The organism is Rhizobium sp. PRIMUS64 (assembly GCF_023006465.1).
Classification (GTDB): domain Bacteria; phylum Pseudomonadota; class Alphaproteobacteria; order Rhizobiales; family Rhizobiaceae; genus Rhizobium; species Rhizobium leguminosarum.
In genome coordinates this window covers 1-57,342 of sequence record NZ_JALBGX010000020.1, presented here as the reverse complement: position 1 = coordinate 57,342, position 57,342 = coordinate 1, and the positions used below count along the sequence as shown (strand labels likewise).

General features: G+C 59.3%; 51 protein-coding genes and 1 pseudogene. 30 read left to right on the top strand and 22 right to left on the bottom strand.

What is annotated here, in order from left to right:
- The first annotated feature begins 483 nt into the window (after window positions 1-483).
- Together MOV76_RS11345 and MOV76_RS11340 are read left to right on the top strand one after the other, a co-directional pair.
- A complete protein-coding gene (locus MOV76_RS11345; protein WP_130758913.1) occupies window positions 484-1,659 on the top strand; it encodes an efflux RND transporter periplasmic adaptor subunit in 1,176 nt (391 codons plus the stop codon).
- Complete coding sequence (locus MOV76_RS11340; RefSeq protein ID WP_018446911.1) at window positions 1,656-4,844, top strand: efflux RND transporter permease subunit; 3,189 nt, start codon at window positions 1,656-1,658, stop codon at window positions 4,842-4,844. The genes MOV76_RS11345 and MOV76_RS11340 overlap by 4 nt, the downstream gene beginning before the upstream one ends.
- A gap of 30 nt (window positions 4,845-4,874) precedes the next feature.
- Here the strand turns inward: MOV76_RS11340 and MOV76_RS11335 are convergent, their stop codons facing one another.
- Window positions 4,875-5,651: a metallophosphoesterase family protein gene (locus MOV76_RS11335; protein ID WP_018446912.1), complete on the bottom strand. Its 777-nt coding sequence runs from the start codon at window positions 5,649-5,651 to the stop codon at window positions 4,875-4,877.
- A 164-nt stretch (window positions 5,652-5,815) separates the two neighbouring features.
- Between MOV76_RS11335 and MOV76_RS11330 the strand changes: the two genes are divergently transcribed.
- The gene (locus MOV76_RS11330) at window positions 5,816-6,943 is read left to right on the top strand and encodes a monooxygenase (RefSeq protein ID WP_247264529.1); all 1,128 of its coding nucleotides are present in this window, start codon (window positions 5,816-5,818) and stop codon (window positions 6,941-6,943) included.
- Here MOV76_RS11330 and MOV76_RS11325 read toward each other — a convergent pair whose 3' ends face one another.
- Together MOV76_RS11325 and MOV76_RS11320 are read right to left on the bottom strand one after the other, a co-directional pair.
- Window positions 6,944-7,408 (bottom strand): Rrf2 family transcriptional regulator, encoded by a 465-nt coding sequence (locus MOV76_RS11325; protein WP_026188508.1) that lies wholly within the window; start codon window positions 7,406-7,408, stop codon window positions 6,944-6,946. It lies immediately after the preceding gene.
- Between the two features lie 176 nt (window positions 7,409-7,584).
- Entirely contained in the window at window positions 7,585-8,373 is a 789-nt protein-coding gene (locus MOV76_RS11320) for an SDR family NAD(P)-dependent oxidoreductase (RefSeq protein ID WP_028733251.1), read from the bottom strand.
- Window positions 8,374-8,516: 143 nt separating this feature from the next.
- Between MOV76_RS11320 and MOV76_RS11315 the strand changes: the two genes are divergently transcribed.
- Complete coding sequence (locus MOV76_RS11315; RefSeq protein ID WP_247264528.1) at window positions 8,517-9,287, top strand: TIM barrel protein; 771 nt, start codon at window positions 8,517-8,519, stop codon at window positions 9,285-9,287.
- Here the strand turns inward: MOV76_RS11315 and MOV76_RS11310 are convergent.
- A complete protein-coding gene (locus tag MOV76_RS11310; RefSeq protein ID WP_222284086.1) occupies window positions 9,284-9,820 on the bottom strand; it encodes a hypothetical protein in 537 nt (178 codons plus the stop codon). The genes MOV76_RS11315 and MOV76_RS11310 overlap by 4 nt on opposite strands.
- Before the next feature lie 132 nt (window positions 9,821-9,952).
- Here MOV76_RS11310 and MOV76_RS11305 point away from each other — a divergent pair, with 132 nt between their 5' ends.
- On the top strand, window positions 9,953-10,426 hold the full coding sequence (locus tag MOV76_RS11305) for a cupin domain-containing protein (RefSeq protein WP_028733248.1): 474 nt from the start codon (window positions 9,953-9,955) through the stop codon (window positions 10,424-10,426).
- Between the two features lie 72 nt (window positions 10,427-10,498).
- On the opposite strand, the gene MOV76_RS11300 is transcribed toward MOV76_RS11305, so the two are convergent.
- The 5 genes from MOV76_RS11300 to MOV76_RS11280 form a co-directional block, all read right to left on the bottom strand.
- On the bottom strand, window positions 10,499-11,608 hold the full coding sequence (locus MOV76_RS11300; RefSeq protein ID WP_115157173.1) for a sn-glycerol-3-phosphate import ATP-binding protein UgpC: 1,110 nt from the start codon (window positions 11,606-11,608) through the stop codon (window positions 10,499-10,501).
- Window positions 11,609-11,620: 12 nt separating this feature from the next.
- The gene (locus tag MOV76_RS11295) at window positions 11,621-12,535 is read right to left on the bottom strand and encodes an ABC transporter permease subunit (RefSeq protein ID WP_018446920.1); all 915 of its coding nucleotides are present in this window, start codon (window positions 12,533-12,535) and stop codon (window positions 11,621-11,623) included.
- Window positions 12,536-12,545: 10 nt separating this feature from the next.
- Window positions 12,546-13,430, bottom strand: a complete 885-nt coding sequence (locus MOV76_RS11290) for a carbohydrate ABC transporter permease (protein ID WP_018446921.1) — start codon at window positions 13,428-13,430, stop codon at window positions 12,546-12,548.
- Between the two features lie 210 nt (window positions 13,431-13,640).
- Window positions 13,641-14,996: an extracellular solute-binding protein gene (locus MOV76_RS11285; RefSeq protein ID WP_018243350.1), complete on the bottom strand. Its 1,356-nt coding sequence runs from the start codon at window positions 14,994-14,996 to the stop codon at window positions 13,641-13,643.
- 358 nt (window positions 14,997-15,354) lie between these two features.
- The gene (locus tag MOV76_RS11280; RefSeq protein WP_112904813.1) at window positions 15,355-16,566 is read right to left on the bottom strand and encodes an ROK family transcriptional regulator; all 1,212 of its coding nucleotides are present in this window, start codon (window positions 16,564-16,566) and stop codon (window positions 15,355-15,357) included.
- Between the two features lie 222 nt (window positions 16,567-16,788).
- On the opposite strand from MOV76_RS11280, the gene MOV76_RS11275 reads away from it, so the two are divergent.
- The 6 genes from MOV76_RS11275 (at window position 16,789) to MOV76_RS11250 (ending at window position 22,858) form a co-directional block, all read left to right on the top strand.
- On the top strand, window positions 16,789-18,027 hold the full coding sequence (locus tag MOV76_RS11275) for an extracellular solute-binding protein (RefSeq protein ID WP_182565932.1): 1,239 nt from the start codon (window positions 16,789-16,791) through the stop codon (window positions 18,025-18,027).
- Between the two features lie 82 nt (window positions 18,028-18,109).
- On the top strand, window positions 18,110-18,994 hold the full coding sequence (locus tag MOV76_RS11270) for a carbohydrate ABC transporter permease (protein WP_247264527.1): 885 nt from the start codon (window positions 18,110-18,112) through the stop codon (window positions 18,992-18,994).
- Entirely contained in the window at window positions 18,994-19,839 is an 846-nt protein-coding gene (locus MOV76_RS11265) for a carbohydrate ABC transporter permease (protein WP_012758755.1), read from the top strand. The genes MOV76_RS11270 and MOV76_RS11265 overlap by 1 nt, the downstream gene beginning before the upstream one ends.
- Entirely contained in the window at window positions 19,836-20,858 is a 1,023-nt protein-coding gene (locus tag MOV76_RS11260; RefSeq protein WP_247264526.1) for an SIS domain-containing protein, read from the top strand. The genes MOV76_RS11265 and MOV76_RS11260 overlap by 4 nt, the downstream gene beginning before the upstream one ends.
- Window positions 20,859-21,788 (top strand): PfkB family carbohydrate kinase, encoded by a 930-nt coding sequence (locus MOV76_RS11255; RefSeq protein WP_018446925.1) that lies wholly within the window; start codon window positions 20,859-20,861, stop codon window positions 21,786-21,788.
- Window positions 21,785-22,858, top strand: a complete 1,074-nt coding sequence (locus tag MOV76_RS11250; RefSeq protein WP_113542480.1) for an ABC transporter ATP-binding protein — start codon at window positions 21,785-21,787, stop codon at window positions 22,856-22,858. Before MOV76_RS11255 ends, MOV76_RS11250 begins: the two co-directional genes overlap by 4 nt.
- Window positions 22,859-22,883: 25 nt before the next feature.
- On the opposite strand, the gene MOV76_RS11245 is transcribed toward MOV76_RS11250, so the two are convergent.
- From MOV76_RS11245 to MOV76_RS11225, 5 genes are all read right to left on the bottom strand, one after another.
- Window positions 22,884-23,711 (bottom strand): glycoside hydrolase family 16 protein, encoded by an 828-nt coding sequence (locus MOV76_RS11245; RefSeq protein WP_247264525.1) that lies wholly within the window; start codon window positions 23,709-23,711, stop codon window positions 22,884-22,886.
- 50 nt (window positions 23,712-23,761) lie between these two features.
- Window positions 23,762-25,243 (bottom strand): lipopolysaccharide biosynthesis protein, encoded by a 1,482-nt coding sequence (locus tag MOV76_RS11240; protein ID WP_018446928.1) that lies wholly within the window; start codon window positions 25,241-25,243, stop codon window positions 23,762-23,764.
- A gap of 78 nt (window positions 25,244-25,321) precedes the next feature.
- Complete coding sequence (locus MOV76_RS11235; protein WP_018243359.1) at window positions 25,322-26,566, bottom strand: glycosyltransferase family 4 protein; 1,245 nt, start codon at window positions 26,564-26,566, stop codon at window positions 25,322-25,324.
- Entirely contained in the window at window positions 26,563-27,912 is a 1,350-nt protein-coding gene (locus tag MOV76_RS11230; protein ID WP_247264524.1) for a glycosyltransferase family 4 protein, read from the bottom strand. The genes MOV76_RS11235 and MOV76_RS11230 overlap by 4 nt, the downstream gene beginning before the upstream one ends.
- Window positions 27,909-28,646, bottom strand: a complete 738-nt coding sequence (locus MOV76_RS11225; RefSeq protein ID WP_018446931.1) for a Crp/Fnr family transcriptional regulator — start codon at window positions 28,644-28,646, stop codon at window positions 27,909-27,911. The genes MOV76_RS11230 and MOV76_RS11225 overlap by 4 nt, the downstream gene beginning before the upstream one ends.
- 470 nt (window positions 28,647-29,116) lie before the next feature.
- On the opposite strand from MOV76_RS11225, the gene MOV76_RS11220 reads away from it, so the two are divergent.
- From MOV76_RS11220 to MOV76_RS11200, 5 genes are all read left to right on the top strand, one after another.
- Entirely contained in the window at window positions 29,117-29,818 is a 702-nt protein-coding gene (locus MOV76_RS11220; RefSeq protein WP_018446932.1) for a sugar transferase, read from the top strand.
- 120 nt (window positions 29,819-29,938) lie between these two features.
- Window positions 29,939-31,693: a polysaccharide biosynthesis tyrosine autokinase gene (locus tag MOV76_RS11215; RefSeq protein ID WP_247264523.1), complete on the top strand. Its 1,755-nt coding sequence runs from the start codon at window positions 29,939-29,941 to the stop codon at window positions 31,691-31,693.
- Window positions 31,690-32,712 carry a glycosyltransferase family 2 protein gene (locus MOV76_RS11210; protein ID WP_183619322.1) on the top strand — a complete coding sequence of 341 codons (1,023 nt, stop codon included), beginning with the start codon at window positions 31,690-31,692 and terminating at the stop codon, window positions 32,710-32,712. The genes MOV76_RS11215 and MOV76_RS11210 overlap by 4 nt, the downstream gene beginning before the upstream one ends.
- Window positions 32,713-32,718: 6 nt before the next feature.
- Window positions 32,719-34,104, top strand: a complete 1,386-nt coding sequence (locus tag MOV76_RS11205; protein ID WP_247264522.1) for a polysaccharide biosynthesis/export family protein — start codon at window positions 32,719-32,721, stop codon at window positions 34,102-34,104.
- Between the two features lie 125 nt (window positions 34,105-34,229).
- Complete coding sequence (locus MOV76_RS11200; RefSeq protein ID WP_018446936.1) at window positions 34,230-35,699, top strand: hypothetical protein; 1,470 nt, start codon at window positions 34,230-34,232, stop codon at window positions 35,697-35,699.
- Between the two features lie 188 nt (window positions 35,700-35,887).
- Here the strand turns inward: MOV76_RS11200 and MOV76_RS11195 are convergent, their stop codons facing one another.
- Complete coding sequence (locus MOV76_RS11195; RefSeq protein WP_026188511.1) at window positions 35,888-36,187, bottom strand: hypothetical protein; 300 nt, start codon at window positions 36,185-36,187, stop codon at window positions 35,888-35,890.
- 306 nt (window positions 36,188-36,493) lie between these two features.
- Between MOV76_RS11195 and MOV76_RS11190 the strand changes: the two genes are divergently transcribed.
- Together MOV76_RS11190 and MOV76_RS11185 are read left to right on the top strand one after the other, a co-directional pair.
- Window positions 36,494-37,405 carry a glycosyltransferase gene (locus MOV76_RS11190; RefSeq protein ID WP_018243369.1) on the top strand — a complete coding sequence of 304 codons (912 nt, stop codon included), beginning with the start codon at window positions 36,494-36,496 and terminating at the stop codon, window positions 37,403-37,405.
- A 132-nt stretch (window positions 37,406-37,537) separates the two neighbouring features.
- On the top strand, window positions 37,538-38,560 hold the full coding sequence (locus tag MOV76_RS11185; protein ID WP_018446939.1) for a glycosyltransferase family 2 protein: 1,023 nt from the start codon (window positions 37,538-37,540) through the stop codon (window positions 38,558-38,560).
- Window positions 38,561-38,748: 188 nt separating this feature from the next.
- On the opposite strand, the gene MOV76_RS11180 is transcribed toward MOV76_RS11185, so the two are convergent.
- Window positions 38,749-39,501: a Crp/Fnr family transcriptional regulator gene (locus tag MOV76_RS11180; protein ID WP_247264521.1), complete on the bottom strand. Its 753-nt coding sequence runs from the start codon at window positions 39,499-39,501 to the stop codon at window positions 38,749-38,751.
- Window positions 39,502-39,953: 452 nt separating this feature from the next.
- On the opposite strand from MOV76_RS11180, the gene MOV76_RS11175 reads away from it, so the two are divergent.
- Window positions 39,954-40,610, top strand: coding sequence for a sugar transferase (locus tag MOV76_RS11175; RefSeq protein WP_247264520.1), 657 nt, complete (start codon window positions 39,954-39,956; stop codon window positions 40,608-40,610).
- Between the two features lie 151 nt (window positions 40,611-40,761).
- Here MOV76_RS11175 and MOV76_RS11170 read toward each other — a convergent pair whose 3' ends face one another.
- A complete protein-coding gene (locus tag MOV76_RS11170; RefSeq protein ID WP_018446942.1) occupies window positions 40,762-41,061 on the bottom strand; it encodes a hypothetical protein in 300 nt (99 codons plus the stop codon).
- Between the two features lie 939 nt (window positions 41,062-42,000).
- Window positions 42,001-43,221, bottom strand: coding sequence for an acyltransferase (locus MOV76_RS11165; RefSeq protein WP_247264537.1), 1,221 nt, complete (start codon window positions 43,219-43,221; stop codon window positions 42,001-42,003).
- A 143-nt stretch (window positions 43,222-43,364) separates the two neighbouring features.
- On the opposite strand from MOV76_RS11165, the gene MOV76_RS11160 reads away from it, so the two are divergent.
- Complete coding sequence (locus MOV76_RS11160; protein WP_247264519.1) at window positions 43,365-45,683, top strand: membrane-bound PQQ-dependent dehydrogenase, glucose/quinate/shikimate family; 2,319 nt, start codon at window positions 43,365-43,367, stop codon at window positions 45,681-45,683.
- Window positions 45,684-46,399: 716 nt separating this feature from the next.
- Here MOV76_RS11160 and MOV76_RS11155 read toward each other — a convergent pair.
- Window positions 46,400-47,155, bottom strand: coding sequence for an SDR family NAD(P)-dependent oxidoreductase (locus MOV76_RS11155; protein WP_247264518.1), 756 nt, complete (start codon window positions 47,153-47,155; stop codon window positions 46,400-46,402).
- A 230-nt stretch (window positions 47,156-47,385) separates the two neighbouring features.
- Here MOV76_RS11155 and MOV76_RS11150 point away from each other — a divergent pair, with 230 nt between their 5' ends.
- The 7 genes from MOV76_RS11150 to MOV76_RS11120 all read left to right on the top strand — a co-directional run bounded on the left by MOV76_RS11150 (window position 47,386) and on the right by MOV76_RS11120 (window position 51,566).
- Complete coding sequence (locus tag MOV76_RS11150) at window positions 47,386-47,973, top strand: L,D-transpeptidase (protein ID WP_026188513.1); 588 nt, start codon at window positions 47,386-47,388, stop codon at window positions 47,971-47,973.
- Window positions 47,974-48,138: 165 nt separating this feature from the next.
- The gene (locus tag MOV76_RS11145; protein ID WP_018243378.1) at window positions 48,139-48,258 is read left to right on the top strand and encodes a hypothetical protein; all 120 of its coding nucleotides are present in this window, start codon (window positions 48,139-48,141) and stop codon (window positions 48,256-48,258) included.
- Window positions 48,259-48,416: 158 nt separating this feature from the next.
- Window positions 48,417-49,001 carry a hypothetical protein gene (locus MOV76_RS11140; RefSeq protein ID WP_018243379.1) on the top strand — a complete coding sequence of 195 codons (585 nt, stop codon included), beginning with the start codon at window positions 48,417-48,419 and terminating at the stop codon, window positions 48,999-49,001.
- A gap of 51 nt (window positions 49,002-49,052) precedes the next feature.
- A complete protein-coding gene (locus MOV76_RS11135) occupies window positions 49,053-49,646 on the top strand; it encodes a protein-S-isoprenylcysteine O-methyltransferase (RefSeq protein ID WP_018243380.1) in 594 nt (197 codons plus the stop codon).
- 10 nt (window positions 49,647-49,656) lie between these two features.
- The gene (locus tag MOV76_RS11130) at window positions 49,657-50,442 is read left to right on the top strand and encodes a hypothetical protein (protein ID WP_018243381.1); all 786 of its coding nucleotides are present in this window, start codon (window positions 49,657-49,659) and stop codon (window positions 50,440-50,442) included.
- Window positions 50,439-51,239, top strand: coding sequence for an SDR family oxidoreductase (locus MOV76_RS11125; RefSeq protein WP_247264517.1), 801 nt, complete (start codon window positions 50,439-50,441; stop codon window positions 51,237-51,239). Before MOV76_RS11130 ends, MOV76_RS11125 begins: the two co-directional genes overlap by 4 nt.
- Before the next feature lie 186 nt (window positions 51,240-51,425).
- Window positions 51,426-51,566, top strand: a complete 141-nt coding sequence (locus tag MOV76_RS11120) for a hypothetical protein (RefSeq protein WP_247264516.1) — start codon at window positions 51,426-51,428, stop codon at window positions 51,564-51,566.
- Window positions 51,567-51,751: 185 nt separating this feature from the next.
- On the opposite strand, the gene MOV76_RS11115 is transcribed toward MOV76_RS11120, so the two are convergent.
- The 3 genes from MOV76_RS11115 to MOV76_RS11105 all read right to left on the bottom strand — a co-directional run bounded on the left by MOV76_RS11115 (window position 51,752) and on the right by MOV76_RS11105 (window position 54,746).
- On the bottom strand, window positions 51,752-52,534 hold the full coding sequence (locus MOV76_RS11115) for a FadR/GntR family transcriptional regulator (protein WP_247264515.1): 783 nt from the start codon (window positions 52,532-52,534) through the stop codon (window positions 51,752-51,754).
- Window positions 52,535-52,730: 196 nt separating this feature from the next.
- Window positions 52,731-53,717, bottom strand: coding sequence for a substrate-binding domain-containing protein (locus MOV76_RS11110; RefSeq protein WP_018243384.1), 987 nt, complete (start codon window positions 53,715-53,717; stop codon window positions 52,731-52,733).
- A gap of 48 nt (window positions 53,718-53,765) precedes the next feature.
- Window positions 53,766-54,746, bottom strand: a complete 981-nt coding sequence (locus tag MOV76_RS11105) for an NAD(P)-dependent oxidoreductase (RefSeq protein WP_247264514.1) — start codon at window positions 54,744-54,746, stop codon at window positions 53,766-53,768.
- Window positions 54,747-55,005: 259 nt separating this feature from the next.
- Between MOV76_RS11105 and MOV76_RS11100 the strand changes: the two genes are divergently transcribed.
- The 3 genes and pseudogenes from MOV76_RS11100 to MOV76_RS40060 all read left to right on the top strand — a co-directional run.
- Entirely contained in the window at window positions 55,006-55,746 is a 741-nt protein-coding gene (locus tag MOV76_RS11100) for an ATP-binding cassette domain-containing protein (protein ID WP_018243386.1), read from the top strand.
- Window positions 55,747-55,786: 40 nt separating this feature from the next.
- Window positions 55,787-56,785 carry an ABC transporter permease gene (locus MOV76_RS11095; protein WP_018446950.1) on the top strand — a complete coding sequence of 333 codons (999 nt, stop codon included), beginning with the start codon at window positions 55,787-55,789 and terminating at the stop codon, window positions 56,783-56,785.
- A gap of 127 nt (window positions 56,786-56,912) precedes the next feature.
- Window positions 56,913-57,077 (top strand): annotated as a pseudogene (locus MOV76_RS40060) (cellulose biosynthesis protein); the annotation flags it as partial.
- Between the last annotated feature and the right edge of the window lie 265 nt (window positions 57,078-57,342).

The window sequence follows — 57,342 nt, the reverse complement described above, 5'->3', positions numbered from 1 at the left end:
GGTAGATATATTGAGCATGCGCGTCGCACAAGGGCATGGACGGCAGATTCAACGGCAGCGGCTAAAATGCCGCAGACCGGTCAAGCATATCCTGTGGCTCCTCCCTTTCGCCGTCCGATGCGCCGCGCCGACGAGATCGATATCTTTGAATTTCTCAGGAGCTCGACTGGGCCGAACTCGCCGCTCTGCCACCCGGCAGAGACGAGATCGTCGAGAGCTGATGCCCCCTGTAACGTTTTGATGGATTGCGGAATCGTTACCAATTGGCATTTGCAATTTTTCGCCGCTGCCGTTTATAGTCCAATTCCATAGGGTTACGATTTTTCTGATGTGCATTGCGTGCCGGCCTTCCTTTTCCAAGGGATTGAACGCCGGGGGAATCATGGGGGCAGAGGCCCTCGTTCAAAGCAGCAAGACCTGAACAGCATCACTTCATCTTGAGGTTGGCGGCAGTGAATCGGCCGTCGAGATTGGAGGACCGGTATGACTTACGCGCTTCGACAGATGGTGGTGCTTGGCTATATTGCCGCATTCATGCCTCTCCCCGCGCTGGCCCAGAGCGCCCCACCGCCCCCGCCCGTCACCGTCGCCAAGCCGGTCGTTCGCGATGTCGTCGACAGCGACGAGTTCATCGGCCGTTTCGAGCCGGTCGACGAAGTCTCCGTTCGCTCGCGCGTCGGTGGTTACCTGCAGGAAATCCATTTCCAGGACGGCGCATTGGTCAAGCAGGGCGACCTGCTCTTCGTTATCGATCAGCGGCCGTTCGTAACCGCGCTCAATCAGGCAAAAGCGACACTCGAATCGTCGCAATCGGCCCTGGTCTTTGCCGATGCGCAATATAAACGCGCGCAGTCGCTTGCTGCGAGCGGCAGCCAGTCGGCGCAGACGCTGGATGATCGCCGCCGGGAATTCGATTCGGCCGAGGCCAATGTCCGCGGCGCGCAGGCCGCAGCCGATCGCGCCTCTCTCGACATGGAATATACCGAGATCAAGGCGCCGCTCAGCGGCCGCATCGACCGCCGGCTGATCTCGGCCGGCAACCTCGTGCAGACCGACCAGACTGTGTTGACGACGATCGTTTCGCTCGACCCGATCGATTTCTATTTCGACGTCGATGAGCGCCGCCTGCTGAATTTCGCCGACACGGCGCGCAAACTGGGCAAGGATCTCCAGCAGGGCGGCGGCGGACTGGATGTATCCGTGACGATCTCGGATCCCAGTGCCAAACCATTCAAGGGAAAGCTCGATTTCGCCGAGAACCGGGTCGACAATGAGAGTGGCACCATTCGTCTCCGTGCCCGCTTCCCCAACCCAGATCTCGTCCTCCAGCCCGGCCTTTTCGGTCGCATACAGGTCGAAGCCTCCAACACTTACCAGGCCATCCTCGTCCCCGACGAGGCCATCGGCTCGGACCAGAATGAGCGCGTCGTTTATATCGTCGGGACAGACGGCACGGTTTCGACCAAGCCGGTGAGACCCGGACCGCGGCTCTACGGCTACCGTGTCATACGCGAGGGCCTTGACGGCACCGAGACGATCATCGTCAACGGCCTGATGCGCGCCCGGCCGGGTGCAAAGATCACGCCTCAGATGACCGAACTGCCGCAGGAGCGGCAGGACACTGCGCCCGAAACCGCCGGCGCGGAGAGCGGACAATGAGATTTGCTCATTTTTTCGTGGACCGGCCGATCTTTGCGGCCGTGATCTCGATCCTTCTTCTCGTCGTCGGCGGCATTGCCTATACGCAATTGCCGGTATCGCAGTATCCGGAGATAGCGCCGCCGACCATCGTCGTGCGCACCTCCTATCCGGGTGCCGACCCGCAGACGATCGCCGATACCGTTTCGACGCCGCTCGAACAACAGATCAACGGCGTCGAAGACATGCTTTATATGTCTTCTTACTCCAGCGCTGACGGCGCCATGTCGCTGACGATCACCTTCAAGCTCGGCACCGATCTGGACAAGGTCCAGGTGCTCGTCCAGAACCGCGTTTCCATCGCCCTTCCCCGTCTTCCCGAGGAAGTCCAGCGGCTTGGCGTGACCACCGACAAAAGCTCGCCGGATCTGATGATGGTGGTCCACCTGCTTTCGCCATCGCACCGCTATGACCAGCTTTACGTCTCGAACTACGCCCGCAACCGCATCCGCGACGTTCTCGTGCGCCTTGACGGCGTCGGCGACGTGCAGATCTTTGGCGAGCGCCAGTATTCGATGCGAATCTGGCTGGATCCGGAAAAGCTCTCCGCTTACGGGATGACATCCGATGACGTCGTCTCCGCGTTGAGAGATCAGAACGTCCAGGTATCAGGCGGCAAGATCGGTGCCCCACCCGTCACCGGCAAGAATGCATTCGAATATACGGTGCGAACGGATGGCCGCTTCTCCGACGTGCGCGAGTTCCGATATGTCATTGTGAAATCGACGACATCGGGGCGGCTCGTGCAGTTGCAGGATGTCGCCCGGATCGAACTCGGCGCACAGGATTACGTCACCAACAGTTATCTCAACAACGATCCCGCAGTTGCTCTCGGCATCTTCGCCCGGCCGGGAACCAACGCCCTGGACACGGCCCATCAAGTCCAGACGCTCATGAAGGACATATCCCAGAATTTCCCGCCGGGTCTGGAATATCGTATCGTCTACGACACGACCGAATTCATCTCGGATTCGATCACCGAGGTCTATAGAACCATTGCAGAAGCGGCCATCCTGGTGGCAATCGTCGTTCTTGTCTTCCTGCAATCCTGGCGAACCGCGATCATTCCGATCATTGCCATCCCGGTATCGCTGATCGGCACCTTCGCCGTCCTGCTCGCCTTTGGCTTCTCGCTCAACATGCTCACCCTGTTCGGTCTCGTACTGGCGATCGGTATCGTAGTCGATGACGCGATCGTGGTGGTGGAAAACGTCGAGCGCAATCTGGCACGCGGCATGACGCCGAAGCAGGCGTCTCACGTCACGATGGACGAAGTCGGAACCGCCGTCGTCGCCATCTCGCTGGTGCTGATCGCCGTGTTCGTGCCGACAGCCTTCATTCCAGGCATCTCTGGCCAGTTCTACAGGCAGTTCGCGGTCACCATCTCCGTCACCACTGCAATTTCCGCATTGAATTCGCTCACACTGTCGCCCGCGCTCGCAGGCATATTGCTGAAAACCCATGACCATGAAACCAAACGCATGAATGTCGCATCCCGTGTGGGAAGGGGGCTTGCAAACGGCTTCAACCATGGATTCGATCGGCTGAGTTCCGGCTATTCATGGACCGTTCGGCATCTGGTCAGCAGCTGGATTGGGTTGACAGCCGCGATGGTCACCTTCGCCTGCCTGCTCGGAGCGACCTGGTATATGGGCACGAAAGTTCCCGCGGGCTTTATCCCGACCATGGACCAGGGTTACGCCATCATCGTCATACAGCTACCGGACGGCGCCTCGCTCGCGCGTACCGATGCCGTCGTCAAACAGGTGGGCGATATCGCCCGCACCGTGCCCGGCGTCGGCAATGCCGTGCAATTTGCCGGCTTCAGCGGGGCGACGTTCACCAATGCCTCGAATGCCGGCGTCGTCTTCGTCCCGTTCAAATCCTTTGCCGAACGTGAAGAAGGCGGGGAGAATGCCAACAAGATCATCGGCGAGCTTTACGGAAAGCTGCAAAGCATCCAGGAAGCCTTCATCATTGCCATCCCGCCGCCATCCGTGCGTGGCGTCGGCAATTCCGGCGGCTTCAAGATGCAGATTTCCGATCTCGAGAACGCCGACATGACGCGCGTGCTCGGCCTCGCCCGGCAGATGATGGGTGCGGCGGCAACGACCGAGGGGCTGACCGGCGTCTTTACGACATTCTCCGATGCAAGCCCGCAATATTTCCTGGCGATCGACCGCGACAAGGCGCGTTTCCTGAATGTGCCGATCCCCAATATCTTCAACGCCCTTTCCATCAATCTCGGCGTCGCCTATGTGAACGATTTCAATGCGTTCGGCCGCGTCTACCAGGTTCGCGCCCAGGCCGATCGGCAATACCGCATGGACCGGGAAGACATCCTCGCCCTGAAGGTTCGGTCGGCGACCGGCGCGCTGGTTCCGCTTGGAACCTTGATGGACATCCAGGATGCCAGCGGCCCGGCGCTTGTCCAGCGCTACAACATGTACGTCTCGGTGCCGCTTCAGGGCAATCCAACGCCGGGCACGTCGACCGGTGATGCCATCGCCAAGATGGAAGCGCTGGCGGCGAAGATCCTGCCGCAGGGGACCACCTTCGAATGGACGGAACTCGCCTATCAGGAGACCCACACCGGCAACACCGCCATTTATATCTTTGCCCTGTCCGTCGTCTTCGTCTTCCTGGCGCTGGCGGCACAATATGAAAGCTGGGTTCTGCCCTTGGCGATCATTCTCATCGTCCCGCTTGCGGTGCTCGCGGCATTGATCGGGGTCTCTCTGAGGGGAATGGACAACAATGTCCTGACGCAGATCGGCCTGATCGTTCTGATCGGCCTTGCGGCCAAGAACGCCATTCTGATCGTCGAATTCGCCAGGCAAGCGGAAGACGAGGGCAAGTCGCCGGTGGAGGCGGCTATCGAGGCCAGCCATCTTCGCCTGCGCCCGATCCTGATGACGGCATTCGCCTTCATCTTCGGTGTTCTGCCGCTTGCCATCGCCACCGGCCCCGGCGCCGAAATGCGCCAGTCGCTCGGTACCGCCGTCTTTTCGGGCATGCTCGGTGTGACGATCTTCGGCCTGTTCCTGACGCCAGTCTTCTACGTCGTGCTGCGCGGCTGGCGCCGCAAGCGGCCGGCCACTGTAGAGCCAGCGAAGACAGAGCCGGTCAAGGAAGGGGTCGTCTGAGACGATCCCACCCGGCTGAGGAAACGGAAGTCAGGTCGAAAACAGATGCACCTTGCCCTGCCACAAGCGGGCGACGGTCAGTCTGCCGCTGCGGTAGGCGCGCGTATCGATATTGAGCCGCCTCGGCCGTATATCGGGTTCGTCGTTCGGCGTATGGCCGTGAACGACGAGTTTTGGTAGCGGCACCCGGCTTTCGAGAAACCGCTGGCGGATGAGGACCAGATCCTCGTCCGTCTGCCTGTCGAGCGGCAGTTTCGGATTGATGCCGGCATGCACGAAAATCACGCTTGGGGTTTCCAGCAGGACAGGCATCGCCCGCATGAAATCGATATGCGTACGCGGCAGCGACTGCCGTATGAAGGCATCGAGCTTCGCGCCAGTGGGGAAGACCAGCGGCAGGTGCTCCGGATCGAGGCCATAGGATTTGAGCAGCTCCGCTGACCCCATCTGCATCCAATCGTCATAGGAGATCCAGCCGTCGATATAGTCGAGCATGGCGACTTCGTGATTGCCGGCAAGGCAGATGCGGTCGAATCCATCCGGCGGTGGCTCCATGAGATGGTCGATGACCTGTGACGATTCCGGGCCGCGGTCGATATAGTCGCCGAGCGTGACGATCAGCTTACGCCCGGGCAACTGCCCGCCATCGCGCAGGATCGCCGCCTCGGCTTTCACAAGCAGATCGTAGCGACCGTGAATATCGCCGATCGCATAGGTTGGGATACCGGCAATATCCAGCGTCAGACGCGGTCTCGGCTGGCGCGCCATTTTCGAAACCTCGCTGTTGCGAGCACGAGAGTCGCTCATCATATTTCTCGAATAAGGAAGCCCCACTTCACCGTAAGTAGCGTGGAGAACAGGGCAATCAAGCTGGTAAGAAAATTCAAAGCACACGGGTTTTGTAGAAAAACCGGCCTTATCATTCGAGGGGCAATCCCTCACTCCTATATCCATAGAGAAAAGAGTGACCGATGGGAACGGTATCGCAGTTTCATGAGAGCCTGAGGCCTCCCGCGCATCGCATCGAAAGCGAAGAGGAGGCAATATCCACGGCCCGCGATCTCGCCGCCGCATTCCGGCGTCAGGCGAGCGAGCGCGATATCAACCGCATCCTGCCCTTTGCCGAGCTTGATGCGCTGTCGGTGTCCGGGCTGACGGCAATCGCCGTACCGTCTGACCATGAAGGGCTCGACGTGTCGAACGCCCTGCTCGCCGAAATCGTTGCAATCATCGCCGAGGGCGATGCCTCGATCGGCGAGGCGCTGGAAAATCACTTTTGCGTACTGGAAACGCTCCGCACCCAGGCTGCCGAGGATTTGAAGGCATCGCTGTTTGCCCGTGTGCTGCTCGGCGACCGCTTTTCGGCCGCCACCTTCACCGATGGGGCCGAGCTTACCGCCGAAGGTCCGGGCTACCGCCTGAGTGGGCGCACGCGGCAGGCGCCCGGTATTCTATTCGCCGACTGGATCGCCGCTGCTGCCACCGCCCCGCCCAGCCGCCCGGTGACGCTCTATCTCGCACGCGATGATGAAGGCGTGCAGGTGGTCGACGATTGGGACGGCTTCGGCCAGCGCACCAATGGATCAGCGACCGCGATCGTCGGCACGCTTCACGTCAATGCAGATGCGATTGCCCCTGCCCCCTCCTCCGGATATTCGACCGGCATCTCGCTCGGCCTGCTGCTCAAGGCCGGCGTCAGCCTGGGCATCGCGCGGGCCACATGGAGCGACCTGATGGCCGCGATTGGCGATCGCAGCGCGACCATCCTCCCCCGGATCGGCGAGCGCGCCATCCGCATCGAAGCGACGGCGGCAGCCTTGGAACGGGCTGGCCGCAAACTCGACATTGCCCAGGTCAATCCTATGGAGGCAGCGATGGCGGACGCGCATTTTTCCGCCTCGGCCGCCGCAATCCTTGCCGGGGAAACGGCGCTCGACACCGCAAACGCGCTGTTTGAACTTGCAGGAGAAACTTCGGCCGGCATCGGCCTTAATCTCGACCGCCATTGGCGCAATGCCCGCATTCACGCGCTATCGCTGCCGCGGGATAAGTTGATGCACACCGCAGGCGAATATATATCGAAGGCCGGCGGCGCCTAATCAGCTGGCGGCGGAGATCGGGAATTGTTCTTTGGCGCCTTCGATGCGGCCGCCGTCGGCGACGAACTGCTCGAGGGTCATATTGTCGAGAATGGCGGCGATCGCGTCACGAACATCGGTCATCGAGCGCCGCACCTGACAGGTCTCGGGATCGGCACAGTCGTCGCAGGCCTCGTAAGCCGTACGGCTGGCGCAGCGGATCGGCGCCAACGGCCCGTCGAGCGTGCGGATGACATGGCCGATGCGGATTTCGGAGGCCGGCCGTGACAAAGAATAGCCGCCGCCCGGTCCCTTCTTCGAGCGCAGGATGCCGACATTGCGCAGTTCGAGCAGAATGGTATCGAGAAACTTCTTCGGGATATTGTTGCGGGCGGCGATGTCATTGATGAAGGCAGTCTCGCCCGGCGCCAGCCGCGCCAGGTCGACCAGCGCCTTCAGCCCGTATTTTCCCTTTTTCGTCAGCATCGTCGTCGCCTTGTAGAAATCGCAGTATTTATCCTGCCAATAGCAGGCAAATAGCGTCAAAAGCGTGAACATACAACAAAATAGCTATTATTTATAGCTTGTATCGGCAACGTCCACAGAAACGCCCGGCAGCCCTGAGAAAGACCGGCCGCCGCACGCCCTGCCGGCAGTCTCGGTCAGATCGTCTTCAGCATGCCGCCATCGACGAAATAGGTCGAGCCGATGCAATAGCTCGCGCGCTCCGAACTCAGGAAGACGAAGACGTTTGCCAGCTCCTCCGGTGTGCCGAAGCGTTTGGAGGCGGCGTGCTCATTGGCAACGCTCTGCAGGTAGCCTTCCCAGTTGCCGCCGGTTTCGGCCGTCAATTGTTTGGCGGTCTTGATCCAGTCGGGCGTCAGGATCAGGCCGGCATTGACGCAGTTGACACGGATATTGTCCTTGATGAGTTCGGTTGAGAGCGTCTTCGAAAACATCATCAGCGCCGACTTGCTGACATTGTAGATCGGCTCGTACCAGAGCGGCTGAACGGCACAGATCGAGGCGTTGTGCAGGATCACACCGCCGCCGCGCTCCTTCATCTGCGGGGCGATGCCGCGCGCCAGCCGCACGGCGGCCATCACATGCAAGTCCCAATAGGTCTGCCACTTCTCGTCGGGTGCCTCCATTACCGTCTCGTTCGATCCGGTGCCGGCATTGTTGATGAGGATATCGGCGCCGCCTCTTTCGGCCGCCGCCGCTATGATCGCCTCGGTTCCCGCAACCGTTGCCACATCGGCGACAACAGCGGCGGCGCTGACCCCGTATGTCTCGGCGATACGGGCGGCTTCCGCCTCGAGCCGTTCGCCGCCGCGCGCTGCCAGCAGGAGGTTGGCGCCCTCAGCCGCCAGCCCCTCGGCGATCGCCAGCCCGATGCCGACCGATGCACCTGTTATGACGGCAGTCTTTCCCTTCAATCCGAGATCCATGTCTTCCTCCGCAAACGGCCGGAGATTCCGGCCTGATGTGCTGAGTGTTCCGCCAATGAATCCCGGCGTCAAGCGCCCCGAACACCTCTTGCGGCAGGCGCCGATCTGTCGCATGCCTGCATCAACACTTGGGAGGAGTTTTCATGCGACGTTATTCAGCCTGCATAGAGTGGCTGTTTGCCGAAGAAGGCGACAGCTTTCCCGATCGCATCCGCCACGCCCATGCGGCCGGGCTGACGGCGATCGAATTCTGGCGCTGGACCGACAAGGATCTGGACGCGATCGAGGCAGCGCTGAAGGAAACCGGCCTTGCCGTCACCAGCCTCGTCGCCGAACCGATGATCGCGCTGACCGACGCCGCCAACCGGCAGGCCTGGCTGAAAGGCCTGGCTGAATCCGTCACTGTCGCGAAACGTCTTGGCGCGCCGGTGCTGATCGCACAGGCGGGTGACGATCTCCCGGGCTTGACTCGCGAAGAACAGCGCCGGGCAGTCACCGAAACGCTGAGAGTCGGCGCCGATATCCTCAAAGGCAGCGGTGTCCGCCTCGGCGTCGAGCCGCTCAATATCCGCATCGACCATGTCGGCTACTTCCTCGATTCGACCCGAGAAGGCCTCGATATCATCGATGACGTCGCCCGCCCCGAGATTGGCATCGTCTACGACATCTACCATTCCGCAGTGATGGACGAACGTACCGAAGAGGTGCTGAACGGCCGCCTCGACCGTATCATCCACGTCCATGTCGCCGATCACCCAGGCCGCAACGAACCGGGTTCCGGCGGCATCGACCTTGCTCCGCGCCTCGGCTGGATCTTCGCCAACGGCTATGACGGCGCCGTCGGTTTGGAATACCGGCCGACCAGGCCGGGTGTGGGCGCAGTCAAGGCCGCGATTGCATCGCTCTGCGGTTAGGCTGAGCTGGCACCTTCGGCGAAGGCTTCAAGCTCGGGATCGAAATCGACCTCGACGACATTGTTGAAGACGGCGGTGGCCAGCATGATGCCGGCGAAGGCGACGAGATCGACGAGCACTTTGGTCTCGTAGCGCTCTTTCAGCTTTACCCAGAGTTCAGCGGGAACGGCGTTGGAATCGGCGACGATCGCCTTGCCGAAGGCGTCGAGCAGCGCCTCTTCGTCGGAAAGCTCCAGCGCGTCGGGATTGAAACCCTTGTTGATCAGCGCCCGGCGAAAGAAGGTGATGGCGATCTTCGATTGCGCCGCCTTCGAGATCGCATGCGAGAAGATCCAGATCGCCCGGTCGTTGATCGCGGGGTCGAGTTCGGCGCGCAGCGTGAACCATTCGGCATAGATGCGATGGGCGGCCGGCGAATGCAGCAGCGTCCGCTTCATGTTGGTCATCCGCCCGCGCAGCCTGATTTCCTCGTCATGCGCCGCACGAACCTCTTCCGAAGCGGTGTCGTAATCGATCTGCGGGAGGTGGCTCATCGGGTCCGTTCTTTCCTTTGTGCATAGAAGCTATCGGGGCGCCGAGATATTGTGCGACAGCCCAGCGGCAAATCCGCTTGGCCGCCGCCCGGCGCCGGCCTAGACTGACCAAATCGAAGCTGGAGGCAAGGCATGAGCGACGACCACGAGCAGCATCATGTCGACTGGCGGGAACATGGCGTCAAGGTCATTCCCGGCAATTCGCTCGATCCGAACACCGCGCAGACGCCGGGCATGAACCGCGCGACGGCGATCAACAATGCGCGCGCCGGCGCCGAGAAGATCTGGGCGGGAACGGTGACGATCCATGCCAATGCCAAGACCGGGGCCCATCATCACGGCGATCTCGAAAGCATCATCTACGTGGTCAAGGGCAGGGCCCGCATGCGCTGGGGCGAGCATCTGGAATATACTGCCGAGGCCGGCCCCGGCGACTTCATCTACGTTCCGCCCTTTGTGCCGCATCAGGAGATCAACGCCAGCCGCGACGAGACGCTGGAATGCGTGCTCGTCCGCTCAGGCCAGGAACCGGTCGTCGTCAATCTCGACATCGAGCCGGTCGAAAAGCCGGAAGACGTCGCGTGGATCGACCCAATCCACCGATAGGCAATTCACGTTCGAGCAAGCGGCTGACATCCTCAGCCGCCGAACGCTCTGCAAGGATCATCGCAGACCGCTTTAGGCGGGGACGGCGCCTGCGCCTTTCATAACAGGGTTCTCGATGATCCGGCCGGTATCGGCGGCATAGAGGTGGATCTGGTCGTAATCGATCGCGATGCCGATCGGATCGCCCGACTTCACCTTCACGGCCTCGGTCAGCGCCACCGCAAAGGGCAGCCCGTCGAAATCGGCGTGCACGACGCGGCTCGCGCCGAGCTCTTCGATGAAATCGGCCGTTGCGGTGAGGGCGCCGGGCGCATCCGGGGCCACCAGCCGGGCGGCTTCGGCGCGCATGCCGAGTACGACGCGTTTGCCTTTCAGCGGTGCAGCGCGTTCGCGCGGCAGTACGACCTTGCGGCTCTGATCGTAGACGAAGACGCCCTCGTCATTGATCGTGCCCTCGAGCAGGTTCATCGCCGGCGTGCCGACGAAGCCCGCGACGAAGCGCGAGACCGGATGATGATAGACCTCTTCCGGCGTGCCGACCTGCTCCACCCTGCCGCCGTTCATCACCACCAGCCGGTCGGCCAGCGTCATCGCTTCGGTCTGGTCATGCGTGACGAAGATCGAAGTGGCGCCGAGACGACGGTGCAAGCGGCGGATTTCGGCGCGCATGGCGATGCGCAGCTTGGCGTCGAGGTTCGACAGTGGTTCGTCGAAAAGAAACACCTTCGGTTCGCGGATCATCGCGCGGCCCATGGCGACGCGCTGGCGCTGACCGCCGGAAAGAGCGGCCGGCCGGCGTTCGAGGAAGGGTTCGAGGCTGAGCGCCTTGGCGACCTCGCCGATGCGCCGGCTCCGCTCCGCCTTCGAGACGCCGGCCACCTTCAATGCGTAGCCGATATTCTCGGCAACGCTCATATGCGGATAGAGCGCATAGTTCTGGAACACCATGGCGCAGCCGCGCTCGCGCGGTTCCAGCTGGTTGACGACGCGGCCGTCAATGGCGATTTCACCGCCAGTGATTTCCTCGAGGCCGGCGATCATGCGCAGCAGGGTGGACTTGCCGCAGCCGGACGGGCCGAGGATGACGATGAACTCGCCGGACTGGATGTCGAGATCGACGCCGTGAACGACGGGATTCTTGCCGTAGTTTTTCTTCACGCCACGAATGGAGATCGGTGCCAAGGGAATACTCCTTCACTTCTCGGTGGAGATAAGGCCGCGTACGAACCAGCGCTGCATCAAAATGACGAGGATCAATGGCGGCGACATGATGATCAGGGTTCCGGCCATGGCGACGTTCCAGTCGGGCAGACCGAATTCGGACGGGATGAGGGTCTTGAGCTGCGTCACGGCGATGCCGAATTTCGGATCGGTGGTGATCAGCAGCGGCCAGAGATACTGGTTCCATGCCCAGACGAACATGATGGTGAAGAGCGCGATCATGTTTGGCCGCGAAAGCGGCAGCAGAATATCCCAAAAGAACCGGACCGGGCCCGATCCGTCCATCTTCGAGGCCTCAGCAAGTTCGTCGGGAACCGTCAGGTAGAACTGCCGGTAAAGGAAGGTGCCGGTCGCGGTCGCGACCAGCGGCAGAACGAGACCGGGATAGGAATTCAGCAGGCCCCACTCGAGCTTGATCTGGAAGCCGGTGATCTGTGCAACGAGCCAGCTTATGCCGGTAAAGTCGAGGATCGTCTGGAAAGGCTGCAGCGCGTTGGCCGCAATCGAATAGGTCGGCACGATGCGGACTTCCAGCGGCAGCATCAGCGTGATGAAGATGATCCAGAAAATCACGTACCGGCCACGGAAGCGGAAGTAGACGATGGAGAAGGCTGCCATGGAAGACAGCATGACTTTGCCGGCGCCGACCGTTGCGGCGAAGATGATGCTGTGGAACAGCTTGTTGCCGAGATCGGCGCGAACCCAGGCCGTCTCAGCGTTTTCCCAGAAATGCGAGCCCGGAGTGAGCGGCAGCGGCACGCGATTGACCGTCTCCAGATCCAGCGTCGACGCGATGATGACGATGGCGAAAGGCAGAAGCGCGATCACCATGCCGAGCGCGAGAAGCGTATAGCAGATGAAGTTGAATATCGGCGTGCGTTCGATCATGTCCGCGACCTCACTTGTAGTGCACGCGCCGCTCGATGAAGCGGAACTGGAAGATGGTAAGAAGGACGACGAGCACCATCAGGATGATGGATTGCGCTGCGGCGCCCGAATAGTCGAGACCTCTGAAGCCGTCGAAATAGATCTTGTAGACCATGAGCTCGGTGGCGCGCGCCGGGCCGCCCTGCGTCATGACGTCGACGATACCGAAGGAATCCTGGAAACTCTCGGTGATGTTGATGACGAGCAGGAAGAACAGCGTCGGCGTCAGCAGGGGCAGCTGGATGTCCCAGATCCGGCGCATCGGCCCCGAACCATCCATTGCGGCGGCCTCGATCAGCGAGCGCGGAATGCCTTGCAGCGCCGAGAGGAAGAAGATGAAGTTGTAGCCGATATACTTCCAGGAGAAGGCGACGATGACGGCGATCATCGCATCCTTGCCGTCGAGTGCGGGGTTCCAGAGGCCGGGCCAGACGTGGTTGATAACCGACAGAAGGCCGGCTTCCGGAGCCAGGATGAAGCGGAAGGCGAGGCCAAGAGCGGGAGCGGCAATTGCGTAAGGCCAGATGAAGACGGACCGGTAGACCTTGTGGCCGCGCAGTTCACGATCTGTCAAAAGCGCCAGGATGAGCGCCAGCCCCATGGCAATGGCCGTCGAGCTGAAGCCAAAGATCATGCTGCGGGTGATCGAGTCCCAATAGATCGGATCGGTGAGCAGCTGTCTAAAATTGTCGAAACCGACCCAGGCATTGCCGCCGCCCCATGGCTGCTCGAGCGTGAACGCCCAATAGAGCGCCTGCGCACTCGGCCAATAGAAGAAGACGAAGATCAGCAACAGCATCGGAAATGCGAAGAGCAGTCCGATCGTCGTTGAGGAGAAAGTGACGCGCTTTTCCATGAGTGGTCGTTTTCGTCCTGGTTTGGTTTAAAGCATGTCGAGCAAAAGTGTGCAGCGGTTTTGCGGTAACGACATGTGTCGAAATAATGATCTAAAGCGCGAGCGGCGCGCTTTAGGCGCGGGCGGGGAGTTCGCATCCGCGGCCGACTAAAGAACTTATGACGCACCCGGCGCGCGAAACGCGGGCCGGGTGCGGCTCATATCAAGCGATCAGGGGAGCTGAACGTTCTTGTAGGTCTGCTGGAAGCGACGCAGCAGCGTATTGCCGCGTTCGGCAGCCCCATCGAGCGAAGCCTGGACATCGGCATTGTTGACGAAGATTGCCTGCAGACCATTGGCGATTTCGGTGCGGACCTGCAGCAGGCCACCGAGGCGGATGCCGTGCGGAGCCGCGTCGCCAGCCGGGGAAGCGGTCAGGCTCTGAATGGCGAGTTCGCGGCCGGCATAAGGAGCCTTGTCGTAGAAGCCCTGCTTCTTCAGATATTCGAAGCCGGAGTTACGAACCGGGATGTAGCCGGTAACGGTCGACCAGGTAAGAGCTTCTTCCGGCTTTGCGATGAAGTTGAAGAAGGCAGCGGCAGCCTTGTATTCAGTGTCGGAATGACCCTTCAGAACCCAGAGCGAAGCGCCGCCGACATAAGAGCTGTGGCGGGTTGCGTCGCCGTAGGTCGGGAGCATGGCAACGCCCCAGTTCATGCCCTGCTTGGCGGTGCGGCCAACATTGCCGTGGTCGCCGACCGAGGTCAGGATGACCTGGCAATCGCCAGCGGCAAAAGCTTCGACGAAGGTCTGGCCGACAGCCTTGTTCTTGATGACGGCAAGCTTGTTGTCGTACCAGGACTTGAGGTCCTTGACGTAGCTGACGAGAAGCGGGTTCTTGTTGAACACCAGCTCGCCGTCGAGACCTTCAAAGCCGTTCTTCTTCGTGGCGATTGCTTCGCCGTTTACGGCTTCGAACTGCTCGATATACTGCCAAACTTCGTTGTTGGAGATGTCAAAGCCGAGCGGGCAAGCATAGCCTGCATCCTTCAGAGCCTTGAGGTCTTCTCCTGCTTCCTTCCAGGTTGCCGGAGCATGATCCTTGCCGATCTTGGCGAAGGCGTCCTTGTTCCAGTAGAGCAGAGCGGTCGAGGAGTTGAAGGGGAAGGAGTACATCTCGCCCTTCGAGGTCGCGTAGTAGCCGGAGATACCGGAGAAATAGTCGTTCCAGTCGACGGTGTAGCCCATGTCGGCCATCAGCTTGTTGGCCGGGTAGTAGGCGCCGGAGAGCATGATGTCGAGCGTGCCGGCGTCGGAGACCTGGGCGATGGTCGGCTGCTTGCCGGCGCGGAAGGCAGCGATGGTGTTCTGCAGGGACGCGTCGTAGCTGCCCTGGCTGGTGCAGACGACTTCGTAGTCGGCCTGCGACTGGTTGAAGCGATCGCACTGCTCCTGGACACGCTTTGCAATGTCACCGGAATTACCGAACCAGAAGTCAATCTTGGTCTTATCGGCGGCGGCAGCGGGACCAGCAAGAAACGCTGTAGCGAGAAGGGCGCCAACGGCGCCGAGAAGCTTGGCTTGCATGAGAACCTCGAACGTAAAAAGGGACGCGCACTTTCAGTGCACGCCCTATTAGCTGGTTCAAATTGCCGCGGCCAATGAATATTACATGACATGAAAAGAGAGAACTCCAGTTGTCATAAAACATTCATACAGTCGTTATTCACCAACCTCGGGGAAATATTTAGAGAAATTTCGCCGATTGCTTCAGCATGTAGTCAATAAATTACACCTATATTCGAAACAATGGATTCTTAGGAGATATTTAATATTTATTTATATTACGACGGAGCGCCGTTATTCGCCTGCTCCGCCGCAACGAAACTTGCAAAACGCTGACATTTTTGCCGTTGCACTGGTGTGCAACCTCAGGATTTAGACCTCAGGATTGAAGGGAATCCTTCAGGATCGCCGCAAAACGGGGATCGAATGCACGGCTGATCGGTCCGGCGGCAGCACCAAGCGCCACCGACCAAGGATCGGCCATGCCCGGCTGCAGGCGCGGCAGCGTCCGGCCACGACGCTCGGCGATCGAGGGCAGCAACGGGCCGATTGCCGCAATCAACCTGTTCACCAACGCTTCCGGCGCGCTGCCGCAGAGGATCACCGTCTGCGGATCGAACAGCGTCTCAAGGAGATGGATGCTCCAGCGCAGATCCACTGCTGCCGCCTCGACCCAGGCGTGGATGCTTTGATCGCCCCTCAAGGCGAGATCGTTGATCCGTGCATAAAGGCCCGGATCGGCGGGATCGATCGACAGATGCTGGTAGAGCGAGGCGAGCGAAGCGCGATGTTCGAGCGGCGTCGATTTGCCGTCGGCAAACAACAGTGCCATGCCGATCTCGCCGGCATTGCCGTTGGTGCCGCGGTAGAGCTCGCCGTTCAGAATGAGGCCGGCGCCGATGCCATAACCGACGAAGAGGCAGACGGCATGGTCGAGGCCATGGGCGGCTCCCACCATGCGCTCGGCGGTCGCCGCCGCCGCCGCGTCGTTTTGCAGGCCGACATCAAGCCCGGTACCGGCAGTCAGCGTTTCCAACAACGGAAATTTCTGCCAGGTCTCCATCATCCACGGATCGTCGCCGCTGCCGGCGACCCCGAAGGGCCCTGGCATGGCAGCGCCGAGACCGACCAGCCGCTTTTCCGACTGCTGGACGATCCCGGCAAGTTTTGACCGCACGCCGGCGACGAGATCGAGGATGACCTTCGTCCCGTTCGACGGACCGCCTGGTGGGAGGCCGGCCTCATCACGCACAAGAACGCTGCCGACAAGATCGACGGCGACCGCCCGCGTCACATGCCGGTCGATCTGCAGGCCGATCGCAAAGGCGCCCTCGGGCACCAGGCCGTAGGGTGTCGACGGCTGGCCCCTGCCCCTTCTCACCGCCTCCTGGGAACTGACCAGACCGTCGCGCTCGAGTTCCTCGATGATATTCGACACCGTCTGTTTGGTCAGCCGCGTCGCCCGCGCCAGATCAGCGCGTGAAAGCGCACCGTTGATCCTCAGGGCATCGATCATCACGCGCCGATTATGCGCGCTGGTGCCTTCGTGATTGGTGCCGCTCTTGGCCCGGATCGGGCGGCTGTCATTCATGTGCAATTCCCTCTTGACTCCAATAGAATGTTGAAGAAGTAATAAGTCAAGACACTTGACTTAATAAGGAACCGGAGAGTTCCAGGGAACGCAGGAGCCCGCAAGGCGCTCCGACGACGCTCCGAGACGACAAACCGGCACGTTTTCGCGCGTGCCTTCTCGAACACCGATGGCGGAGGATCGCCCTCGGCAATGCGTAAATGTCAAAAACTGGAGGCTGCAATGCTGAAATCCTTTAACAAGACGCTTCTGGGTGCGGCCTTGATCGGCGCATCCCTTGCGCCGCACGCTTTCGCCGAAACCGCGCTGAACGCGCTTTTCATGGCGCAGGCCGCCTATAGCGAGGCCGATGTGCGCGCCATGACCGACGCCTTCGCCAAGGCGAACCCCGACATCAAGGTCAATCTCGAATTCGTTCCCTATGAAGGCCTGCACGACAAGACGGTGCTGGCGCAAGGTTCCGGCGGCGGCTACGACGTCGTCCTTTTCGACGTCATCTGGCCGGCCGAATACGCCACCAACAAGGTGCTGGTCGACGTCTCCTCGCGCGTCACCGACGAGATGAAGAAAGGCGTGCTGCCGGGCGCCTGGACCACAGTGCAATATGATAGCAAATATTACGGCATGCCGTGGATCCTCGACACCAAATACCTGTTCTACAACAAGGAAATCCTCGAAAAGGCCGGCATCAAGACCCCGCCCAAGACCTGGGACGAACTGACCGAACAGGCAAAGACGATCAAGGACAAGGGCCTGCTCGCCACGCCGATCGCCTGGAGCTGGTCGCAAGCCGAAGCCGCGATCTGCGACTACACCACGCTCGTCAGCGCCTTTGGCGGCGATTTCCTGAAGGACGGCAAGCCGGCCTTCCAGACCGGCGGCGGCCTCGATGCGTTGAAATACATGGTCTCCAGCTATTCCTCCGGCCTCACCAATCCGAATTCCAAGGAATTCCTGGAAGAAGACGTCCGCAAGGTCTTCGAAAACGGCGATGCCGCCTTCGCGCTGAACTGGACCTACATGTACAACATGGCCAACGATCCGAAAGACAGCAAGGTCGCAGGCAAGGTCGGCGTCGTGCCGGCGCCGGGTGTTGCCGGCAAGAGCGAGGCTTCGGCCGTCAACGGCTCGATGGGCCTCGGCATCACCTCGGCCAGCAAGCATCCGGATGAGGCCTGGAAATACATCACCTTCATGACGTCGCAGGCGACGCAGAATGCCTATGCCAAGCTGAGCCTGCCGATCTGGGCGTCCTCCTATGAGGACCCGGCGGTCACCAAGGGCCAGGAAGAGCTGATCTCCGCCGCCAAGATCGGCCTTGCGGCCATGTATCCGCGTCCGACGACGCCGAAATATCAGGAGCTCTCGACCGCGCTGCAGCAGGCGATCCAGGAATCGCTGCTCGGCCAGTCCTCTCCCGAGGATGCGCTGAAGTCAGCCGCCGACAATAGCGGCCTCTGAGCAAAAAGCACGAAACCCCGGGCGGCGCCCGCCGTCGCCCGGTTCGATCTCGATAACCTGTGAATGAAGAAGGGTCGCCTTGATGTCGGGCACTTGGCTGACAACCCGCGCGTGGCTTTTGATGCTGCCGCTTCTCGTGGTCATGATATCAGTCATCGGCTGGCCTCTGATCGATACCGTCGGCCTCTCTTTCACCGACGCCAAGCTCGTCGGCACGGAAGGAAACTTCGTCGGCATCGACAACTACGCGACGATGATCTCCGGCTCGAATTTCCAGCGCACGCTGATCACCACCGCATGGTTCGCAATCGTCTCGGTCGCCGCCGAAATGGTGATCGGCGTTCTGGCAGCCCTGCTGCTGAACCAGCAGTTTCGCGGCCGCACCGCGCTTCGCGCCCTGATGATCCTGCCCTGGGCACTGCCGACCGTCGTCAACGCCACGCTCTGGCGGTTGATCTACAATCCGGAATACGGCGCACTGAACGCCGCGCTGACCCAACTCGGCCTGCTGGAGGCCTACCGCTCCTGGCTCGGAGAACCGGGCACGGCGCTGGCGGCCCTCATCGTCGCCGACTGCTGGAAGAATTTTCCGCTGGTGGCGCTGATCGCACTGGCCGCACTCCAGGCCGTGCCGCGCGACATCACCGCCGCCTCGCTGGTCGACGGCGCCGGCGCTTTCGCCCGCTTCCGCTTCGTCATCCTGCCCTATCTCGCCGGCCCGCTGATGGTGGCCCTGGTGCTGCGCACGATCGAAGCCTTCAAGGTCTTCGATATCATCTGGGTCATGACCCGCGGTGGCCCGGCCAACAGCACGCGCACGCTGTCGATCCTGGTCTACCAGGAAGCCTTCTCCTTCCAGCGGGCAGGCTCGGGGGCATCACTGGCATTGATCGTCACGCTGCTGGTCACGCTGCTTGCTGCCGGCTACGCCGCTCTGGTGCGCAAGACCGCCGGGAGTGCGGCCTGATGGAACGCCAGAGCCCACTCTTTTCTGTTTTCATTCATCTCTGCGCGCTGCTGCTTGCCGCCGTCATCCTGGCGCCGATCCTGTGGCTGTTCATCATGAGCATCTCGCCGGCCGCCGACCTTGCCGCAAAGCCGCTGCGCTGGTGGCCGCAGACGGTGGATTTCTCTCGCTACGGCGTACTGCTTTCGACGATCGAAAACAGCGCCGGCGCCGCCTTCACCTCGTCGCTGCGCAACAGCATCGAAGTGGCGGGCATGGCGACGATCGCCGCCATCGCGCTCGCCATTCCGGCCGGCTGGGCTGTGTCGCGCACACCTTCGGTCGGCTGGTCGCTGTCGATGGTGATCGCCACCTACATGTTGCCGCCGGTCGCGCTCGCCGTGCCGCTCTATATGGGCCTCTCCCATCTCGGCATGCTGAACAACGTCTTCGGCCTCGCCCTCGTCTATCTGACAATTCTCGCGCCCTTTACCACCTGGCTGATGAAATCGGGTTTCGATTCCATCCCGCGCGAGATCGAATCTGCCGCGATGATCGACGGCGCCGGCCTGTTCCAGACGCTGCGGATCATCACGCTGCCGCTCGCCGCCCCCGTGATGGCGACGTCAAGCCTCTTTGCCTTCCTGCTTGCCTGGGATGAATTCTTCTATGCGCTGCTCTTCACCTCGGACCAGCGCGCCAAAACGCTGACCGTAGCCATCGCCGATCTCGCCGGCGGCCGCGTTTCCGATTATGGACTGATCGCGACGGCAGGCGTGCTCGCCGCCCTGCCACCGGTGCTGATTGGTCTTGTCATGCAACGCGCCCTGATTTCGGGGCTCACCAGCGGCGGCGTCAAGGGATGAACATGACAGCAGAAAGAACCCGGCCGGCCGGGCTTGCCGCGATTGATCGCGAAATGGCCCGCCAACATGCCGATGCGATCGCTTCCTATGAAGCGGCCCAGCCGACGGCGGCCAGGGCCGCCGCCTCGCTGAAGAAGACCGGCAGGCTGCTACTCATCGGCATGGGCGGTTCGCATGCCGTCAACCGCGCCGTCGAGCCGCTCTATCGTGCATGCGGCATCGATGCCCTCGCCTTGCCGCTGTCCGAGCAGCTCGGCCAGCCGTTGCCGATCGCCGGCAGGACGATCTTCGTCACCTCGCAATCCGGCGAAAGCGCCGAGGTTCTGCGATGGTTTAACGAAACCGGCGGCACCGAGGAGACCTTCGGCCTGACGCTCGAAGGCAACTCCTTCCTCGCAAGAACCGCCCCGTCACTCATTGGCGCCGGCGGCACCGAGCTTGCCTTCGCCGCGACCCGGAGCCTGACGGTGACCTTCGCCCTGCATCTGGCAATCCTCGCCGCCCTCGGCGAAGATCCAGACGCCGCGATTGCCGCCCTCAAGGCACCGGAAGACCATGACATCGCCGCCGCGCTCACCGCGCTCGAAAATGTCGCGACCATCGTCACGTCAGGCCGCCGGCTGCAGGGTATCGCCGAGGCGCTGGCGCTCGGATTGACGGAACTGTCGCGTCGTCCCTGCTTCTCGCTCGAAGGCGGCCAGCTGCGCCACGGACCGATGGAGATGCTGGGGCCGGAGATCGGCGTCGTGCTGTTTCGCGGCTTCGACGAGACGGCCGGCCTGGTGACGGCAATGGCGACATCCGCTGTCGAGACCGGCGCCCCCGTCATCCTTTTCGACGCCTCGGGCGAAGCGTCGGTCGCCGGCGCGGTGACGATCCGATTCGCCCGGGCAACCGGTCTTGCTGCGATCTTCGCCATGCTGTCGGTCGCCCAGCGGCTGATGATCGCCTTTGCCGACGCCCGCGTGGAGAATGCCGGAACGCCGGTCCGCTCCACCAAGATCACCCGGAGCGAATGAATGCGGCCGCTTGCAGTCATCGGCAACGTCAACATCGACCTGATCCTTGGACCGGCCGCCCCCTGGCCAAAGGCCGGGACGGAAATCATCGTCGATCATGATGAGTTACGGGTCGGCGGCGCCGCCGGCAACAGCGCGCTCGCCTGGCAAGCGCTTGGCGTCGAATTCGAGATCGCCGCCAATATCGGCAGTGACCAGTTTGGCCGCTGGCTGAGCGAAGCCTTCGGCCACCGTTCCGACAAGTGGCCGGTACATCCTGAGAAAACGACGCTCTCCGTCGGCATCACCCATCCGGACGGCGAGCGCACCTTCTTCACGACAAAAGGCCACCTGCCGCGCTTCAGCCTGGCGGATGTCTTCGCGGTCATCGACGGCGCTAGGCTGCAGGGCGGCTACGCCCTTCTCTGCGGCTCGTTCCTGACCGATGACCTGACAGCGGATTATGACGCCTTCTTCGACTGGGCCGACAGCCATGGTATCACCGTCGCGCTCGATACCGGCTGGCCGCTCGACGGCTGGACAGACGAGAATTGTGCAGCGACACGCGCATGGCTCTCTCGCAGCGGTATCGCGCTTCTGAACGAGGTCGAATCGACGACACTTGCCGACATTGCCGATCCGGTCGAGGCGGCCCGTCACATCAGGTCGCATATGCCGGAGGGTGCGATCATCGTCGTCAAGCGCGGCCCGGACGGCGCTCTCGCGATCGGGCCGGACGGCCTGCTGGTTTCGGTGGCTGCACCCGTTGTCGAGGTCGTCGATACGATCGGCGCCGGCGATGTCTTCAACGCCGCCTTTCTCGCCGCGCTCGCAAGCGATGAGCCGCTGATTTCTTGCCTGCAGGCGGGAACCGCAGTCGCCTCGCGCGCCATATCCACCCTTCCCCGCAACTATGGCGGCCCATCATCTCCCGAGGAGCCTGTGCGATGAGCGCGCTCGAAATTCAGAACATCCGCAAGACCTATGGCGATGTCGACACGCTGAAAGGTATCGACATCTCGTTGGAAAGCGGCGAGTTCCTGGTGCTGCTCGGCTCCTCCGGCTGCGGCAAATCCACCCTGCTGAACATCATCGCCGGCCTTGCCGAGGCCACGAGCGGCGATGTCAGGATCGGCGGCCGCTCGGTGCTCAGCGTGCATCCAAAGGACCGCGATATCGCCATGGTCTTCCAATCCTACGCGCTCTATCCCAATCTGACGGTGCACCGGAACATCGGCTTCGGCCTGGAAATGCGCAAGGTGCCGGCGCCGGAGCGCGACAATGCCGTGCGCGATGCCGCAAAGCTCCTGCAGATCGAAAACCTCCTCGACCGCAAGCCGAGCCAGCTTTCCGGCGGCCAGCGCCAGCGCGTTGCGATCGGCCGTGCGCTGGTGCGCAAACCTGAGGTATTCCTCTTCGACGAGCCGCTCTCCAACCTTGACGCCAAGCTGCGCATGGAGATGCGCACCGAGATCAAGCGGCTGCATCAGATGCTGAAGACCACGGTCGTCTATGTCACCCATGACCAGATCGAAGCAATGACGCTTGCAAGCCGCATCGCCGTCATGCGCGACGGCCGCATCGAGCAGCTGGGCACGCCGGAGGAGATCTACAACCATCCGGCAACGCTCTATGTCGCGACCTTCGTCGGCGCGCCGCCGATGAACCTGCTGAAGGCAACGGTGCGTGACGGCCGCCTGGCGCTTTCAGGCTCCGATGCCAGCCTGCCCCTGCCCGCCCGCTTCCGCGAGACGGCCGGCGATGGCCGCGAACTTATCCTCGGCATTCGTCCCGAGGCGCTTCGCACAGACGGCACCGGCCCATCGATCGAGGCAATCCTTGAGGTGGCAGAGCTGACCGGCCCGGAACTCGTCGTCACCGCCCTTGCCGGAAATCAGCGCCTGATGGCCTGCCTGCCGCCACGCACGCCAATCCGCGACAACGAAAAGCTCACCCTCTTTTTCGACAAGGAAGCAATGCATCTCTTCGACCCGCAAACCGGCCTCAGCTGCGGCCGTTAGCGACGGAACGGCTATCCCCGGCTGTTCAATTTGCCGCGTCGGTGGGCTTGCGCTGGTAGACGTGAATATAGTCGACAAGCAGAATGGAAGGATTCGGCGTTTCATCGATCGGCCAACCCGAGCCGAGTGCCAGGTTCACCAGCGGATAGAACGGCATGTGGAATTCCTTCGGCGTGTCGAAGCTCCAGATGAACTGACGGTCGAGATAAAAGCTCGTCTTGTCAGCTTGGATATCGACGCCGTAGGTGTGATATTCGCTGTTCAGAATTCCGTCCTGGACGGTTTGCCAATGGCCACCGGTGCTGTTCTGGCCGCCCTGGCTCTGACGCCAGATATGGAAGCCCATGCTGAATTCGTAGGGCGCGCGCCCATAGTATTCCAGCACGTCGATCTCGGAGGTGTATTTCGACCGGTCGAGCCCGATGAGCCAGAAGGCTGGCCAGACGCCCTTGCCCGGCGGCAGCTTCATCCGGGCTTCGAAATAACCGAATTGCTGCGAGAATCCTTCGCCTTTCGGGTTCACCGACGACAACAGGCCCGAGCGCCAGGTTCCATCGGCCTCCTTGCGCGCTTCGATCTTCAGAATTCCCTGATCGGTGGTAAACGGAAAGCCGGGGGCTGGATCAGTGAAACGGGCGTCACCGAAATCGCCGTTCCAGGGCGTATGGGCGATCCAGCGGGAGCTTCTCTCTCCCCAGGCCGAGACGTCGAGACTGTCGAAACTCTCCTCGAACGTTAGCTGATACGCATCGATATTGAGTGGTTGCTGAGCCACGCTGGGCTGGCCGGGCAACGCCCCCAGACCGAGAACGATGAGCAAACCCAGAGCCTTAGAAGATATCCCGTAACGCATTCTGCTCCTCCGAAAACGCCAAACCAATCGTTGGACTACACTTGTCTCGATCAAAAGGTGAGAACCCCGTTTCGTCGCGGCATGAGCCTTTGGACGACAATGGTCTCGATGCCGTCGGGCCTTCCCAGAATCTGCCACAGCAGCAACGCGAAGGCCCAGAAGATCGCTACTGCCGCCCCGCCGCAAAGCGCCAGGCTGACGACAAGGTTGAGGCCGACAGGCATGGCGGAGAGCATCGGCTCGATCCACAGCAGGAAAGCGATCATCGGCAAGCTTGCGGCCAGAGGCCGTAAAAAGGCGTGCAACTGAGCGGCAACCGTCGCGCCGATCAGCCGTCGCGTGATGATGAGCGATGCGGCATAGGCGACAAGCACCGCCACGATCCGCGCGCCCAGTGCTCCTGCCACCTGAAAATAGGCAATGCCCAGGATGGTGACCGGAACCCTGACAGCGAACTCGGCAAACATCCGGAGAGCGAGATAGCGGGTTTTGTTCAGGACCATAGCCAATGGCGGCATCATGTTCGTGGGAAGACCGAGCAAACTGACGATGCACAGCCATTGCAGAATCGGCGCCGCAGATGCCCATTTCTCGCCGACGATAATCCGCACGGCCGGCTCGGCAAGCAGGGCGAGCGCGATGAGGATGGGCGCTGCCACGAAGGTGATCGCGTTCGTCGCCTTCAGATAGGCAGCGATCAGATTACGACGGTCATCGACGGTCGAGAATGCCGCCATCAGCGGACGCAACAATGGCCCGACGAAGGTCTGGTATGGAATACCGGCGATATTGTCGGCGACGCTGAAGGCGCCGAACGTCGACAAGCCGGTAAAGCGCGGCAAAAGCAGCCGGTCCAGTTGCCAGTTGATCGAACTCAGCACCTGCGAGACGGTGTTCCAACTGATCATGTCCTGAAAGTGCTTCCACTCGGAAAGGCTGAACCTCGGTCGCATCGGCGCAAAGACATATGAGGTGACCGCCGCGGCGGTCGGGCCTGCAACCGCGCCGATCGCCAGCCCCCAATAGCTGCCGGTCGCGACCGCCACCCCGACACCGAATAGCAGCGTCGACCCCTTGGTGATGAGATCGAGTGCGAACTCGCGTTTAAAATCGAACCGCTGCATGAAGAGAACCATGCGCGGGCTGATCACACTGCGCATGGCAGGCGCGATGGAGAGCACGGCGACAAGAGAGAAAAGCCGGGAATCGTCATAGATCAAAGCCATCGGCCAGGAGATGATCATCATCAGCGTGCTGATGGCCACGCCTCGAAGCAGGCTGAGGGTAAGGGCCGTGGCAAACATATCGTCCGAAGGCGACGGCTGACGCATCAGGGCCTGCGTCAGCGGCAGGTCCAGGATTGTCTCGACGATGACCAGAACCGAGGTCGCGATGGCGACCAGGCCGAAATCCGCTGGGCTCAAAAGCCTTGCGAGGATCAGGAGGCTGACGAAATCGAGCAGTCGCGCCAGGAATTTTCCGCTGATGGTCCAGATACTCGCCGTCGCCGTCCTCTGAGATACGCTTGACATGATCTATCTTCTATTCCTCGTCGGCGGATTGAGGCGGTTTCGGTCGCAGCGGCAAGGCAGGCAGCTCCGGCCTTCCCATCAGCCCGGCCGTCTTCTGAAGACGTCGGCGGATCGGTCGCCATGGGTGGACAGTTGTTGCTCAATGAGACCGGACAGACGGTCGCGGAACACGGCGGAAGAAAATTTCAGCGAGTGCGCACGGATTGCATGCGGATCGATATCGTCCTCCACCTCTTCGAACGCCGCCATCGTTTCCAACAGAGCTTCCGTGGTCTGCTGCCCGAAGCGAAACCCGACCTGCGGCGAGGAAACGGTTTCTCTGGCGCCGCCGGCGTCGAAAGCCAGGACCGGCCGCCCTGACGCCATGGCTTCCACCGGAAGGATGCCGAAATCCTCCGTGCCCGGAAACAACAGGGCGCGGCATCGCGACAGGTGGTCGCGCAGAACGTTGAAGGGCTGATGGCCGAGAAACTCAACGGTCGGTCCGGCGATCGACTTCAGATAAGCCAATTGCTCTCCCTCGCCGATCACGACCAGCTTCCGCCCGGCCTCGGTGCAGGCGCGAACGGCAATATCCGGCCGCTTGTAAGTGGTCAGCTGTCCCGCATAGAGATAGAATTCGCCTTTTCCCTTCCCCACCGCAAAATCGTCAGTCGCAACGGGCGGATGGATAACGATGGATTCCCGATCGTAGAAGCGGCGGATGCGGCTTGCGACATAATCGGAATTGGCGACGAACACATCGACCCGCGAGGACGTCGTCACGTCCCAGGCGCGCAGCATGGGCGCAGTGATCGACATCAAGGCGCGACCCACCCAGGGCAGGCCATGACGGTAGACATGGAACTGATCCCAGATGTAGCGCATCGGCGAGTGGCAGTAGCAGACATGCAGCGCGTCGGCGCGCGTGATGATGCCCTTGGCGGGTCCGGATTCGCTCGACAGCACGAGATCGTACTCCTGCAGATCGAACTGCTCGAGCGCGAAGGGCATCAGCGGCAGCATCTTGGTATAATGCCGTTGCGCGCCGGGGATCTTCTGCAGGAAGGACGTGCGGATGTTCCGCGTCTTCAGAAAATCGCTGATGCGATCCCGGTTGCAGACGAGGGTGAAGATGTCGGCCTGCGGAAACATGCGGCACAGCTCTTCGACGACTTTCTCGCCGCCGCGCATCGAAACCAGCCAATAATGCACGATGGCGACACGAAGCTGCTTGGTATCGCTCGCGCCTCCGGCCTCAGTGACGCGTCTTTTCGCCATCACCGGCGCATCGCCGAGAAATGCTCTCGCGTCGGGAAGAGAGGTTGTTGCTTTAAGAGTCAACTCAATACTCCTTGTATCGCCACACCGTCTGTCAGCTCGGGAACCGCATTCGTCGAAATCAGGCTTTGGTATTCGGCAAGAAGCGCGTCGCGCCATTCCTCGTGTGTCGAGGCGAGATCCGGCGACAGCCGGAAAGCCCGCTCGCTCATGGCGCGGACCTCATGCCCCGGCATTTGGCTAAATCTCGTCAAAGTATCGGCAAAGGCGCTTTCGTCAGCCGTATCGCAGGCAAGCGCCATGCCGGCTTTTTGCATTTCTTCGGCGAGAAAGGCGCTGCGCGACATGATGACGGGCAGACCGCTCCTGGCCGCTTCGATAGCGACGAGGCCGAACGGCTCGGGATAGCGCGACGGCATCAACAGGGCGCGCGCCTTGCGGATGGTCGGGCCGATCTCCGCATGCGACTGCCAGCCCACGGCCCTGACGTGATCTCCCGAAGCTGCGACCAGCGGCATCAGCGGCCCGTCCCCGATCACGCAGAGCTTGACGCCGGCTTTGCGCGTGGCGGCCACGGCGTCCTCAATGCCCTTCTCCTCATCCAACCGCCCGATGAAGACGAACTCCTCATTGGCCTCCGCCTCGATGCGTTTGATGGATAGCGGAGCGACGGGATTGCGGATCGTCGTCAGCCGTTCGGGCCGATATCCGGCGCCGACGAGAAAGCCGGCCATCTTCTCGTGCAGCAGGATGATCCGGCCGAAATCGGCCTGATCCTTCAGCAGCCGGAGGATATTGGAGCCGCGGGCAACCCGCCACAATTTGTGCGAATAACTTCTCTTGTCGCAGGCCGTCGCAATGCAGCCTCCGCCGAGCGGGCGTCGAAGGCAGATTTCCTGCGCCTGATAGTCGAAGAAGGCGCCGTTGGGGCAGGCCGTGAAGAAATCATGCGCATGAACCACGCATCGTCTGGCGACCGGCACCAGCGCCTTGAAAATCGCGGGAGACAGGATCTGGTGCCAGCCATGGACATGGTAGACGGTATTGGCGGTGTCCTCTGCGGCAATCCAGTTCGCGACCATACGAACGGCGGCGCCATTGTGAATGCCGGTCACGAAAGCCTTCGCACGCTCGGCGCTGAGCAGGTCGCGGCTGTTCAGCCCGACCATTGAGACTCCGAGGGCGACAAGCTCCGCATTGGCGGCGTCATCCCCGCAAATATAGGTCACGGGGATGTCGAGCCCCCGAAAAAGCTTGGCGGACAGCACCGCCAGCGCCGTCGCACCGCCTCTGGCCACCGAATAGTCGTCGATGATGACCACCCGATCGATCTTTGTCGTGCCGGGGCCGGGAAAGCGGCCGACGCTTGTGGCAGATCGGAGAACCCCGGGAAGCGATGGGCGCATCACTTCACCGAAACCGCGCCGTTGGCACAGGCCTCCAACGCCTTGCGGTTGAGAATGCGGATCTTGCCCTGCCCACCGTCGATGATCTTGCTTTCCCGCAGGCGCCGCAGGCATTGATTGACCTTCTCGCGAGACGCCGGCAGCGTTGCGGCCAGGTCATTTTGCGAGATGATCAGTTCGTCCCCGCTGTTTGCCGCATCTTTTCCGTAAACAGCCGAAAGCCGCAGCAGCGTGCTGGCCAGCCTCGATTGCAGGCTCGACGCCGCATTTGCAATGATCCGGAGTTCGAGCTCTGAAATACGCGCCAGCGCCCTGGAGAAGACCTTTTCGCGAAAGCAGGGATCGCTGGCGTACATGTCGCGCAGCAGCCGGCCTTCGAAGAAATGCAGTTCGCAGTTGGAACCGGCTCGGTATTCGAGACTCAACGTCTGCCTGCGCAGAACCTCGAGCTCGCCGATGAGGCCGGATTTCGGAATGATCTCGACGATGAATTCCCTGCCGTCGGGCAGCATCGTGCTGGCGCTGACCACCCCCGAATGCACGCGAGCGAAGGTATCGACGAGGACGCCGGCCCCGGCGATGACCTCGCCGCGCCGGAAACGCCGGACGCTCGACCGGCAGGAAAGAAATTCGTCGTCGATGACGATGCGGCTGTTGAGATGAATGCTGCCGTTAGCCGATATCGCCGTCTTGCCGATGCCGGCCCTGCGAGCTGATGCGTGTGTCGCCCCATCCATGAGCATAACTCCGAGTACTCGAATAACCATAGGAAATGCTGCACTGCATCATTTATATTGTCTTAATGTGGGTGTCAAATAACATCCCAGAGAGATAGCGTAAAGACCAAGTCTACATTTAGTTGAAAACAAAAATACATCAGCAATCGAAATCAAAATCTCGACGGAATCGAAGATAGATTGTACGATTGAAGACAGGTGCTTATTAAAAAGTCTTCATGAGTTAAAAATAAGCAATAATAGAAATGTGGATATCAAAAATATAAATGAATACCTGCGGATTATCACCTCGAAGTAGGTTATATTGGCATTTGCAATGAAAAGAGGCCATCGAGGACTAGTCGGAATTCTCGAATGCCGTTTAGTAGCATAAAGAATTTATTAAGGATTATGACCTTGGTAACAGACAACAAGAGTGCGGCGCAGCAAACTTTGAATGGTTCTTAATCGGAATATTTTGGAGACCACTGATGACATGGGAAGCACATAGTTTCGAGGCCTGGTCGCGTGTCGGACGGTCCGCGAAAGGCGGCGATCTCCATTCGTCCCTGCCTCGTGCGGCAGGCAGATCGTCGAAGCGCGCGATAGACCTTCTCATCGCGATCATTGCACTGATCCTGCTTTCCCCGCTTCTGTTGATTGTCGCGGTGATCGTGAAGATAAGCGACCGCGGCCCGGTCTTCTATTCCCATACGCGCATCGGCGTCGGCGGAGCACCGTTCGGATGCCTCAAGTTTCGCACGATGAAGACCGATGCGAGTGCTCAGCTTGCCGAATTGCTGCAAAACAACCCGATTGCGCGAAGCGAATGGGAAGCGACACGCAAGCTGAAGGACGATCCGAGGATCACGGCAGTCGGCGAGATTCTGCGGCGGTCGAGCATCGACGAGCTTCCCCAACTGATCAATATCGTGCGTGGCGAAATGAGCCTTGTCGGCCCCCGGCCGATCACCGCCGAGGAATTGCCGCGCTACGGCGAGCATGTATGGGCCTACATGGCCGTGCGCCCGGGCCTGACCGGTCACTGGCAGACCAGCGGGCGCAACGATGTCAGTTACGAGTACCGGGTTTCCCTCGACGTTCACTATCTCGACAACTGGTCGCTCGGCCGGGACTTCGTCATCATTGCCAAGACCATTCCCGCTCTGTTTTCACAACGTGGCTCATACTGAGCATGCAAGGGGAGAGCTGCCGATCATGCCCGAAATCGGAAGATATGCTACTCCCTCCGTCCCCTCCAAGCTGCCACTACCTGGTTACTCCGTGATCTCGCCATTTTGGATTAGGACGATATGACCTCCAGCACGATCTTCAGCGGCGTTTCGCCGCTACCTCTGGCTGCCGCAACTCCCGGCGGGAACTCCCCGCTGACCTTGCGGGATATGCTTTTCTTTCTCAGAATGCGCTGGCTATGGGTTCTGGCGACAACTTTTGCCTTCCTCGCAATGGCCGGGACCTACGTGCTGACCGCCGACCCGACTTTCGTTGCCGGCACGCAACTTGTGATTGTCCCCCAGGTGAGCGGCTCTGAAGCACAGAGGGCTTTCGCGGAAGACGCGTTCATAGAGGGACAGCTAGAGATTGCCAGATCCAGCGATGTCGTCGGCGGAACGGTAAGGGCACTTGGTCTCGATACCGATCCTGACTTTGTCGATCAGACGCCTTCGCTGCAGGATAGGGCAAAGAACTGGTTGATGGGGATTTCTTCTGAACCGGATACGGAATCGCAGGAAGCGGCAGGCACAGGGCCGCGTCAAGCACAACCGCACGCAGAGGACGAGCGGATCCAGGATAGGGCGATCGCCACGCTGCTGAACATGATAGGAATACGCCGGGTCGGGAGTTCGACGATCATCGAGATCTCAGCGGCTGCGTCGACCCCTCAGAGGGCCGTCGACATCGCCGATATGCTCGCCAGGCAATATATCCAGAAGAATATCGCCATGAAGGCCAATGCTTCCCGGCAATATAGCGAATGGCTGGAAAGATTCGTAAGCGAGCAGCAGCGTGGACTGGCCGAGGCTGCCAGCGCCCTGGCCAGCTTCACGAGCAACCCGCGCGATCAGTTCAAGCTTGCGGAGCTGCAGAGCGCAACGGATGCCCGCCGCAGCCTCTATGAAAATACCTTGAACCAGCTGACGGAAGCCCGGCAGCGCATCACCTACCCGGTGTCCGATGCCACGATCGTCTCGCGGGCCACGCTGCCTCTTTCGAAAGCCAGACCGCGCAGCACGCTCATCATCGCCTTTGCGGCGGCGGTCGGTCTTGGCGTCGGCTTGGCACTCGCCATGATAAGGCACGTCGGCGATCGCCGGATCATCCGCCCTCATCAGATCGCTGAAGCCAGTGGGCTGCCCTTTGTCACTTTGCTGGCGACATCGAGGAAGACCCATCTCCCTGCGCGTTTCCTCCCCGCCGGTACCGGCAGCAGCAGCATAGCCGCCTATCCTGTTATTCCGGGCATGGCGGAACTGAGCGCGACGGTCGTCGGTCTTCGACGCAAACGCCGGGTCGTCATTGGAATCGTCGCCGTTGATCCAGGCAGCGGAGCCTCGACTATAGCATGCGAACTTGCAGTGCTGTCGTCGAGATCAGGGGCTCACACGCTGCTGATCGATGCGGCTGCGCAGAGGTCGTCACTCAGCAAATCGATCGCGCCCCATAGTTCCACAGGCCTCGTCGATGTTCTCGACAATGGCGAACTGATCCAGACGGCGGCATTGCCCCTCACTTCGACACTGAAATTCCTCCCCCTCGGCAAGGTCGAAGCAGTGACGCCGGCCATTCGCCTGAGTTCCCGCCGCACGCAGTTGAGCTTCGCCGACCTGAAAAAGGAGTTCGACGCCGTATTCATCGACATTTCCGCATTCTCTGCTTCGCCGGATGCCAATGCGATCGCACCGGAGCTGGACGGTGTCCTCGTCGTCACCTCGCACGGACGCACCTCGATCGACGATACCCTGCGCGTCATCGACACCCTGCGCAATGTCGGCGCGGAGATCCTCGGCGCAGTCATCAACCATGCACCGGAAAGAATGCACTCATGACCTCGCCTTCGGCAGAAGCAACCAGGCAGGACGGCCGGATCGGGCCGGCGCCTGTTCTTTGCCGCGCTGAAGCCATGGCTGAGCGCGCGAACCGCCCGTTGCGAATGGCTGTGGGGATCGCTTCGGCAGGCCGCCCCTCGATACTGCGGGAGACGATCGATTATCTCACCACCCTGCCGGACCAGCCCGAGCGGCTGATCGTCTGCGTGCCCACGATCGACGACGCCGCCGGGCTCACCGAGCGCCTCGATGTTGAAGTCATCGTCGGCAGCCGCGGCCTGACCTCTCAGCGCAACAGGATCATCCAGGCCGCCGCCGCCGATACGGATGTTCTGATCTTCCTGGATGACGACTTCATTCCCGCCGCGACCTTCCTGTCGCGGATGGCGGCTGTCTTTGCGGCAAACCCCGACGTGGCAATCGCCACCGGTGAAGTTCTGGCCGATGGCATCCTCGACGGCGGCCTCAGCATGTCAAACGCCCTGCTGGTTCTTGAAACTGCGGCCGAAGGAGCCGAGCAGGTGACGGAAGTCTATAACGCCTACGGATGCAATATGGCGGTTCGCCTTTCACCCATTCTCGAGCACGCACTGGCCTTTGATGAACAACTGCCGCTCTACGGCTGGCTCGAGGATGTCGATTTCAGCCGGTCCATCGCCCGCTACGGCAGGTCCGTACGCGTCGAAGGCGCCCGCGGGGTGCATCTCGGCGTCAGATCCGGGCGCCAGCCCGGCCGAAGACTCGGCTATTCGCAGGTTGCCAATCCTGTCTACCTGATCCGGAAGGGCACGATGTCGAAGGGCCGTGCCGTTGCGCAGATCGGCCGTAACATCCTGGCGAATACGCGGGGCCTATTGTTCAATGATCGCTTGATCGACCGCTGGGGACGTTTGAACGGCAATTTGCTGGCGCTGTCCGATCTTCTTGTCGGCCGCGCCTCGCCGTCCCGCATTCTCGAATTCGGCAATCCCTCGCCGCGCGAGATGCCTTCGCCGTCGATCGCAACGAAACGGAGATAGCAGACAATGCAGCGCACATCCTTGTCCGATCGCCTCATCTCCGCCGCTCTTGCCTTGCTGGTATTTTCCTGCGTGACCGGCTGGAGCGTAGCCCATGCGGAAAACTATACCCTCGTGCCGGAAGATCAGGTGAGACTGCGCGTCGTCGAATGGCGATCTTCGGATTCCCGGTATGCCAGCTGGGAAGCACTCGGCGGGACATATACAGTCGATGATGCCGGCAATCTGGCGATCCCGATCGCCGGACAGGTGCAGGCGATTGGCAAGACGACGGAACAGGTTTCCGATGCGATCGCCACTGCGCTCTCCGAAAAGGCGGAACTGCCGGGAAAGCCGTTCATCGCCGTGGAAATTGCCCAGCATGCGCCGATCTTCGTAACCGGGACAGTGCAGACCCCCGGGCGTTATGCTTTTGAAGCCGATATGACGGTCATGAAGGCCGTCAGCATCGCCGGCGGCTTCCTTCGGGAGCGCGAGGAGAATACCGTCTTCGAGCGCGACCGGATCCAGGCTGCCGGAGCCTATCGAACGGCCATTCTCAACCGGCGCGATCTTCTGATGCGTCAGGCGCGGTTGCGTGCCGAGATCGCCGGCGAACAGAGTTTCGAGATCCCTGCCGAGCTCGCCGGAACGCCCGATGTAGACAAGCTGAAGGCGCAGGAATTGAACCTGATGCGGCTGCGACGTGTCGATGTCGAAAGCCAGATCGATGCGGCGAGCGACCTCACCCGTCTCTACGGCCAGCAGGTCCAGTCGCTCGAGGCCAAGATCAATTCGCAGAAGCGGCAGATCGACCTCGCGCAAAAGGAACTGGATAATGTCAACAGCCTGGTGAGCAAGGGCCTGGTCAGCAATTCCCGTCAGGTCTCGGTCGACCGCGGGGTCGCGGATGCACAAGGCACCCTGATCGATCTCGAAGTCGCTCTGACCACGGCTCGCCAGGGGCTCAGCGAAGCCGATCGTTCGAAGATCAATATCGTCAATCGGCAGAACAGTGAAAACCAGGAGCTGCTGAACCAGGTCAATCTCGCGATCGGCAGGGCGGCGATCGACATCCAGGTGGCCCAGCTTCTGGGCGAGCAGGCTGGCTACAGCGCGCAGCTCGCTCAGATGAATACGGAAACGCCGGGTCTTGGCAGAGCACAAAAGAACTACAGGATCGTGCGTCGCAACGAAGACGGGACTTATCGCAACATCGAGGCGGACGAGACGACCACCTTGCGGCCGCATGATGTCGTCGAAATCGGCATCGATACGGACCTTCAGACGCCGTCGCCTCCGCTGCAGTTGCAGTCCGCGCCGCAGCAGCAAACCTCGACCGTCCCGCTGTCGAAGGTGGCAGGCGATAATCAGGCGGCTCCCGGCTGGATATCCCAGACGGGATCGAATTAGGGGGCGGTTGTGACCATCGACGACAGCTGGCGGCTTGCGCCTCAAGCATCGCCCCGAAAGGCGGATGCCGGTCTTCGGCAAAACCGATGCCTCCGCCGCTCGCCGTCCGGATCGGGATTTGAAGCATGTCGATAGAACCGATCGGTTTCATCGTTCTGCTGCTTGGCCTGCTCGGCATGGTCAACGGCGCGCGATTTGCGATTGCGACCCTTTGCCTGTCGACGCTGCTGGGGGCGGCGGCGGCTCTCCAATTGCCCGCGCTCGGCGGCAGCAGCATCCAGCCGAGCCATCTTCTGGTGCTTTTTCTCGTGGCCGCCGCCCTGCTGCGCCCGGCTCAAACACAGGCCATGCTGGCCAGCATCGCCTATCCGGGTCCCGGTTTCTGGTTTGCCGCCTACATCCTGTTTTCCGTGGCATCGTCTTTCTTTTTGCCCCGCATCTTTGCAGGGGCGACCCTCGTCTACTCCTCTGCACGAGACGCCACGGGCATGATGTCGACGGTGGCCGCTCCCCTGTCGCCGGGTTCGTCCAATCTCAGCCAGTCCGTCTATCTGCTTGGCGACCTCGCCTGCTTTGCCGTCGTCTCGGGGCTTACCAGGCTCGGCTATGCCCGTTTCATCGCACTGCAGTTGATCGTGGCCTCGATCGTATGTTTTGCCCTGGCGCTGATCGATATCGGAACGTTTCTGACCGACCAGTCCTACCTGCTCGATGTCATCAGAAATGCGAATTATACGATGCATACGGCCGAGACGATCAGCGGCTTCAAACGCATCGTCGGTCCGTTCCCGGAAGCAAGCACTTATGGCGCGGTCGCATTGGCCTATTTTTCCTTCACGCTCATGCTCTGGCTGGAGCGCATCCAAAGCCGTATGGCCGGACTTGCAACGCTTTTCATCGGCCCGACGATCGTCCTTTGCACGTCGACAACCGCCTATATCGCCGGCATCTTCGTTGTCTGCATGTTCGTACTGTATTGCTTGAAACGACTGATCAGCGGCCCGGCCGCGACCCCGCACGTGACACTCCTGGTGATCACGCTATTCTTGATTCCCTGCGGGATCGTCGCGCTAAGCCTTGTCCCCGATGCGTGGGATTCCATCGCCGGCCTGGTGAACACCACCTTGTCGGACAAGCTTCAATCGCAATCCGGCGAAGAGCGCACTGCCTGGAACACGCTGGCATTGATCGCATTCGTCGATACAGCCACCTTCGGCGCCGGGCTCGGCACGGTTCGAGCCTCGAGCTTCATCGCTGCATTGCTCTCCAATGTCGGATTGACCGGCACTCTTCTCTTCGCCGCCTTCCTGTACAGCCTTGTGAGAGCCTCCGGCCGGCATATGTCAGGCGATCGGGAGATCCGCGCGATCGGAAACGCTGCGGTTATGGCATCCATCGCGCAGGTCGCCTCGGCGGCGATATCGGGAAGCGGTACCGATCTCGGCTTGCTGTTCAGCACGACGGCGGGTCTGGCGGCCGGCTGCCTGGCGGCAACCAATATCGCACCACGGCGCGCAAACCGATCGCTTGCCAACCGAACCCCACTGGAGACATCGACATCTCTGCCGAGAGCCCCGATGTTTTCAACACGATGAGGCCCGCTGTGAAGCTCAGCCACCGCGCGGGATGGCGATCTCGTCAAGCCATCGGCATGTCGGCACTGGGTCGACCTCGGCTGGCCGCGCCGCGTCTTTCAAGGATCGCGTGTAAAAGTGGCCGGTCGGACGAATGCGCTCCGGCAAGGTCATCCGCACAAGGATATGCTGCAGGTTCTATGCCAACATTAGCCTTGCGGGCGCTCAGTGGTGGTCGCGACGCTATCTGCGACGGAATTGTTTTCCCGCAGCCTGGCACTACGCCGCAAAAGCCCCGACAGGAACGCGCCTGCCAGATAGCCGATTTCCATGAGCGCGAGGATGGCGATACCGGAGAGCGCGCCCACGGTCACCGAAGACCCGTCGGCAAAAGCCACGCTGCCGAAGCCGATTGCCACGAGGAATGCAAAAATTGCGAAAGCCCAGGCCCGGATGGCAGCCCCGGCAGCGATCGAAATCACGGTTGCCACGAGCGCGGTGATCAGCATGACAATCCCCCTTCCCTCCGCATTCCGACAAGGGTCCCGGCAGCAATCGTCGTACCGCGAAACAAGAAGTCGAAACACAGCCCTGTGACAGGCAAGGCACTCTTCATGGCGAATATCTCAACAATGAAACACACAAAAGCCGCCGGCAGCCAGACACCGATTCAGCTCCACCGGTCTGGACGCCGGCTATATATACCGAACAGGGCCTTCATATGACAGACCCGTCAGCGCAATTCACAACTGTTCCCTCGACTGGAAAGACAATGCCGATTCATTTGTATTGCGGACAATCGGAAGGGTGATGACATGAACAATCAGTGCGTCGTCTACGTTACGGATGTCGAGTATTCATTTCCGACTATTCTCTCGGCGCTTCAGGCTCGCAAATTCGCAAGCCCCGCGACCGATGTCTGCGTCCTCTTGTCGGAACATCTCGATAATTTCGGGGAGCTGAAGGCCTTGCTTGCAAGGAGCAGTGTCATACTGATCGATGCGACCGAAGCGCTGCAGGATTCGCTCGGCAAACTCGACAGTTCGCATTTCCAGGGACGCATCAGCGTCAGCACGATGGCCAAACTGGTCCTTTGCGAGATCCTGCCTGACAATTATACTCAGATCATCTACCTCGACGGTGATACCCAGATCGTCAGCGATCTCGGTGCGTTCGAAAGCGCCACGGTGCCAGAGGGCCGGTTTTTCGCGGCGCGAGATTATACGGCGATCCATGACTTCCTCGATACTGGAAGCAGCAGCCACTATTTCAACGCGGGAGTCCTGAAATTCCATCGCAACGGCTGGATCGGGCAGGAGGCGCTTGAGCTTTTTGCTAAAAATCCCGAGGCCTGCGAGGGCAAACATGATCAGGGCGCATTGAATTATGTCTGCGGTTCAGCGCTCATCCTCGTATCGAACCGCTGGAACTTTCCCAAACAGTTCCTTCATCTGGTGAACATGTCCTCCTTGTCGATCGTCCATTATATGGCGCATCCGAAGCCATGGCACGGAACCTTCTTTCCATGGACCGATAAGGAAAGCCAGGTCTACGTCGACCTGCGCAAAGCACATCCGATTTACAACTCGCTGTATCGCGGAATAAGCTTCGACCGTAAGATGCTGTATAAATACAGGTCGATACGGGCACGCATCGAACACGCAATTGAGAAAGACGGATCCAATCCTCGGGTCCAGAGCCTGCTGGTTGGCGATTACGCAGTATGATGATGTATGGTTGGTCCGACCTGAATGTCCGCGTGACTGAACTCAGCGTCGCCGGTCGAGCCGTGGATTTGCAGACGGAAGCGCAAGTATTCATCCATTCATTCCAGGAATGGATAATGTTCAGGACAGAATATGAGTTATAGGGCTTCCGCCGCCAGTATCTCGCATTACGTGAAAGCCCGCCTGCGCCGGTCGCTCAAGGCTCGGCAGGTTCGCTATGACCTGCTGCGCAGCGGGCTCAAGCAGGCGCGCCACGTCGTCATCTGCGTCATCCGCGACGAAGGGCACCGGCTGGCCTTCTTCCTGCAGTATTATCGTAATCTCGGCTTCGAGCACTTCATCTGCATCGATAACGGCTCCACCGACGGCACGGCTGAGTTGCTGTCCAGCTTCGACGATGTCTCTCTTCTTTCGGCTCATGGGTCCTACAAGGCGGCGAGATTCGGAAACGACTGGATCAACGAAGTCATCAACCGGCACTGCCGGGAGAAGTGGGTCCTGTATGTTGATGCAGATGAATTTCTGGTCTATCCCCATTGCGACACCCGGCCGATTGATCAATTGACCGCCTATATCGATTCCATGGGCGGCCACTCCCTCCGCTCGGTCATGATCGACATGTACAGCCCGCATCCCGTTCTTGAAAACATCTGCGAACCCGGTCGCAACCCGCTCGAGGTCTGCAATCTCTTCGACCGATCCGGATATGTCGCGCATTTCGACGAACGCAACGGGACAATATGGATCAAGGGCGGCGTTCGCGGGAGGGTCTATTTCCACGACCGGCTCTGGGACGGCCCCGCGCTTAACAAGATACCTCTCGTCTATGTCCAGGGTGAACGTCTGTTTCTCAAATCATCGCACCAGGTCTGGCCACTCTCCCTGAATTTGGGCGACATGCGCGGAGCGCTCGGCGTATCCGGCGCCCTTCTGCATTTCAAGTTCCTGTCGACCTTCGTGCACAAGGTTGCCGACGCGGCACACCTGTCCCAACATACGGAGGAATACACCGTATACTCCTCGGGCAAGGACATGGATGACTTCGTCTATGACGATACGGGCACCTACAGAAGCTGGAAGGACCTGTCCGATCACGGGCTCATACAGGGTGAAGGGTGGAAATACTGGAGGAATGCTTCCGAGAGCGAAATCTAGAGCATGTCGCGCAAATTGCGCGGCCGTTTGGGCAAAACGTCACTAAGATATGGGGGCAAAAACGCCAATTTGGTCTTTCAGCCCTGCTTCGTCCGACTATCAACACCCACAGCCATTCAAACACAGAACCCGCCGGTGGCGGGTTCTGTTGAGGCTTTCTGCTCTTTTGTTTTTATCACCGCGACGTCTCAAGCGAGGGACGTCACACCCTCAGCGTAAGCCTCCAGCGCCTTCCGATTGAGAATGCGGATTTTGCCCTGTGTCCCGTCGACCACTTTGCTCTCGCGCAAACGCCGCAGGCATTGGTTGACCTTCTCGCGCGACGCCGGCAGCGTCGCGGCCAGGTCATGTTGGGAGATGATCAACTCGTCGCCGCTATTCTGCGCATCCATTCTGTACAAGGCAGAAAGACGCAGCAGCGTCCGGGCCAGTCTCTGCCTTAGACTCGATCCGGCGTTGGAAATGATCCGCAGCTCGAGTTCGGAAACGCGCGCCAGTGCCTTCGACAAGATCTTCACCTGAAATTGCGGATCGTTCGCACACAAGTCCCGCAGCAACCGACCGTCGAAATAATGCAGTTCGCAGTCCGAGGAGGCTCGATATTCCAGGCTGAGAGACTGCTTGCGCAGCACCTCCAATTCGCCGATCAAGCCACCTTTAGGAATGATTTCGACGATGAACTCTCGTCCATCGGCAAGCGGCGTGCTTGCGCTCACCATTCCGCGCTGTACGCGGGCGAACATGTCGATGAGGACACCGGCGCTGGCAATAACCTCACCGCGGCGAAACTTTCGAATACTTGAGCGGCAAAACGGAAAGTCGTGATCCAAATCGGCCCGGCCGCCGTAAACAATACCAACAGGCCCACAAGTAACCGCTTCGCCTATCGGCGCCGCGCCTCCTCTAGTCCTGTTGTCTCTGATGCTAATCGCCCCGTCCATACGCGTAACTCCACGCAGACTAATTGATTTACTGTCTTGAGCGACATTCGTAATGCGTTAAATTATAAAGTCAAACAGTAATATAATAAAAATCTCGTGTTTAAACTATACATAATCATGACGACTCCTCACATTTATATATAATAAAATTCATATTGAATTCTATCCCAAGAAACTCCTTGAAGCTGCGCGACGGTTTTTATACAATTTATGACAATTGCTTACCCGTAGAATAAGTTAACAACCATAATAGTAATATAAGAATATAAAATAAATCTGAATGAAGCCTCCGTTATATATTTCAATAACAAAGGTAATATTTTAAATAGTCAAAAGAATTTCTTTAGAGTATAAAGAATTTATTAAAGATTATGACCTCGGTCACAGACATAAAACTTGCATTAAAACAAGCTTTTGCTGTGATTTCTGGGGTCTGTCTAACGGAGACGCGGATGGCGGGAAAAAATCAGGGCGTCAACCCAACCAAACCTTGGCGGGATTTCGCCAGGGTTCGACAGGAAAGGCGTCCATTCAATTCGTCACAATCCCATAGGATCAGCAGAATTCTGAAGCGTGCATTGGACATCATCATTGCGGCAAGTGTCTTATTCCTTCTGTCGCCGCTCCTTCTGTCGGTTGCAGTCATCATAACGCTAAGTGATTGGGGGCTTGTATTCAATTCCCATCGTCGGCTCGGTTATAAGGGAAAAGAGTTTGGTTGCCTCGAGTTTCGTACGATAAGAGCCGACGCAACGGCCAAAGCGCAGGTCACTGTCGTCGGCGGTATTTTGAGACGATCGAGCCTCGACAAGCTTCCGCAATTGATCAACGTGTTGCTGGGTCAAATGAGCCTCGTCGGGCCTCGCGCCATTACCAAAGAAGAGCTGTCGCGTTACGGTGAACATGCTTACGCCTACATGGCCGTCCGCCCCGGCCTGACTGGCCCTTGGCAGACCAGCGGGCGCAACGACGTCAGCTATCAGAATAGAGTTTCCCTCGACGTCGAGTATTTGTCCAAATGGACGCTCGCGCTGGATTTTGCGATCATGGCAAAAACACTCTCCGCCCTGCTGTCCCGGCAGGCCCTACTGCCCAGGGTGGACTCCTGAAGCATGTCGCGCAAAAGCGTGCAGCGGTTTTGCGATAACGACATGGGTTGGAAATAAAGATCTAAAGCGTGAGGAACAAATCTGAAAGATTGCGCCGCCCTTTAGACATCCTGACATAGCGCAAACACCGAGCATCCTGCCGCCTCAGTCATTATCCATGAGGACGCTTGCCTGTGACATGGGAGCGATCGGCGATCGAGTTCTTTTTCCGGCGCTTTTGATTATGCCCCCACAACGAGAAGGCGAATAGACCCGCCAGATAGCACATCTCCATCAACACAAGCACTTCGAGGCAAGAAACGATCGCTTCCGTCAAGGAGGAGCCTTTTAGCAGGGTCACGGCGCCCAAGGCCGCGACCACCAGAAATGCGAAGGTTGCAAAGGCCCAAGCGCGAATGGTCGCTCCGGCGGCGATGGAGACGGCAACCACGATGAGCGTGCTGTTCAGCATTATTCCGTTCCTCTCTTCACACCTCCTTCAAGCCACCGTCAGCCCTCAATGACATGACAAAACCCAAAGTCAGAACGAAGTCCGATCAAAGTATTTTATCCATTACGGTTAAAATATTGCTAACACCCGCCCAATAACTCGGCTGAGCCACGCCGGAGAATATTCGACTATTCATCCGCCATGGCCACTCCATCGTCAAAAACCAAGAAATTCATGGATATAGCGGCTGGAAAGATTTAGGCATCGAAGGCTTATACAGAAGCCGGGGATGCGGTTACGGCATTCTCTTGCCGAACTGAACATTCATTTTCCGAAAGAATAAGTTTAGTAGGCCTAGAGCCTTTCCTGGTCAGATTGCAGCATTCTGCCGGAGCAGGTTTTCGTCAGGGCAGAGGCGATTGGCGAAGGGCATACCTCTTGGTACGTCCGAGCCGATCGCCTCTGATCCTGGCGCAAAGATGCCCGGCCCACCGGCCGCACTGCTTCGCCATGCGAAGCAATAGGTGCGTCCGGCGATTCTAAAGTCTTGCAGATTTGCCCGGCAAATCTGCGAGAGGGTTGGCTGAAACGGGCCGGCTGATCGACCGGCCGGCTTGGCCGTAGAGCTTGGCTACGACGCGCGCCGGCCGGTCGACCATCCGACTCCGTTTGAGCCAACAGAATGCTGCAATCTGACCAGGAAAGGCTCTAGGATCAGCGCATATGCGGTCGCCACCGTCGGGGTTACGCTTTCCCGGCAAGCATGTGACATCGACGGTCTCAGGGTTGGGTAACAGCCTACGCAGAACTCGGCCCCTATGACGGACCGGGTGTTCATCAGTGGTGATGGGACAGGCAACAACAAAACAGGGCTCGCGGCGATGGCGAGCCCTGCTGACCTCTTTGTCGATTAAGCACCTGCGATGGAATTGCCTCGAGGCCGGTATCGACAAGACAAGCCTATTTCGAGACTGCGCCGGCCAGTTGCCGTTTTGTGCCGCGTTGGAGCCTGAAGTTTTCCAGCCAGGTGACTTGCTTCCTCAATTTCAGCGCTGGCTTTTCGATGAATCTCCACGAGAAGGCGGCAAAGCAAGTGGCAATGATGCTGCAGACAATGCCGTTCAGCCACCAGTTATGCGCCCAAGGCCCGAGCGCTACGAATGCCTGTTGGATCGGATAGCCATAGAGGAAGACGCCGTAGGAGTAGTCGGCTCCACGCAGGACGCCAAGCTTGCGGGGCGAGGTGAGGCCAAGGAAGACTGTGACATAGCCTATGGCCGGAATGGCAACGAAGTCCCCAAAGGAGGTGAACCAATAGGCCCATAGTATGAATGCCACCGAGGCGAGGAAAATTCTAACATCCCAAAGAACCTTGTCCTTGTAGAGATAGAAGGTCACCCCCACAAGAAAAGCACAAATGAGCAGATTGCCTGACGCAGTCGTCGGCATATTCGCCCAATCGCTTTCATGTTTCCAATATCTTGCGATACCGAAGCTTATGATCAAGGCCGGCGTTGCGATAAGGGCAATCACCCGCCGCCTGACGACGCCGAGCACAAAGAGGACGGCGATCACCGCATAGCACTCAAGCTCGAAGGGCACCGTCCAGAGCTGCCCGTTCACCATCGCGGCATCAGGATTATCCAGGAATACCCCGGGAAGATTGAAGTGAATGTGCCCTGTGACATTCATCAGATATGTAAAGAACTGAGGATCGGTGAAATAGTCACGCAGGTCATACTCTGTATAGATCGCTCCGAGTATAAAGGCAGCCAGCAATACCTCAACCGCAAGAGCAGGGTAGATCCGGATAAATCGGTTACCGAGGAAGGAGATCAATGTCTTCGATCGTTCAAGACTGCCAGCCACCAGGAACCCGCTCAGGACAAAGAACATGGGCAGCACTGACTTGATAACAGGGCGGAAAGGTGACTCCCAGAGAAACAGGTCATCGCCGTACGTAACGCGGGCCGTATGTATCCAAAGCACTGAAAAGGCTAACAGTAATCGCATATAATCGAATCCTGTCGGTCGCCCGTTCGCTTGATAAAGCTTTTCGCCGAGAAACATCTGTGCCCCTTTCAGAAGTATTGACTCGATTTGGAATGGCAAGCCGTTGCTGCAGAGTAGCGGCGGCATCATTGCCGGATCGGGGCCGCGTGTCAGTGACCACAGGTACATCAGGTAAAAATTGAACGAGAGAGCACCCCTCTCCCGAAGACGCATCTCTGACCATCAACCCATGGCCCTGCGCTTCCCGAGGTGCCCTGCGACTGTCGGAGTTGGAATCCAGGTGATCGGGCGGCGGATTGGATGAGGAGACTATGAAATTTCTGGCTACCCTATTTTGTCTTGTTCTCGCCTTTATCGGATTGGGGCTGATCGGAGGCGGTGCCTGGCTGCTACGCCTCGGCGGCTCCCCCTATTACGCGATCGTTGGGGTTTCTTATGTGGTTGGCGCGTTTCTGCTGTGGCGCCGGAAGATATCCGGCAGCCTCATCGTGCTGCTTGTCGCCGTCTTCACCCTTCCCTGGGCGCTATGGGAGTCGGGTCTTAATTTTTGGGCGCTTTTTGCCCGCTTGATGTCCCCCATCGCGCTGGCAGGCTTTGCGTTTCTGTTTGCGCCGTCGCGTTCCCCGAGCGCCAACCGGAAGGTCTTTTATGCCGGCGCCTTGGTGACCGCTCTCATCTTTGTCGCGGGTTTCGGTCTCAGCTTCGTACCGCACGGCGTCATCCGCCCATCCGCCGACATCACCGCCTACAAGCCCGCCACGGGCGACAACGCTCCCTCCGACTGGACATCCTATGGCCGCACTACGGCAGGAGACCGTTATTCCCCATTCGATCAGATCAACCGCGGCAACGTGTCCAAGCTCGATCTTGCCTGGACATATCGCACCGGAAAAAGCGATGGCGCCGATCAGAACACGCCTCTGCAGATCGGCGATACGGTCTACACCTGCACGCCGACAGATGTGATCGCAGCGCTCGATGCAGATACAGGCAAACCCCGCTGGACCTTCGACCCCAAGGCGACGGCGCCTTACTGGCAGCGCTGCCGCGGTCTCGGTTACTACAAGATGCCGCAAGAAGCGCAATCCGCCGATGGTCCTTGCAACGAGCGTTTGGTGCAGACGACGATTGATGCCCGTCTCCTGGAGATCGACAGCAAGACTGGCGTTCCCTGCAAGAGCTTCGGAGACAACGGCACCGTGCAGCTTTCCCAGGGCATGGGCGAAGTCAAGACAGGCTATTATTTCCAGACATCGGCGCCGCTGATTGCCCGCAACCTGATCGTCGTCGGAGGCTGGGTCACGGACAATCAGGAGATCGGCGAACCTTCGGGCGTCATCCGCGCGTTCAACGTGGTCACCGGCGAGCTCGAATGGGCATGGGATCTCGGCAACCCTGAGATCACCAAACTCCCGCCGGAGGGCCAGACTTATACGCGGGCCACCCCCAACATGTGGACGACGGCCGCATTCGACGACAAGCTCGGTCTCATCTATGCGCCGCTTGGCAATACCACCCCGGATTATTACGGCGTCAATCGCCCTGGTTTCGCCGATCAGTATAACGCGACATTGGTGGCGCTCGATGTGACGACGGGTCGCGAGAAATGGAAATTCCAGACCGTGCATCACGATATCTGGGACTATGACCTGCCGGCCCAACCGGTCCTGATCGACCTGCCTGACGGTAATGGCGCCACCGTGCCTGCTCTCCTGCAGACCACCAAACGCGGGCAGCTTTTTCTCCTCGACCGCCGGACCGGCACACCGCTTGCCGAAGTTGAGGAGAAGCCGGTTTCGCAGGACGGTGGCGCGCCGGAAGAGAAACTCTCCCCGACGCAGCCCTACTCCGTCGGCATGCCGACAATCGGTGCGGAGCGCGTGACGGAGCAGACGGCCTGGGGCCTGACGATGTTCGATCAGCTGGCATGCCGCATCGCATTCCGCAAGATGCGCTACGACGGCGATTTCACCCCGATCGGCACGCAGTATGCGATCCAGCAGCCGGGAAATCTGGGGGGCCTCAATTGGGGAAGCGTGTCGGTCGATCTGCCCAACAACCGGGTCTTCATGAACGATATCCGCGTGCCCAGTCTCTTCGCACTCATTCCGCGCGAGGAGTATGTCGACTTTGCCCTCACCACGACGGCGCACGGCCCCTCGGCACCGCAACGAGGCACACCTTACGCCATGGCCACCGAAATGTGGACGTCGAGGCTCCGCGTTCCCTGCACGCAGCCGCCCTTCGGTACCGTCACCGCAGTGGATCTCAGCACCCGCAAGATCGCATGGCAGGTTCCGGCCGGCACAGCCGAAGAACTCGGGCCGTTCAAGATCAAAACCAAGCTGCCTATGCCGATGGGTCTGCCGAGCTACGCCGGCACGTCGGCGACCGCCGGCGGTGTCGTCTTTTTCGCTGGTTTCCAGGATTATTATATCCGCGCCTATGACGCCGAGAACGGTACCGAGCTCTGGAAATATCCCCTGCCGGTCGGCTCGAGCGCGACGCCCATGACCTATGTCTCACCGAAAACAGGCAAGCAATATGTCCTGATATCGGTTGGCGGCGCACCCTATTCGAAGGATATCGGCGACTACGTCCTTGCCTTCTCTTTGAAGAGCCGAGATTAGCGAGGGGTTTGCATGATGGAAGAGCTTGGATCGAAAACCTCGCAAAAGCAGCGCGTATTCCGACTTCGATTCGGTTGTTGCGCGCTATTTCCAATCTCAGCTACGGTCCGGCACACGCCCCCTTGTCGGGGGGCTCTCTTTTGGTCATCTAGGAGAAGCTTGGTTGCCTGGGGCCCGATTTGCGCTGAGATTTGAAGCTCCTGAAAGTCACCAACGGAATGCACCGCAATTATTTCCACCTATCCTTTCGCGCCCTGTGACCACTCGCTCTTCTCCCGCTAGCAGATGATCGCGGTTTCCGAAGGCAGCGACGAAACTGGTGGAAGTGCCCCTGGCGGCTCGTTCTCTGCACCTGCCGACGGAGCCGGAGATGAACGGCGCATTCGGAGACATGCGCTTGCCACACCGCGCCATCGTTCGCCACGACGACAGTATGTTCGGCCTCAGTCTGGCACGCTCCACACCGTCATCCATCATCGCGCCGACCGCAAACTCTCCGACACAATCCACGCCTCATCTCGCCCCGTTAGCGGCGATGGCCGTCATGTCCGGTCTTGCTATTCGTGAGAACCTCCAACGTAGCCTACATGGCGATAGCCGACAGGATCACCGGAGGGACCGCGATGTCGTGTAAAACATGAGCTATCCCGGTCACCCACACCGTCGGGCAAAATAGAGGCAGGTTGGACATCGTCGCATCTTCTCAAGGCCTTTCTTCAGTGAGCGGTATAGGCCCCGTCCACCAAATAGTGCACCCCAGTGATGAAGCTGGCCTGCTCGGACAGGAGGAAACACACAAGAGTCGCGACCTCTTCCGGTTTTCCACGCCTGCCCATTGGTTGAAGCGATGCCATGCGTCGCGTACTCGCCGCCTCAAGATGCTCTGACAAAAGTGGCGTTTCGATCCAGCCGGGACCGACGGCATTTATGCGGATACCCAATCTCGCATACTCCATCGCTGAGACTTTCGTCAGTCCAACAACCCCGTGCTTGGCCGCGGTGTATGCCGCCGCGGTGGGCAATCCAACGGTCCCGAGAGTGGAAGACATATTCACGATTGCACCGCCGCCCAGCTTCAGCATCGCGCCAATTTCGGACTTCATGCAATAGAAGACGCCGTTCAGATTGACGTTCATCACCTTGTGCCAATTATCGAGCGGATAGTCTGCGACCGCTGCGCGCATCCCATCGATTCCCGCATTATTGACCGCCAGATTCAAGCCGCCACATGTCTCGACGGTAAAATCGACAAGTCTCTGCACACTTTCACTGTCACTGACATCGACGACAAATTCACGGGCGCGGCCTCCCTCTGATCTGATTGCGGCGGCAATCGTGTGTGCTGCGTCAGCATTGATATCGGCGACAACAACCTCGGCACCCTCCTCAGCGAGGTGTCGGGAAACGGCGGCACCAATTCCGGAACCTGCGCCCGTTACGATCGCGATTTTTCCTTCCAGGCAAAGCTTCATCGTCTCTGTCCTTGTTGATATGCTAATATTCGATCGGCGCGATTATTGATGCAAGGGGTTTCACGGATAAATAGAAGGGCATGGTATTGCGCAGCTTGAGATGTTGCCAGTGTTGCGAACTCATCCTCCACAGAGTTGAGTGTCTTTATCAAAAGATGTCGCAATCTAATTTGGAATGAACGGGCTAATTTGGAATGAACGGGATCGACGGAGTTACTTGGCAGGTGGAAATGGACAAACAGCATATTACACGCCGGGGGCTCGTGCTGGGGAGCCTGGCTCTGATGCTTTCTGGATGTACTTCGGGCGATGGCCCGCCACTGGGCTACCGATTCGCGAGGGATCCGGATGCCGATCCCCGCTATCGACGACAGGAGGTCGCGTATACGGGGAGTGAACCGCCCGGAACTATCGTCGTCGATACGGCGAGCCGCTACCTTTACTTCGTGGAGGCAGACGGACTGGCGACTCGCTATGGCGTTGCCGTCGGTGAGGAAGGACTGAGTTTCAAGGGCGAGGCTACCATCGGCTATAAGGCAGAGTGGCCTTCGTGGAAGCCCACCAATGACATGATTCAGCGCAAGCCCCGGCTGGCCAAGTATGCCGATGGGATACCGGGAGGACCGCTCAACCCTCTCGGTGCAGCGGCCCTCTACCTCTACCAAGGAGGAGAAGATACCCTGTTCCGGTTGCACGGAACGAATGCCCCCTGGTCGATAGGCCGTGCCGTTTCGAATGGGTGTATTCGCCTGACGAACACAAACATCGTCGACCTCTACTCCCGTGCACGCGTAGGCACGCGCGTGGTTGTCATCTGATGGTGTTTACCATTTGAAATCGCGGGGTTGGCCATAGCAATATGTATCTGCTAATGTAGATTCGTTGCATGTTGCATCATGTCTGCCCTATCCAGGGTACTGATTGTCGCTAAACTTTAAGGTGTAGCCTGAAAGGCTATTCCATGATGAGGAGAGGACTTCCTGATGAGCAGAATTCTAATTGTAATCGTTGCGATGTTTGCGGTGGCCAATCTGAGTGCTTGCGGGTCGATTGGCAAAGGCAAGGGGAAGGCCCCACCGCCGGCAGAAGCAGTCTACAAGTAGCATATCGGGTTTGATTCTTAGGAAGGGTCACATAGACCCTTCCTCTTCTTACATAAACCGCCAAGCTGCGCTCCTTCGTAACTCACAGCGCAAGAGTGGCATTTTTATATGCTGACTTCGGGCTCGCATTCGTCAGGGCCTGCATATGGAGCTTAGTGATGGCGCTTGGAAGAGGCGGTGTGTCGCTAGTTGTTATGTTGGCGTTCGTGGCATCGTCATGCCAGACAGAAGACAAAAGGCCTTTACCGCATTATACATCCAACGGCAGAGGCGTAGCTCCAACCAATACGGCTGAAAACAAATCAAATCGGCATTTCATCGAATTCCGCTCACGCTATGCGCTGACCTACGGCCACACCTACGTCGTTTTTGGGCAGGCGGATAAAAACGGAAATATGATCAATCCCGAAGTTGCAGGGCTTGCCCCAGCTTCTCCCGATGCCGCGCAGTATGTAATAGGCCACTTCATACCGGTTCCGGCCTCGACCGGAGCGACGGACGGTGACCTGGAAGAGCAGTACAGATCAGCAAGCTGGCGTGTGATGCTGAGTGATAATGAATATAACGACACAGTTGCGTATATACGCAAACTGCAGGCAACCTCTCGTCTCTGGGAGGCATCGGTATACAACTGCAATGCCTTTGTGGCGGATATCGCACGGCACATGGGTTATAAGGCGCCCAGCATTTGGCTAAGGCCGCAACAGTTCATTACAAACCTTCGGGAGATGAATACAGGTTGATTACCGGGGCATCCAAGAAGGCAGATTATGGAAAGGTTCTGGTGACTTGATTTGAACTTATCAGCAGCCGTCGTCGGCGAGGGCGTCTGGGTTCTCGGAATTGTTGCCTGGTGCATCATTCGATACCCATTTGAGCGTCGCGCAAAGCGAGTGCCGGTCGTCAGTAAACGCCGTACCGGTTCGGAGGCGGTCGGACTTGCGGCAGCCCTCGCAGGACTTGCGATCGTGCCGGGATTTTACGTCGCGACCGGCATCCCTGAGGCAGCCAACTATACCGCCCATTTGTGGGCCGTCGTGATCGGGACAATACTCTTCTGCGCCGCGATGTGGGTCTTTCGAAGAACCCACAAGCAATTAGGACGAAACTGGTCGATTACGCTGGAGATCCGCCAGCAGCACGAATTGATATGCGCTGGCCCGTACGCCCTTGTCCGCCACCCCATGTACACGTCGTTCCTTTTGATGGGGCTTTCACAAGTGTTTCTGCTGCCGAACTGGGTGGCAGGCATGGCGGGCCTGATCGGTTTCACCGTTCTATTCTTCCTAAGGGTGGACAAGGAAGAACGTATGATGCTGGAAGTTTTCGGTCCGCAATATCAAGCGTATATGGCGAAGACCAAGCGCATCATCCCTTATCTTTATTAGAGGTGGCAAGATGAGAGGCCGAACGATCAAGCTCTCGGCATCGCGACGCCTTGTCGGAGATCTGATGAGATTCTCGATCGGGGTGCCGCGTGTGACGGTCCAGCGGCAAATGAACGTTCGGCCCCTCCTGGATGCAAGAGACGGAGCGGATGCCCGGCCGTCCTGGACGGTGCTTTTCTTGAAGGGATACGCTCTGCTCTCTCAAGAAATTCCTGAATTGCGGCGCGCTTACATCAAGTTTCCGTGGCCACAGCTCTATGAATATCCGGCCAGCGTGGCCTCCATTGCCCATGAGCGCGAGCATGACGGAGAACGGGTCGTTCTGCTGAGCACCATCAAAGGTCCCGAGCAACGCTCAATCCCCGAGCTGGAGACGCTGATCCGTTCAGCGAGGTCACTTCCGGTTCTGGAGATCAAGGAGTTTCGGCGCTCTCTGGAGCTTGCTCGCGCACCTGCCCCTGTGAGGTGGCTGCTCATGTGGCTCGGACTCAATATAGGACGGAAGCGAGCGCGCTATTTCGGCACCTTCCAACTGTCTGTCTATTCGGGTCTCGGAGCGGAGTCTCTCAACCCTCTCAGTCCGCTGACCACACTTTTCAACTACGGCCCGATCGGCGAGGATGGATCGGTTACTGTCCGCATTCACTACGACCACAGGGTTATGGATGGAGCGAATGTGGCACGGGCATTGGAACGATTCGAAAGGATCTTGAATGGCGAGGTCACCGACGAAGTAAATAGCCTCGTCCACAGGGGAGCCGCGACCATCATGCCGTCGGTAGGAACATCGAAGTGACCCCGCACAACGAGTTCCGTTCGGCTGTGGTCGTGGTTGGCGGTTCCCGCGGCATTGGACGAGCAATCGCAAAGGTTGCCGCACGCGACCGCAACGTCGTCGTGCTCATCGCGCGCTCGCCTGAAGGCCTCACCGCTGCGGCGGCCGAGGTACAGCAGGCCGGCGGTGAGGCCTTCACGCTGGAACTGGATCTGCTTGCAACCGACGCGTCCGAGCGTCTTGAGGCTTTTCTAACCGCCAATGATTTGGTCTGCGGCGTGCTGGTCAACAGTGCCGGGTATGGCCTGCGAGGCGCAGCAACATTACTCCCCCTCAACGATCAGCTTGGGATCGTCGATCTCAATATACGCGCCCTGACGGACTTGACCCTTCGCTTCCTGCCCGGAATGCTTGCGCGCGGACGTGGCGGCGTGATCAATCTCGGCTCTATAGCGGGTTTGTTTCCCGGGCCGTATATGGCGTTGTACTACGCAAGCAAGGGTTTCGTGCACTCTTTTTCGGACGCGCTCCATCAGGAAGTGCGCCGCTTTGGCGTTACGGTGACATGTGTCGCGCCCGGACCGGTGTCCACCGAATTCCTCGAAAAGGCTGGCGCGAACCGGGCGGCTCTCTTCAAGATATTGCCCAAGTTGGACGCTGAATATGTCGCTGAGCGGGCCTGGAGAGGATTCAACTCGGGCCGTCGCCGCGTTGTCCCTGGCATTTCAGCCAAGTTGCTCACTCTTGTCGCATTCTTGCCGACCGCGGCTGTCCTCCCCCTCATCGGTCGCCTGCAGCGCAGAAGCAAAGATCCCTAACGTTGCGGTTCAGGGAATAACCTCGAGGTATGTTGCCAGAGCCGGTCTCCGGCGTGGTGCAAGCCGATTCCGAGCCCGCAACGGGCGCGAAGAGGATGCAAAACGGATGCCCATTCCGATCGTCCTCCAACTTGTCGAGAAACGCCTGATCGGCGAGACACCCGCCATCAGCCGGGGGCGTTGCAGGTGCGTGGCCTCATCGCCAGCATCGTGGCCTCCATGGAATTTCTCGATCTGATGACCTGGCGCAATCTTGCCGAGGTGCGGAACGATCTCGAAGAAAGACTGGCCTCAGGGAACTCAACCCGGGCGATCACCGGACATTAGACGCAAAAAACCCGCTTGATAGCGCATCTTTTGTGGATTTGGTTGCGGCGGACTGAAACTACGGAGGCCTGTAATTTCAATATTTATAGACGACCGCCGAAGCGCGGATCTGCTTTGCGTTACATCCGGAGTCGGCGAAGGTACCACGCGGGCCTAGCAGCCTGAGCCGGGCTGGATGCAGATTTCTATCGCGACCACCGTGCTATGATTTGATCGGTATTTGCCAGCACCTTGCGGACTGCGTTGCGCGCCATGTTCGGCCGCTGCAATCGGATGCTTTTCTCAATATTTTCATGAAGCTTCAGCGCATATCGCAAGTTGTCTTCCTCCCGCGTGACATGGGCGAAGAGGTGGTTCAGCGCCGATTCGATCAATACGCCGAGCGGCACCAGCAGATCATTTCCGGAGGCGCGCAGGATCGCGATGTGAAATCGCGCATCGGATTCCGTTCGCTGCTGGAGCGATGTCGCCCGAGCCATGTCATGCAGGGCCTGGCTGATCGCATTCATCTGCTCTTCGGTTCGGCGTTCCGCAGCAAGCGCAGTCGCTTCCGGTTCGATCATATGCCTGAGTTCTTGCACGGCCCTCAGAAAGGATTCCCGATCGGGAGATGCGGCATACCAGCCCAAGACATCTCTATCCAGAAGGTTCCAACGTTCCTTGGGCTCCACCCAGCTGCCGATTTTCGGACGAGAGGAAAGCAGGCCCTTTGCCATCAACATCTTGATAGCTTCGCGAACCGCCGATCGGCTGACGTCAAAGACTTCCGACCATTTTGCTTCATTTGGCAGAATCGTGCCCGGCGGATAATCGCCACGCACGATTCGCAGACCGATCTCGCCCGCTAAGGACACATGCACACTCGCCCCAGTCATGCGGGGAGCATTTGGGCGCCTTGTGGTGGCCGAGCGGTCAACCGCCGCCACCTCGACCGGAGCCGTCGGCTTTCCCGATTTCTTGTCAGGCATTTATTTCTACTGCCTCAGCATTCTTTCGACTGTCTGCACGTATGATCAAAACAATCGTAATAACGAGGAAGTCGCCTGCGATTGACCCTGCGCAAAAAGCGCGGAATCCAAGGCACGTCAAGCCTGCGGATCTTTCGATCCGTCTCGTGCGGACAGTCGGCGGCACCCGTGAACCGAGTGCCGCCAAACTTTGAACCTACTTTTGAATGCAGGTATCGACTGTATCCTTCGTGCACTCATCGAGCCCGGTGAAGACTGGATCTTCGACCGGCTTGCCGGCAATCAGATCCATCATCACCGAAGGTGCCTTGTAGCCCATCTCGAATGGCCGCTGGCCGACGAGCGCAGTCACCAGACCTTCCTTCGCAATGGCAACCTCGTCGCCGATCGTGTCGGCCGCACCAATGACGAAATCATTGCTAGCGATCTTCTCGGCCATCGGTTTGAACAGGTCGCGATATGGTTGCGGCGCACCGAACAATGGCCAGCCACCCATAATACCGAATGCGTCCAAGTCGGGATTGGCCGCGAGAATATCGGTCATTGCCTGAACACCCGCGGCACCGTTGTCATTGGTGAACACCGGGCAGCCGGCAACTTCGGTCCAACCACCCTCGCCTTTCAGCGCAGTCAAGCCCTTCTGGCCAGTGAGCGTGTCGCGCATCCCTTGTGCGCGGCGTAGAATATTGTCTGCTCCCGGATTGCCTTCGATCGTGCAGATCTTACCGCCCTTCGGCTTGGCCTTCTTGATGTACTCCCCGATGCGGGCGCCCATCAGATAATTGTCGGTGCCAAGATAGGTCTTGCGCAAGGCTGCATCCTCGGCGGCAAGATCGGCATCTAGCGTCATCACCGGAACCGTTGGATTGGCGGTCTTGAGGGTTTGGGCGATGAGCTTCGCATTTGACGGCGATATTGCGATTGCAGCCGTGTCTGCCTTGCCCAACATATCCTGAACGATCTGCGCTTCGCCGGCTTCATCGGATGTCGATGCCGGGCCGGTGTAGAAGCACTCGTATTCCGCCGTGGGGTTCTCCTTGTTCCATTTCTGGCAACCTTGATTGATTGCTTCGAAGAACGGATTGTCGAGGCCCTTGACGACGATGACGAGTTGCTTCTTGGCCAAGGCCTGCCCGGCGGTGAGTGCTAAGACTGCGGCTGTAAGTAGTAATGCCTTCCTCATAGTTTCCTCCCTTGAAACAGACGGACACCGCGTGCCCGCCACACGAAATCAACCCGGATACCAGACGATGCGAGCCTCCTCCTTCGAACGCTCGTATTGCCAGGCTGAGTCGATAAGCATTTCGAGATCGTAGTTTGGCCGCCAATCCAGCAGGTATTTCGCTTTGCTGTTGTCCATCCAATTGGAATGGAAGCGGCTTGGTATGTCGATGGAGTCGAGATTGCGCGTGCGCAGGAGATAGGCGGCGACTTCAGCATAGTCGACTGGTCGATCCATGCAGATATTGAAGAGTTGCCGCTCTGCCCGGGGGTTATCGATCGCTGCCAGTATTGCCGAGACGAGGTCGTCGACATGCACGAAATTGCGTTTCAGCGGACGCCCGTCGGCATCGAGCAGCAGCGGCACCGTACCCATCGCTGCATAACGCCGCGCCGCGTCCTCCGGAACGAGCGTCTTCCAGTCTGGGCCGCCAAAGACGTCGTCTCCAAAAGACAGCGAATACTTGAAATCGTCCTTTTCCATGATCCAGGGCGCGCGCAGACAACACCCATTGAGGCCGTACTGAATGCCAAACTGCTCCAGCATGACCTCTTCCAGGACTTTGGAGAGCGCATAGCTTCCCGGATAGGCAGAATGGCGGGCGTTCTCGGTGATCGGGCCGTCGTGGCGATGGTGGAAATGTCCCACCCCCGCATCACCGCCGATCAGGATGAACTGGCGTGCCGTGACGCTCGTACGGAACTCCTCGAGCAGCCAAAAGAGACCTTTGACCGTGACATCCATGATGTCTTCAGGCGTTTCCTTGCATGTGGCGAGATGCACGACATGGGTAACCGCATCCAGCGCCGCTGCCACGACATCGCGATCGGCGATCGAGCCCTGGATGACGTCGACACGGTCGGTCGCCTCGTACAAACGATTATGACAAAGCGCACGAACACGGGCTTTGGAAAATCTCGGATCGTCAAGCAGCCCAGCAATGAAGCGCCGCCCGACCTTGCCCGTCGCACCGGTAACAAGGATTAGCATGCTCTTTCTCCCCCATTGATAGCTAATATCCGGGCGCCACTCTCGTCAAATGATATTTGTCTGACAAAACAGATTTTTGCGACAATAAGGTCAATGGCCCGGACAATGAGTTGACGCTGTCGCAGGGTTTTGCGTAAATGCTCCCAATCGTTTTTCCTGGGAGGATATTGGAAAGGCGAACGCGCCGGAGCCTTGCGTCGAAGACAAGCAGGGTTGGGAGCGATGGATAGCCCGCAGGTTTTGGGAGGCGCGGAGGCTGGTGGCAGTTCTTGAGCTCAGCAATATTTCCAAACATTTCGGTGCCATCCAGGCAGTCAACGATGTTTCGTTTTCGCTCGAAGCGGGTCAGGTTGTCGGCCTCATGGGCGACAACGGGGCTGGCAAGTCCACACTGGTGAAGATGATTGCCGGCAACTTTCGACCGAGCCATGGAACCATGCGGCTCGACGGCGCCGATCTCGTGCTTCATCAGCCGAAGGAAGCGCGCCAGCATGGCATTGAGATCGTTCACCAGGACTTGGCGCTCTGCAACAATCTGACGGCGGCAGCCAACGTGTTCCTTGGCCGAGAATTGCGCCGCGGGGTATGGCCTCTTCGCATCCTCGACCACAAGAGCATGTACAAGCGCGCCAGCGAGATATTTCGCGAACTCAAATCCGAGACGCGGGCCCGCGATCTCGTCAAGCAAATGTCGGGTGGCCAGCGGCAAGCGGTAGCGATCGGCCGCACGATGCTGTCTGAAGCGAAAATCGTATTGATGGACGAGCCGACAGCAGCCATTTCCGTGCGCCAGGTGGCTGAAGTTCTGAATCTGATCCGCCAATTGCGGGACCGGGGTATTGTCGTTGTCCTGATCAGCCACCGCATGCCCGACGTCTTTTCGGTCGCCGACCGCGTGATCGTGATGCGGCGAGGCAGAAAAGTAGCCGACAAGCAGATTGCGGCAAGTTCGCCGGAGGAAGTGACGGGACTGATCACCGGCGCCATCGAACAGGTGTGATCGATGCTATCCGTTGCAACAGGAAGGAAGAAGGTCGACGATGGCGATTACACTTGACCAGACGATCGGACAGAAGCAACGCAGCTGGCTTGCGACGATCATGGGCGGCCAGACATTCTGGGTGCTGATTGCCGTCATTCTCGCCTGCATTTTTCTGTCGATGGCGACGGACTCCTTTGCAACGGCGAAGAACATCTACAACATCACCCGCAACGTCACTTTCGTCGCCATTATCGCGCTAGGCATGACGCTGGTCATCATCACCGGCGGCATCGATTTGTCCGTTGGCTCCGTGCTTTGCCTGTGCAGCATGGTGCTGGCGGTCGTCATGCATGCGGGATACAGCATTGAAGTCGGCATCGCCGCCTCAATCGGTACTGCTCTTTTGGTCGGAGCTTTCAACGGTGCATTGATTGCCTATCTCGGCTTCCCACCTTTCGTGGTCACGCTCGGCATGTTGTCGATTGCGCGCAGCCTTGCGATGGTTGCGTCCAACAACACAGTCGTTTTCCAGTTCGGACCTGATCACGACAAGCTACTGGCGCTGGGTGGCGGCGCCTGGGTTTTCGGCATCGCCAATCCAGTGCTTTACATGGTCGTGCTGGCACTCATCACCGGTTTCGTGCTGCGCTGGACCAAGTTCGGCCGCTATGTCTTTGCCATCGGCGGCAATGAGCACGCCGCGACACTGACGGGCGTTCCCGTGCCGAGGATCAAGGTCATCGTCTATATGATTTCTGCCCTGTCCGCGGGGGTTGCCGGCATCATTCAAACCGGCTGGCTCGGCGCTGTCACCACAAACATCGGCGCCGGAATGGAACTTCAGGTCATTGCCGCCGCGGTTATCGGCGGCGCCAATCTGGCTGGCGGCGTCGGCACCGCCTTTGGAGCCCTGGTCGGCGCCGCACTTATCGAGGTCATCCGCAACAGTCTTGGTCTGCTCGGCATCAACGCATTCTGGCAAGGATGCTTTATCGGTGGGGCAATCGTGCTTGCCGTCCTTTTCGACCGACTTCGCAACCTACGACAGGGCGAGTAGGCGAATCCGGCCCTTGAGAGCACGCTGGTCTTGAGTTTTGAGTAAGTGACCGGATTTGTTAGATTGTCCCGAAGCGTGGTCCTATTAAACGCAATGCGGTTCGCGACCGCTCCAAGAGCGGCCGCGTTCAATCAATCCAGCCGCGCTCAACTATATCGCCAAGGCGGGTATTTCCCTCGAGCGGATCCGCATGAGTGCCGAGCCCGCCGCACGCAAGACGGACGTAATGCCGGAGACCATCGCCAGCTGGAACCGGGGCCGTCATCTCAGCGAGAGGCGTCGCCCGCGCCTGAGGGTTGTTGCTGCGATGTACCGTAGACTAGACACAAAAAAGCCCGCCGGAGTGGCGGGCATTTGTGTGTCAATGTTCGTATATTTGGGATTTGGTTGCGGGGGCAGGATTTGAAGTTTCTGTCCCGCTGCGTCGGCTTCGCCTTCTTGGCGGCCCCCTGAGGAGGCGTTAAATCCTCGACCCGTTACGAGATACACAAAAGCCCGCACGAGGCGGGCCTTTGTGTATCTGGTTGCGGGGGCAGGATTTGAACCTGCGGCCTTCA

What these genes read in the sequence shown, in the direction of transcription:
- MOV76_RS11345 (WP_130758913.1), top strand. Translation starts at nt 484, where the DNA reads ATGACTTACGCGCTTCGACAGATGGTGGTGCTTGGCTATATTGCCGCA.
- MOV76_RS11340 (WP_018446911.1), top strand. Translation starts at nt 1,656, where the DNA reads ATGAGATTTGCTCATTTTTTCGTGGACCGGCCGATCTTTGCGGCCGTG.
- MOV76_RS11335 (WP_018446912.1), bottom strand. Translation starts at nt 5,651, where the DNA reads ATGAGCGACTCTCGTGCTCGCAACAGCGAGGTTTCGAAAATGGCGCGC.
- MOV76_RS11330 (WP_247264529.1), top strand. Translation starts at nt 5,816, where the DNA reads ATGGGAACGGTATCGCAGTTTCATGAGAGCCTGAGGCCTCCCGCGCAT.
- MOV76_RS11325 (WP_026188508.1), bottom strand. Translation starts at nt 7,408, where the DNA reads ATGCTGACGAAAAAGGGAAAATACGGGCTGAAGGCGCTGGTCGACCTG.
- MOV76_RS11320 (WP_028733251.1), bottom strand. Translation starts at nt 8,373, where the DNA reads ATGGATCTCGGATTGAAGGGAAAGACTGCCGTCATAACAGGTGCATCG.
- MOV76_RS11315 (WP_247264528.1), top strand. Translation starts at nt 8,517, where the DNA reads ATGCGACGTTATTCAGCCTGCATAGAGTGGCTGTTTGCCGAAGAAGGC.
- MOV76_RS11310 (WP_222284086.1), bottom strand. Translation starts at nt 9,820, where the DNA reads ATGAGCCACCTCCCGCAGATCGATTACGACACCGCTTCGGAAGAGGTT.
- MOV76_RS11305 (WP_028733248.1), top strand. Translation starts at nt 9,953, where the DNA reads ATGAGCGACGACCACGAGCAGCATCATGTCGACTGGCGGGAACATGGC.
- MOV76_RS11295 (WP_018446920.1), bottom strand. Translation starts at nt 12,535, where the DNA reads ATGATCGAACGCACGCCGATATTCAACTTCATCTGCTATACGCTTCTC.
- MOV76_RS11290 (WP_018446921.1), bottom strand. Translation starts at nt 13,430, where the DNA reads ATGGAAAAGCGCGTCACTTTCTCCTCAACGACGATCGGACTGCTCTTC.
- MOV76_RS11285 (WP_018243350.1), bottom strand. Translation starts at nt 14,996, where the DNA reads ATGCAAGCCAAGCTTCTCGGCGCCGTTGGCGCCCTTCTCGCTACAGCG.
- MOV76_RS11280 (WP_112904813.1), bottom strand. Translation starts at nt 16,566, where the DNA reads ATGAATGACAGCCGCCCGATCCGGGCCAAGAGCGGCACCAATCACGAA.
- MOV76_RS11275 (WP_182565932.1), top strand. Translation starts at nt 16,789, where the DNA reads ATGCTGAAATCCTTTAACAAGACGCTTCTGGGTGCGGCCTTGATCGGC.
- MOV76_RS11270 (WP_247264527.1), top strand. Translation starts at nt 18,110, where the DNA reads ATGTCGGGCACTTGGCTGACAACCCGCGCGTGGCTTTTGATGCTGCCG.
- MOV76_RS11265 (WP_012758755.1), top strand. Translation starts at nt 18,994, where the DNA reads ATGGAACGCCAGAGCCCACTCTTTTCTGTTTTCATTCATCTCTGCGCG.
- MOV76_RS11260 (WP_247264526.1), top strand. Translation starts at nt 19,836, where the DNA reads ATGAACATGACAGCAGAAAGAACCCGGCCGGCCGGGCTTGCCGCGATT.
- MOV76_RS11255 (WP_018446925.1), top strand. Translation starts at nt 20,859, where the DNA reads ATGCGGCCGCTTGCAGTCATCGGCAACGTCAACATCGACCTGATCCTT.
- MOV76_RS11250 (WP_113542480.1), top strand. Translation starts at nt 21,785, where the DNA reads ATGAGCGCGCTCGAAATTCAGAACATCCGCAAGACCTATGGCGATGTC.
- MOV76_RS11245 (WP_247264525.1), bottom strand. Translation starts at nt 23,711, where the DNA reads ATGCGTTACGGGATATCTTCTAAGGCTCTGGGTTTGCTCATCGTTCTC.
- MOV76_RS11240 (WP_018446928.1), bottom strand. Translation starts at nt 25,243, where the DNA reads ATGTCAAGCGTATCTCAGAGGACGGCGACGGCGAGTATCTGGACCATC.
- MOV76_RS11225 (WP_018446931.1), bottom strand. Translation starts at nt 28,646, where the DNA reads ATGGATGGGGCGACACACGCATCAGCTCGCAGGGCCGGCATCGGCAAG.
- MOV76_RS11220 (WP_018446932.1), top strand. Translation starts at nt 29,117, where the DNA reads ATGACATGGGAAGCACATAGTTTCGAGGCCTGGTCGCGTGTCGGACGG.
- MOV76_RS11215 (WP_247264523.1), top strand. Translation starts at nt 29,939, where the DNA reads ATGACCTCCAGCACGATCTTCAGCGGCGTTTCGCCGCTACCTCTGGCT.
- MOV76_RS11210 (WP_183619322.1), top strand. Translation starts at nt 31,690, where the DNA reads ATGACCTCGCCTTCGGCAGAAGCAACCAGGCAGGACGGCCGGATCGGG.
- MOV76_RS11205 (WP_247264522.1), top strand. Translation starts at nt 32,719, where the DNA reads ATGCAGCGCACATCCTTGTCCGATCGCCTCATCTCCGCCGCTCTTGCC.
- MOV76_RS11200 (WP_018446936.1), top strand. Translation starts at nt 34,230, where the DNA reads ATGTCGATAGAACCGATCGGTTTCATCGTTCTGCTGCTTGGCCTGCTC.
- MOV76_RS11195 (WP_026188511.1), bottom strand. Translation starts at nt 36,187, where the DNA reads ATGCTGATCACCGCGCTCGTGGCAACCGTGATTTCGATCGCTGCCGGG.
- MOV76_RS11190 (WP_018243369.1), top strand. Translation starts at nt 36,494, where the DNA reads ATGAACAATCAGTGCGTCGTCTACGTTACGGATGTCGAGTATTCATTT.
- MOV76_RS11185 (WP_018446939.1), top strand. Translation starts at nt 37,538, where the DNA reads ATGAGTTATAGGGCTTCCGCCGCCAGTATCTCGCATTACGTGAAAGCC.
- MOV76_RS11180 (WP_247264521.1), bottom strand. Translation starts at nt 39,501, where the DNA reads ATGGACGGGGCGATTAGCATCAGAGACAACAGGACTAGAGGAGGCGCG.
- MOV76_RS11175 (WP_247264520.1), top strand. Translation starts at nt 39,954, where the DNA reads ATGGCGGGAAAAAATCAGGGCGTCAACCCAACCAAACCTTGGCGGGAT.
- MOV76_RS11170 (WP_018446942.1), bottom strand. Translation starts at nt 41,061, where the DNA reads ATGCTGAACAGCACGCTCATCGTGGTTGCCGTCTCCATCGCCGCCGGA.
- MOV76_RS11165 (WP_247264537.1), bottom strand. Translation starts at nt 43,221, where the DNA reads ATGTACCTGTGGTCACTGACACGCGGCCCCGATCCGGCAATGATGCCG.
- MOV76_RS11160 (WP_247264519.1), top strand. Translation starts at nt 43,365, where the DNA reads ATGAAATTTCTGGCTACCCTATTTTGTCTTGTTCTCGCCTTTATCGGA.
- MOV76_RS11155 (WP_247264518.1), bottom strand. Translation starts at nt 47,155, where the DNA reads ATGAAGCTTTGCCTGGAAGGAAAAATCGCGATCGTAACGGGCGCAGGT.
- MOV76_RS11150 (WP_026188513.1), top strand. Translation starts at nt 47,386, where the DNA reads ATGGACAAACAGCATATTACACGCCGGGGGCTCGTGCTGGGGAGCCTG.
- MOV76_RS11145 (WP_018243378.1), top strand. Translation starts at nt 48,139, where the DNA reads ATGAGCAGAATTCTAATTGTAATCGTTGCGATGTTTGCGGTGGCCAAT.
- MOV76_RS11140 (WP_018243379.1), top strand. Translation starts at nt 48,417, where the DNA reads ATGGCGCTTGGAAGAGGCGGTGTGTCGCTAGTTGTTATGTTGGCGTTC.
- MOV76_RS11130 (WP_018243381.1), top strand. Translation starts at nt 49,657, where the DNA reads ATGAGAGGCCGAACGATCAAGCTCTCGGCATCGCGACGCCTTGTCGGA.
- MOV76_RS11115 (WP_247264515.1), bottom strand. Translation starts at nt 52,534, where the DNA reads ATGCCTGACAAGAAATCGGGAAAGCCGACGGCTCCGGTCGAGGTGGCG.
- MOV76_RS11110 (WP_018243384.1), bottom strand. Translation starts at nt 53,717, where the DNA reads ATGAGGAAGGCATTACTACTTACAGCCGCAGTCTTAGCACTCACCGCC.
- MOV76_RS11105 (WP_247264514.1), bottom strand. Translation starts at nt 54,746, where the DNA reads ATGCTAATCCTTGTTACCGGTGCGACGGGCAAGGTCGGGCGGCGCTTC.
- MOV76_RS11095 (WP_018446950.1), top strand. Translation starts at nt 55,787, where the DNA reads ATGGCGATTACACTTGACCAGACGATCGGACAGAAGCAACGCAGCTGG.